Below are 54646 nucleotides of genomic sequence, written 5' to 3'. Positions count from 1 at the left end.
CGCCGCCAGCAAGGCGACGCACGCTGCCCCCAACGCCGCGACCACCGTCGCCACCGCCGCAGGCGGCCAGGCCGCGAGCCCCTCAACCCCTGCCGTCATGCGGGGCCTCCCTCCAGCTCGCGACCCGGCCACGTCGACGACGCTACGGACCACGCCGGGCCGACACGTGCCTCCAGGCCGACCCGTGGAGAACGGCGGACGGAACCCGCCCTGTGGAGGACCGAGCCAGCACCCGCGGAGGCGGACCGGTAGACTCGTCCACCGTGATCGAACGCACCCGCATCGCCGACCTCGCCGCACGTCCTGACGGCTCCGTCTCCGTCGCCGGATGGGTGGAGACCGTCCGAGACCAGAAGAAGGTGCAGTTCGTCGTCCTCCGCGACGAGTCCGGCGCCGTCCAGCTCGTGAACCCCGCCACCCGCGAGGCCGAGGACGGCGACGACGCCGCCCAGCTCGCCCTCGGCATCACGAACGAGATCTCCGGCCTGGCCCACGGCACCTTCGTGCACGTGCAGGGCACCCTGAAGCACGACGAGCGCGTGAAGCTCGGCGGGCTCGAGGTCAAGGTCGGCTCGCTCGAGGTGATCAGCGCCGCGATCCCGGAGACCCCGATCGCCGACGACTCCTCGCTCGACAAGCGCCTCGACTGGCGCTTCCTCGACCTGCGCAACCGCAAGCAGAACCTCATCTTCCGCATCCAGACGACGATGGAGCACGCGTTCCGGACGTACTGGGTCGAGCGCGACTACATCGAGATCCACACGCCGAAGCTGATGGCGTCGGCCTCCGAGTCGCGCGCCGAGCTGTTCCAGCTCGAGTACTTCGAGACGACCGCGTACCTCGCCCAGTCGCCGCAGAACTTCAAGCAGATGGCGCAGCCCGCCGGCTTCGGTGCGGTGTTCGAGATCGCCGACGCGTTCCGTGCGGACCCGTCGTTCACGAGCCGCCACGCCACCGAGTTCACGAGCATCGACGCCGAGTTCTCGTGGGTCGAGTCGCACCAGGACGTCATGGCGATGCACGAGGAGCTCCTCGTCGCCGGCTTCACGGCCGTCAAGGAGAAGCACGGCAAGGACATCGAGGAGGTCTTCGGCTTCGAGTTCGTCGTGCCGACCGCGCCGTTCCCCCGCGTGACCCTGGCCGAAGCCCGGAAGATCGTCGCCGACAGCGGCTACGAGGTCGTCCGCGCGGACGGCGACCTCGACCCCGAGGGCGAGCGCCGGGTCAGCGCGTGGGCCAAGGAGCACCACGGCTCCGAGTTCGTCTTCGTCACCGACTACGACGCGTCGATCCGGCCGTACTACCACATGCGTCACGCCGACGACCCGACGCTCACGAACAGCTACGACCTGCTGTTCAACGGCGCCGAGATCTCGACGGGCGCCCAGCGTGAGCACCGCGTGGAGACCCTGACGGCCCAGGCGGTCGAGAAGGGCCTCGACCCGGAGGAGCTCGGCTGGTACCTCGACTTCTTCCGCTACGGCGTCCCGCCGCACGGTGGGTTCGGCATGGGTCTCGCACGCGTGCTGATGCTCGCGCTGCACGAGCCGTCGATCCGCGAGGTCACGTACCTCTTCCGCGGCCCGACGCGCCTGACCCCGTAGTCGCGCGCGGCTCGCGCCGCATCGTCTGCGGCGCGGCGCGCGCCGCATCGCACCGAGATCGCAGAAACGGTCGCTTCCCGACGTGGGAAGCGACCGTTTCTGCGATCTCGGCGGCGCGGGCGCGGGCGCGAGCGCGCGGCGCGGGGCGCGCGGCGCGGCAGCGCGGGCGCGGGCCTGGAGGCGCGGGGCTAGCCCTCCCAGTCGATGGCCGCCCGCCCCGTGACGAGGCCGCGGATCTCCGCTGCCGCGGCCTGGTGCTCCGGGTGGACCTGGTACTCGTCGAGCCCGGCGAGGTCGTCGAACGTCGCGACGACGGCCACGTCCTGGTTCTTGCCCGGGTACGCCACGTTCTCGACGACCTCGAGCGAACGGATCGAGCCGATGGTGCCGATCAGGCCGGTCAGGAGCTCACGGATCCGGTCGACGGAGGTCCGGCGGTCGAGGTCCTCCCGCAGGGTCCAGGAGACGACGTGGTGGATCATGCTCGGGCCTCGGCCTTCTCGAGGGCACGGTGCAGCCGGTCGGCGTCGACGTGCCAGTTGCTGTGGACACGCCCGTCGACCAGGACGACGGGGATGTCCTCCGCGTACTCCACGCGGAGGGCGTCGTCATCGAGGATCGACAGCTCCTGCAGCGTCACTCCGGGGTGTTCCGCCACGACGCGTTCGACGACCGGTCGGGCGTCGTCGCAGAGGTGGCAGCCGGGCTTGGTCAGCAGGGTCACGGCGGGCATGGCACAACCATAACCGCCCCGTTAAATGCGAAAGCCCCGGCGAACCGGGGCTTCAGCGGCAAGTCGTAGGACTTACTTCTTGTTGCGACGCTGGTGGCGCGTCTTGCGAAGGAGCTTGCGGTGCTTCTTCTTCGCCATGCGCTTGCGGCGCTTCTTGATGACAGAACCCATGTCGGACCTCACTCGGACTGATGTTGTGTGGACACCGGGCCAACGAGACCGCGGAAAAACAACCGCCCCGAGTCTAGCGGAGCGCTGATGCGATGTCGAACGCGCCGGTTCGGGCGTGCCTAGCCGACGTCGGCGATGCCCCCGCGCAGGACGTCCGCGACGGCGGACTCCGGGACGCGGAAGGACCGGCCGAAGCGGATGGCGGGGAGTTCTCCCGCGTGGACCATGCGGTAGACGGTCATCTTGGAGACGCGCATCATCTCGGCGACCTCAGCGACGGTGAGGAAGCGCACGTCGTCGAAACTGCCGGTCATGGTCCGCCTTCGGGAATTGGTGTGACCTGTGTGGTCACTGGTAACTGTAGGGGCCGCTGAGACCGGTGTCCAGAACGGCCTCAGTCCTCGTCGCGCGGCCGCGTGAAGCGCTTGCGGCTGCGGTCGACGACCCGCTCCCAGCCCTGCTGTGCACCGGACAGCGCAGCGGTCGCACGGTACGACGCTTCGGCCATCACCCGGCCGAGTTCGGTGCCGACCTCGACCGTGGCCTTGCCCGCCACACCGTTCCGTCGGATCGACACCGGCTGGCCGTCCATCGTCCACGCGGTGGTCGCCGGGGTGCCGTCCGCGTCGACCGCCCCGGTGAACGGCACGACCCACTCCTCGATGCCGACGAGGGGCTCCGGGTCGAGCCGGTAGTAGCGGTGCTGGCCCTCTTCGCGGCTGGTCACGAGGCCGATGTCACGCAGGACGCGGAGGTGCTTCGAGACGGTGGGCTGGCTGACGCCGAGCCGCTCCACCAGCTGGCCGACGCTGAGTTCGCCGCCGGTCACGTCCGATCCGTACGCGGACAGGAGCGCCCCGAGCAGTTCACGCCTGGTGGGGTCCGCCACGACGCTGAAGATGTCGGCCATGGGGCAAGGCTAGCCGGGGCGTCACGGATGTACCATGACGAACCGTCCCGCCCATGTCCCCGGAGGCATACGATGCTCGACCGGCACGAGCCGCCGTCCCGCGTGGCCGGCGCGACCCGCCGACGACCGTCCCGTCTCGGCACCGCGCTCCGCTCGTCGCCGTCGCGGCTGGCGATCATCGTCTTCGTGGCGCTCGTCTTCGTCTTCACGAGCCTGTTCATGACCCCGTGGGCTGCTGCGGACGGGCGGTCGACGCACTTCGCCGACGCACTGTTCACCGCGGCCTCGGTGGTCTGCGTCACCGGGCTCTCCACCGTGGACATGGCGACCCACTGGTCGGTGTTCGGCAAGACCCTCGTCGTGATCGGCACGCAGATCGGTGCCGTCGGTGTCCTGACCTTCGCCTCGATCCTCGGGCTCTTCGTCACCAGGAAGCTCGGTCTCCGCGCGAAGCTCATGGCAGCCGGCGACTCGAACCCCCTGCGGACGCACCACGGCGCCGTCCCCGAGGGCCAGGCCGTCCGGCTCGGTGAGGTCGGCACCCTGCTCGCGACCGTCGCGGTGAGCACCCTGTCGATCGAGATCGTCCTCGGCCTCCTCCTGCTGCCGTCGGTGCTCATCGCCGGGATGCCCTTCTGGACGGCGGTCGGCGACTCGTTCTACTACGCGGCGATGGCGTTCACGAACACCGGCTTCGCGCCGAACGCCGCCGGCCTCACCCCCTTCGCGCACGACTACTGGTTCCTGTCCCTGCTCATGGTGGGCGTCGTCGCGGGCTCGATCGGCTTCCCGGTGATCCGAGCCCTGACGAAGCAGCTCCGCACCCCGCGCCGCTGGCCGATCCACGTGAAGCTCACGCTGGCGACGAGCGCGGTCCTGCTCCTCGGCGGCGCGATCGTCTACATCGCGCTCGAGGCCTCCAACCCGACGACGTTCGGCGAGGAAGGGGCGGGCCGGACGGCGTTCCAGGCGCTCTTCCTGTCGACGATGACCCGGTCCGGCGGCTTCTCGCTCGTCGACTTCGACCAGCTGAACGGCTCCAGCCTGCTCGTCACGGACATGCTCATGTTCATCGGCGGCGGTTCCGCTTCGACCGCGGGCGGCATCAAGGTCACGACCCTCGCGGTGCTGTTCCTCGCCGCCGTCGCCGAGGCTCGCGGGCGGCAGAGCATGGAGGCGTTCGGTCGTCGCATCCCGAGCGACGTGCTCCGCGTCGCGGTCGCCGTCGTGCTGTGGGGCGCGACGATCGTGGCGGTCGCGACGATCGTGCTCCTGCAGATCACGCACGAGTCCCTCGACCGCGTGCTGTTCGAGGTCATCTCCGCGTTCGCCACCTGCGGTCTGTCCTCCGGGGTCTCCGCGGACCTGCCCGAGTCCGGCAAGTACGTGCTCGCCGCGACCATGTTCCTCGGCCGGGTCGGTACAGTGACCATCGCCGCAGCACTGGCCGCCAGCCAGAGCCGGCAACTGTTCCGCCGTCCCGAGGAGAGGCCGATCGTTGGCTGACCGCAACCGTCCGCACCCGCTCGGTGCCGTCAGCCACGACGCTCCGGTGCTCGTCATCGGTCTCGGCCGCTTCGGCGCCGCCACCGCCGGACAGCTCGAACGCCAGGACCGCGAGGTGCTGGTCGTCGACACCGACGCCGGGCTCGTGCAGAAGTGGTCGGACCGGGTCACCCATGCGGTGCAGGCCGATGCCACCGACATCGACGCGCTCCGCCAGATCGGTGCGCAGGACTTCCCCATCGCCGTCGTCGGGACCGGCAGCGACCTCGAGTCGAGCGTGCTCATCACGGCGAACCTCGTCGACCTCGGCATCCCGCAGATCTGGGCGAAGGCGATCAGCCGGTCGCACGGCACGATCCTGTCGCGCATCGGCGCGAACCACGTCGTCTACCCCGAGCGTGAGGCCGGCGAGCGGACCGCGCACCTGGTCTCCGGCCGGATGCTCGACTTCATCGAGTTCGACGACGACTTCGCGGTCGTGAAGATGTTCCCGCCTGCGTCGGTGCGCGGCAAGGACCTCGCCACCACCGTCATCCGGACGCGCTTCGGGCTCACGGTGCTCGGCATCAAGACCCCCGGCAAGGCCTTCGTGCCCGCCACACCGGAGAGCGTGATCGGGCAGGACGACGTGATCATCGTCTCGGGGACCGAGGGCGATCTGGAACGGTTCGCGGCCCTGGAGTGAGCACAGGACGGCCTGGAGGCACGGTGCGGGCCCGCCCCGTTCCTCCGGGCCGTCCCCTGGTCGCTGCGTCGACCTCCAGCCGGTCCGCTAGGACGCGGCCAGCTCCTCGGCACGCGCGATCGCAGCGCGCGACGCGCGCTCGAAGGTGCCCTCGAGGTCGGCGTCCTGCAGCACAGCGACGGCCCGCTCGGTGGTGCCATTCGGGCTGGTGACCGCGCGACGGAGGTCCGACGGCTCCCGGCCGGACGCCGCGAGCAGCTCGACCGCGCCGCGCAGGGTCCCCTGCACCATCGCCGCTGCCTGGTCGTGGGTGAACCCGAGCGACTCGGCCGCGCGCTGCCACTCCTCGACGAGCAGGAACACGTAGGCGGGACCGGAGCCGGAGACGGCGGAGAGCGCGTCGAGCTGCGCCTCCGGCACCTCGATGACGGTCCCCGCGGCGGCGAACACCGACGACGCCACCGCGACGGCCTCGGCGTCGGCCGACGGCCCGGCGCTGATGCCCGTGACGCCGTGTCCGACGCCGATCGGCGTGTTCGGGAGCGCGCGGACGACGCGGACGCCGGTCGGGACCTTCGCCTCCATGCTCGCGATCGTCGTGCCCACCGCGACGCTCACCACGACGGCTCCGGGCTCGAGGTCGGCTGCGACCTCGTCGAGCAGGTCCCCGATCGCGTACGGCTTCACACCGAGCACGACGAGACCGGCACCGCGCACGGCCGCACGGTTCGCGTCGGCGTCGGTGTCGCTCGCCGTCGCGTCGAGCCCGCGCTCGCGGTGCGCGGCGGCGGACTGCTCGGACTTCGTCGTGAGCGTGACCGTCGCCGGGTCGAGGCCGGCCGCGAGGAGCCCGTCGAGGACCGCGCCGGACATGGAGCCGACGCCGAGCAGGGCGGTGCGGGGCAGTTCGATCGTCATGCTCCCGACCCTATCCAGCCCGCGAGCCTAGGATCGGAGCGCAGGTCAGCGAGAAGGGACATCTGTGAGCGCTTCCGGAGGCACCAAGGCCATCTTCGCCGCACTGGGTGCCAACGTCGGCATCGCCATCGTGAAGTTCATCGCGGCGGCGATCAGCGGTTCGGCGTCGATGCTCGCCGAGGGCGTGCACTCCCTGGCGGACTCGGCGAACCAGCTGCTCCTGCTGCTCGGCGGGCGCCGGGCCAGGCGTGCGGCGGACGAGGAGCACCCGTTCGGCTACGGCCGCGAGCGCTACGTCTACGCCTTCGTCGTCTCGATCATCCTGTTCTCCGTCGGCGGCGTGTTCTCGCTGTACGAGGGCATCGAGAAGCTCAGCCACCCGCACCCGCTCGAGAACTGGTGGCTGCCGCTCGTGGTCCTCGTGATCGCGATCGGCCTCGAGGGCTTCTCGCTGCGCACCGCCCTGAACGAGGCACGCCCGCAGAAGGGCCGGCAGAGCTGGGTGCAGTTCGTCCGCCGGGCCAAGGCGCCCGAGCTGCCCGTCGTCATGCTCGAGGACACCGCCGCCCTCCTCGGCCTCGTGTTCGCGCTCTTCGGCGTCGGCCTGACCGCGATCACCGGCAACGGGCTGTTCGACGCGATCGGCACGATCCTCATCGCCGCACTCCTCATCGCCGTCGCGGTGGTGCTCGGCATCGAGACGAAGAGCCTGCTCGTCGGCGAGGGTGCCACCGCAGCGGACGTCGAACGCATCAAGCACGCGGTGCTCGACGGCCCGGAGGTCGACTCGATCATCCACATCAAGACCCTCTACCTCGGGCCGGACGAGCTCATGGTGGGCGTGAAGGTCGCGGTCGACGGCGACCGACGCCTCGGGGACGTGGCCGCCGGCATCGACACCGTCGAGCACCGGGTCCGGACGGCCGTGCCGATCGCCCGGGTGATCTACGTCGAGCCCGACGTCCTCCGCACCGGGCCGCGTCCGCCGACCGAGGCGATCGTCATCCGCGCCGCCGACTGAGCGCCCGCCCGGCCGGGCGGTACTCGGTGACCGGGCGCACCGCGACCGGCGACCGGTAAGGGCTGCCTTGCTGGCGGCGGTCCCGACCGGTCATCCACGATGGTCACATGTCGGTGTTCTTCAACGTCCTGCTCATCCTGCACTTCCTCGGTCTCGCGGCCGTCATCGGCGCCTTCCTCGTGCAGGTCCGCCGGAAGGGCGGGTTCCAGACCTCCTGGCCGATCACCGGGCTCATCGTGCAGCTCGTCACCGGCCTGGGGATGATGGGCATCATCGACGCTACCCACGACGGCGGCGCGAACCACGCGAAGCTCGGCGTGAAGCTCGTCATCGCGGCGGTCGCCCTCGTCCTGGCGTTCGTCGCCCGGGCACGTCAGAAGCGTGCGGACGCCGGGACCGCGACGGCCAAGGCCGCGCTGCCGTTCTTCCACTCGGCCGGGGCCCTCGCGATCGTGAACGTGTTCATCGCGGTGCTCTGGAGCTGACCACGAGCACGCGGGACCACGGTGCCCCTCAGCGGCGTTCGGCGAAGAACGCGTCGAGGAGTGCCGCGCACGGTGCCTCGAGCACGCCCGCGATGACCTCCGAGCGGTGCGGCAGCCGGCGGTCGCGGGCGATGTCGTAGACACTGCCGGTCGCCCCGGCCTTCGGGTCCCACGCGCCGAACACGATCCGCGGGACCCGGGCCGCCGTGATCGCCCCCGCGCACATCGGGCACGGCTCGAGCGTGACGACGAGCGTGTGTTCCTCGAGGTGCCAGTCCCCCGTCGCCGCCGCGGCCGCGCGGAGGGCGAGGACCTCGGCATGTGCAGTCGGGTCCTGGCGGGCCTCGCGTTCGTTCCGCCCGACGGCGACCACCGTGCCGTCGCGGTCGAGCACGACGGCGCCGACGGGGACGTCCCCGGTCACCAGGCACGCCCGGGCTTCCTCGAGCGCGCGTTCCATCGCCGGGACGAACGGTCGGGCGGCGGGTGACTCCACGGGACCTCCAGGCTCTGCACGCACGGTAGGCTCCAACCTATGCGAGTCCACGTCGCCGACCACCCGCTCATCACCCACAAGCTCTCGGTGCTCCGCGACCGTACGACGCCGTCCCCGACGTTCCGAGCCCTCACCGAAGAGCTCGTCACGCTGCTGGCGTACGAAGCGACCCGCAACGTGCGCGTCACCGCCACCCCCATCGACACGCCGGTGGCCCACACCATGGGCGTCTCGATCGCGAAGCCCCGGCCGCTCGTCGTCCCGATCCTCCGCGCCGGGCTCGGCATGCTCGAGGGCATGGTCAAGCTCGTCCCCACGGCCGAGGTCGGCTTCCTCGGCATGGCCCGCAACGAGGAGACGCTCGAGCCGCAGACCTACGCCGAGCGCCTGCCCGACGACCTCTCCGGCCGGCAGTGCTTCGTCCTCGACCCGATGCTCGCGACCGGCGGCACCCTGGCGGCGGCCATCGACTTCCTGTTCGACCGCGGCGCCGAGGAAGTGACCTGCGTCTGCATCCTCGGCGCGCCCGAGGGTCTCGCCGCCGTCGAGGCTGCCGTCGGCGACCGCAACGTCTCGATCGTCCTCGGTGCCCTCGACGAGAAGCTCGACGAGAACGGCTACATCGTCCCGGGCCTCGGCGACGCCGGCGACCGGCTCTACGGGCTCGCCGAGTAGACGCGACCACCTGCGGCGACGGGAGGCGCGGTGCCGGCTGGCACCGCGCCTCCCGTCCGTTTCCCGTGCGCACTGCCACACCGTCCGCGCGGACGGTTGACACGGCCTTGGTATACCGCCGATACTCATCCCATGACTGCAACCGTGTCCACCCGCGTCCTCTCCGAGGCGTGCTCCTCCTCAGGGGCAGTGGGGACCGCCGGCACGATGATGCCGGCCATGGCCGTCATGCGTTGTCGAATGTGTGCCTGACCGGCACCCGTTCCAGCCGGATCCCCCGCGACACCACCCCCGTCGCGCGAGCGTGATCCCCGGGTGACGACCACGTCGACGACACGCACCACGTCACGAGGTCCGTCCCCCGTACCCCCGGGTCAGCCCCGGTCCGCAGCAGGACCGCAGGGCACAACGGCTCTCGCCGTACCCGGGCCGACGCATTCGACACGGGCTGCTGTGCCACCCCCGCACCGCAGCCACATCGCCCGGAGAACCGCCATGTCGCTCACCATCGCTCAGCCCCGCACCGCCCTCCGCACCGCCACCCCGGCCCCGACCGACCTCGGCACCGTGACGCCGATCCGTCCGCGCCGTCAGCCGGCCGCCCCGCCCGCGACGAGTAGCGTCCCGACCAGCCCGGTCGTCGCCCCGCAGCGGAACCGCGCCCTGCCCGAGGGGACCGAGGCCCGCGGGTTCGCCCTCTACGTCGGGATCGACGAGGCCAAGGCCCTGGCGGCGGGGACGACGCTCGCCGCCGTGGTCGAGCAGCTGAAGGCCCTCACCGCACAGCTCGTCCCCTCATCGGAGACCTACGCAGCCGTCGCCGTGGCGGCCGAGGGCTCCGGCGGCCGTGACGTCGACGTCGTCCGCCTCGCACTGCAGGACCGTTCCGCGGTGGCGGCTCGCAAGCAGGCCGAGAAGCCCGAGCCCGAGGAGACCGGGGTCGTCATCGACATCTCCCGGAAGCGCGTGACGCTCGACGGCGAAGCCGCTCCGCTGACCTACAAGGAGTTCGAGCTCCTGCAGTTCCTCGTGCTCCGCGAGGGGCAGACGGTCGACCGCTCCGCCATCATCGACGGCCTGTGGTCCGACGGTGAGGACGAGACGCCGAACGAGCGCACGATCGACGTGCACGTCCGCCGCCTCCGCTCGAAGCTCGGCGCGTTCGAGGAGATCGTCCGGACCGTGCGCGGGGTCGGCTACCGGTTCGACCGTCACGCCGACGTCGCCGTGCGCTACGCCTCGACGCCGTCGCCCGACCTCTTCTGATCCGCATCGCACGCTCTTGGTGAACTCGCAGCGAACGACCCTCGCGGTCCCTAGCGCGCCGTTACCCGTTCGTTATACAGTCGGTGGTGCAGACGGTGTTTGCTGTGGCACCGCCTGCGGAATGTGATTGCAGGACACTCTTGGTGCAAGGGAGAGGGCCGGTCGTCCCCGTGACGGCCGGCCCTCGTTGCGTTCCGGAGCTGCGCTGGTACTGCAAGGGAGAGGGCCGGTCATCCCCGTGACGGCCGGCCCTCGTTGCGTTCCGGCCCCGCTCCGCTCCGTTCCGGGGGACACCCCTGCGCGTCGGCGGCGTCGTGTGTCACAGCCCGTCGGTAGTGTGGGATGACCGTACGACCGGAGGGAGCGCGATCGTGGACGAGTCACGTCGCAGCGAGAAGGCGACCGCCGTGGCGGCCTGGGAAGCGCTCTTCCGCGCGCAGGTGACCGTGATGCGCGCACTCAACAGCGAGTTCCCCGGCGGCGAGATCTCGTTCAACGAGTACGACGTCTGCTTCAACCTGTCGACCCAGCCCGGACGCCGCTGCCGGATGCGCGAGCTGACGGGCCACCTCCTCCTCACGCAGCCGAGCGTCAGCCGCCTCGTCGACCGCCTCACCTCGCGCGGCATCGTCGAGAAGCAGCCGGACCCCACCGATGCTCGGGGCGTCATCGTGGCCCTCACGGCGCACGGCTTCGACGTCTACCGCTCCGTCGCGGTGCAGCACGCGCAGACGATCGCCGACCAGGTCGGGGCAGGCCTCGACGACGCCGAGCTCCGCACCCTCACCGAGCTCTGCACGAAGCTCCGGGTCGCCGCTGCCGCCGCACCGCCCCGCCGCGCGGCCACCCGGTCCGCCGCCGCCTCGGACCCGGCGCCGGTGTGACCGGCGCGCTGGTCTGGCTCCGCGACGACCTCCGCCTGGCGGACAACCCCGCGCTCCGAGCCGCGATCGACCACGGCGGCGACGTCACGATCGCCTTCGTCCTCGACGACGAATCCCCCGGCATCCGGCCGAACGGCGCTGCGAGCCGCTGGTGGCTGCACCACTCGCTCGCCGCGCTCGACGCCGACCTCCGTGCACACGGCTCGCGGCTCGTCCTCCGTCGCGGTCCGGCCGCGGCCGAGATCGCCCGACTCGTCGCGGACACCGGCGCCGACGCCGTGTTCTGGAACCGGCGGTACGGCCCGGTCGAGCGGGACCTCGACGCCGGCATCAAGTCCGGCCTCACCGACGGCGGCACCGTGGCGCACAGTTTCGCCGCGAACCTGCTCTGGGAACCGTGGACGGTCCTCACCGGGCAGGGTGAGCCGTACAAGGTGTTCACGCCGTTCTGGCGTGCGGCGCAGGCGATGCCCGAACCCCGACACCCCCTGCCGCGTCCCCGCGACCTGCCCGCGCCGGCGCCCGTGACGAGCGACGACCTCGACACGTGGGCGCTGCTGCCCACCCACCCGGACTGGGCGGGCGGGCTCCGCGACGCGTGGGAGCCGGGCGAAGCGGGGGCGCACCGCCGGCTCGAGCACTTCGTCGACGAAGCGCTCGAGGACTACGACCGGCGCGACGAACCCGCGATGGCGTCGACCAGCGGCCTCTCACCGCACCTCCGCTGGGGTGAGGTCAGCCCGCACCAGGTGTGGCACCGACTGCACGACCGGCTCGAGCCCGAACAGCGCCAGCACGCATCGGCCTTCCTCCGGCAGCTGGCCTGGCGCGAGTTCAACTGGAACGAGTACTTCCACTGCGAGGACATCGCGACGGTGAACGTCCGCCGCGAGTTCGACGCCTTCCCGTGGCGCGAACCCGACGAGCACGAGGTCGACCGGTGGCGGCACGGGGACACCGGGTTCGACCTGGTCGACGCCGGCATGCGCGAGCTCTGGCACACCGGCGCGATGCACAACCGGGTCCGCCTGGCCGCCGGCAGCTTCCTCGTGAAGAACCTGCTCGTCGACTGGCGCATCGGCGAGCAGTGGTTCTGGGACACCCTGGTCGACGCCGACCCCGCGAACAACGCCGCGAACTGGCAGTGGGTCGCGGGCTCGGGCTTCGACGCTGCGCCGTACTTCCGTGTGTTCAACCCGGATCGGCAGCTCGAACGCTTCGACCCGCACCGCGAGTACGTGCACCGGTGGGTCCCCTCCGACGAGCTCCGTCCCGAGCCGATGGTCGACCTCAAGGCGACCCGGCAGCGCGCACTCGACGCCTACGAGCGGATGCGTCGGTCGTGACGGACGCCCTCACCGACGTCGACGCCCTCTTCCGCGAGCGGGTGGAGCGCGGGACCGCGCCGAGCAGCGCCTGGGGCGTGTTCGACCGGACCGGACTCATCGCTTCCGGCGGGCACGGCGACCGTGGCGACGGGGCGGCACCCGACGCGGACACCGTCTACCGGATCGCGTCGTGCACGAAGAGCGTGACCGCCGCGACCCTGCTGACGCTGGTCGCCCAGGGCCGCCTGCAGCTCGACGCCCCGGTGACCGACTTCGTGCCCGCCTTCGCCGACGTCGCCCTGCCCACGCCGGACTCCCCCGTCCCGACCCTGCGCATGCTCCTGACGATGGCGGCCGGCTTCCCGACCGACGACCCGTGGGCCGATCGGCAGGAGGCGATGCCGGACGTCGAACTCGACGGGGTGCTCCGGGACGGCCTGCTGTTCGACTCGGTCCCCGGCACCCGGTTCGCGTACTCGAACCTCGGCTACGCGCTGCTCGGACGGGTCATCGCGGTGGTGGCCGGTGCACCGTACCCCGAGGTCGCCGCCGCGACGATCCTCCGCCCGCTCGGCCTCGACGACACCGTGTTCCGCGCTGCCGAGGCGCGCGGCTTCGTCGTCACCGGGGTCCGCCCGCACGCCGGCGAGTGGGAGCCGTTGCCGATGACCGGACCCGGGGCGTTCTCGTCCATCGGGGGGCTGTTCTCGACCGTCGCCGACCTCGCCCGGTGGGGCACCCACCTCGCCTCGGCGTTCACGGACCATCCGGAGCCCGGGCCGGTGTCCCCCGCCGATCGCCGGCTCATGCAGCAGGCGATGCGCGTCGTCCCCGCGTCGGTGGTGCCGGGCTCGTCGCGGGCCACGGCGTACGGCTTCGGGCTCTTCGTCGAGCAGGACGCCCGGTTCGGGGAACTCGTGTCGCACTCCGGCGGCTACCCGGGGTTCTCCGCGCACATGCGCTGGTCGGTGCGGGACGGCATCGGGGTCGTCGCGTTCGAGAACGCCACGCAGGCGAAGGTCTCCGCCGCGGCCGACCGGGCGCTCGACCTGGTCCTCGGTTCCCACCCCGGCGCAGCCGCGACGACCGCGACGACCGTGTCGAACGCGACCGTCCCGGTCCCGACCACCCCGACCACCCCGACCACGACCGCACCGGGCACGCGACGCACCACGGACGCGACCCGGGCCGCACGCGCTGCCGTGACGCGCCTCCTGGCCGACTGGAGCGACGACCTGGCGGACGCGATCTGCACCCCGAACGTCGCGATGGACGTGCCGTACGAACGCCGCCGGCAGGCGATCGCCGAGGCCGTCGCGACCGTCGGAGCAGACGTGACCGCAGCGCCGGTCGAGGAGCAGTCCTCCGCGCCGTCGCACGTGCGGTGGTGGCTGCCCGGCACGGCGGGACGGCTCCGCGTCGAGATCCGCTTGGCGCCCCTGGCCGCCGGACGCGTCCAGACCCTCAGCGTGACGGCGGAGCCCACCGAACGCTGACCGGCACTCAAACCGGCGGACGCCCACCCACGAAGCCGAGCGCCCGCGCGGCGACGCGGGTCCCCTCGCGAGCAGCAGCGCCGACGCGGACCGGATCCGTCGCCCATGCCCGCAGGAACCCGGCGGCGAACGCGTCGCCCGCACCGAGCGTGTCGACCACCGTCGCCGGTGTGACGGGGACCCGCTGCGGGCTCCGCCCGGGCCGGCCGAGCAGCACGCCCTCGGGCCCGCGGGTGACGACCACGAGCGGGACGACCTCGGTCAGTGCGCGGACCGCCTCGGACACGGAGGGTGCACCGGTGAGGGCGAGCGCCTCCTCCTCGCTCGGGAAGAGCACGTCGACGCCGGCGAGGGCCTCGACGAACGCGTCCGCCCCCACCGCCTCGACGACGGCGGACGACGACGGGTCGAGGGAGACCCGCGCGTTCCCGGACCGGGCTCGGGCGACGAGGGAGGCGACCCGGTCCGCTCCCCCGCCGCCGAGCATCGCCGAACCGGTCAGGTGCACGATGTCCGCTCGGCCGAGCAGGTCGGACGGGATGTCCTCGGCGGTGAGTGCCCCGCTGGCGGCGGGGTCGGACATCGCCGTCCGCCCGACGTGGTTCCGGACGGACACCACGGCGCCGGTGGTGGTCCGGGCGTCGTAGCGGATGTGCGCTCGGACGCCCGCGTCGCCGAGCGCACGCTCGTGCCGGTAGACGTCGTCGACACCGACCCGGGCGACGAGGTCGACCTCGGCGCCGAGCCAGCCGAGCCAGGTCGCGGTGTTCCCGGCGGCGCCGACCGGCCGGTGGCGGATCACCGCGGCCGGGTCGTGGGCACCGATCGTCGACGCGCTGGTCTGCACGAGGACGCCGTCGAGGACGTCGCCGACCACCAGGAAGCGTTTTCCGGCGCCACGACGGCGGCCCGCGACCGCCCGTCCGGCGCGGGGGGCGTCGGGACGCAGCGGGGCCTCGGAGCGCTCGTCGGACGTGGACATCCCGACCATCCTACGTGAACCCGAGCAAAACTCCGCTTTCGACGTCGAATCGAGACCTCCCGCGGCATCCTGGCAGTTCCCGGTGTCATCCGGTAATATACTCTCTGATCGTATGTGAACGGTCGCGCACCTCACGACCCACGGAGACGCCATGCCCAGGAAGCCCGACCCGACGCTCAAGCCGGCGATCATCCAGAAGGTGGCACTGCACCTGCGGGACACCAAGCTCGAGGACGTGTCCGTCCGCAGTCTCGGCCGGGTCCTCGGCACGAGCGCGTACCCGATCGTCTACCACTTCGGCACGCGCGAGGCCCTCATCGACGCCGTCGTCGAGCACCTCGCCGAATCCGTGTCGACCCTGACGCTCGACCCCGAGGCGGACGACCTGGCCCTCGCCGACCACCTGGTCGCCGTCTTCGGTGGCCTCGACGACCCGGAACGGGCACTCGCCGCGCGGCTCACCTTCGAGCTCGGTGCGGTCGAGTCCCTCACCGGACGCGATCGCGAACAGGGCGTCCACCGGGACCGGGTCGCCGCGGTCGCCGCCTGGTGCCGCGCACACGGGTACGCACCCGACGCCGCCGAGCACGCGGCTCGCAACGCCGTCCGCGCCGCGCGCGGTGCCCAGTGGGCAGCGATCGTCGACCAAGAGCACACCGACACGGACGCCGCGCTGCGCGCGATCGCCGACGAACTCGTCACCGGTGCGCAGGTGTGCGCGGCATGAGCGCGGCCGTGGGCCCGCCCCGTGACGGACTGGAGGCGCGGTGCCAGCTGGCACCGCGCCTCCAGTCGGTCAAGCGGTCAAGCGGTCAAGCGGTCACCCGGTCACCCGGTCTCCGTCGTGACCCGCCAACACTCCGTCAGAGCGTGACGAACTGCTGCGACTTCGCGTTCGCGAAGCGCGCGGCGACGTTCTCCCAGTCGACGATGTTCCAGACGGCCTTGACGTAGTCCGCCTTGACGTTGAGGTAGTCGAGGTAGAAGGCGTGCTCCCACATGTCGAGCATGAAGATCGGCACGAGACCGAGCGGCACGTTCGACTGCTGGTCGAAGAGCTGGAACGTGGTGAGCTTCTGGCCCACGGTGTCCCAGGCGAGGACGGACCAGCCGGAGCCCTGGATGCCCGTGGCGACGGCGGTGAACTGGGCCTGGAACTTCTCGAACGAGCCGAAGAACTCGTCGATCGCGGCGGCGAGCTCGCCCTCCGGGACCTTCGTGTCCGGGCCGAGGTTGGTCCAGAAGATCGAGTGGTTGACGTGACCGCCGAGGTTGAACGCCAGGTCCTTCTCGAGCTTGTTGACGTTCGCCAGGTTGCCCGACTCGCGGGCCTCGCCGAGCTGCTGGAGCGCGGTGTTCGCACCCGTCACGTAGGTCTGGTGGTGCTTGTCGTGGTGCAGCTGCATGATCTTGCCGCTGATGTGCGGTTCGAGCGCGGCGTAGTCGTACGGCAGCTCCGGCAGGGTGTACTCAGCCATGTGAGTTCCTTTCGATCAGTGGTGTGCGGATGGTGCTCCGCGGCTCACGAGAGCCGGGAACGATCAGTGAGGGAGTGGAATTCCCGGTTGTGGTAGACCAGCGGCTCGCCCCGCTCGAGGCCGACGACGATGTCGAGGACCTCGGCGACGACGACCGTCGACGAGCCGATCGGCGTCGTGGACAGCGGGCGGCACCGGAGCGCGCTGGCGGCACTCGGCAGGTAGCGGTCGCCGGAGGGCAGCGTCCCCCAGATCGGGTCGTCGGCGGCCGGGCTGCCGGTCGCGGCGAAGCGCTTCGCGAGGGCGACGCCGAGGGAGTCGACGAGGTGCACGACGAAGAGCGGCGCACCGAGCACGATGCCGGCCGACCCGGAGTTGGTGGACAGCGAGAACACGAGCACGGGCGGGTCGACGGCGACGCTGGCGACGCTGGAGGCGGTCAGCCCGGTCGGGCCGTCGGGTCCCTCGGCCGTGATGACGGCGACGCCGGCAGGGTGACCGCGGAAGGCGGCCTTGTACGCGTCCGCGATGGTCGCCGGGGCTTCGTCGGGCATGGGAGTCGTGGTCGTTCCTTCGGGAGGGGATGGCCGCGGCTCCGCGGCCATGTCCCAACGTATGACCTCAACCGGGGTTGAGGTCAACGATTCCCAGGTTCGTCCGATCCCGGGCGCGCCGTGTGACCTCGCGTGACGCGGGCTGCACGGTTGCCGAGCGTCGGGTGAGCGGCGCGCGACGACGTGCGCGAGCCGGAGCGCGACGCCTGGTCGGCTACCGGCGCTTGAGCATGACGACCGCGCCCGCCGCCGCGACCACCATGAGGAGCGCCGCGACCCCGGCCGTCACCGTCACCCCGGAGTCGAACGCGGCCCGCGCCGACTCGAGCAGCGCCTGCCCGGCCGGCCCGCCGAGCGACGTCGCCGCGGACACCGCACCGCCGAGGGTCTCCTGCGCCGCGGTGTGCGCCGACGAGGACAGCCCGTCCGGCACCACGACGTGGGCCCGGTAGGCGGTCGCCAGGATCGTCCCGAGCACCGCGGTCCCGAGCACCGCGCCGATCTCGTACGCGGTCTCGGACATCGCCGACGCCGCGCCGGCCTTGTCCGCCGGAGCCGTCGAGATGATGAGGTCGTTCGTCACCGTCTCGGAGGCGCCGATCCCGATGCCGAGGAGCACGAACGCGAACGCGAGCGCCACGATCGAGGCGTGGTGTCCGAGCACGGCGATCATCGCGTACGCGGCCGCCGAGAACAGCAGGGCCACGGCGACGACCCACCGCGGGGCGACCCGGGCAACGATCGGCACGACCACGAGCCCCGCCACGATGGTCAGCACGGAACCGGGGACGAGGACCACACCGGACAGGAACGGGTCGAGGCCGGCGACGAGCTGCAGGTGCTGGGCGATGAAGAACAGGAACCCGGTGAGCGAGAACATCGCGGTCATGTTCATGAGCACGCTGCCGGTGAAGGCCGTGCTCCGGAACAGGCGGAGGTCGAGCATCGGGGTCCGCGAGCGGAGCTGCCGCCGCACGAACGCGATCCCGCACAGGACACCGACGGCGAGCATCGCGATCGCGAAGCCGCGCTCCTCCGGGTGCACGACGGACTTGATGGCCCAGGCGATCGGGCCGAGGGCACCGAGCGACAGGAACATGCTCGGGACGTCGACGGGCCCGGGCATCGGGTCGCGGGACTCCGGCACGCAGAACGGCACCGCCACGACCATCACGACGAGGATCGGCACGGCGACGAGGAACACCGCGCCCCAGTGGAAGTGCGCGAGGAGGACGCCGCCGACGAGCGGCCCGAGGGCGTTGCCGGCCGCGAACATCGTCGACCACACGGCGAGCGCCATCCGCCGCTCCCCCGCGTCCACGAACACGTTGCGGATGATCGACAGGGTCGCCGGCATGAGCATCGCGCCGAAGACACCCATCGCGATGCGTGCGCCGACGAGCATCCAGGCGTCGGTGGCGAACGCTGCGGCGACGGAGAACAGGGCGAAGCCGCTGGCGCCGATCACGAGGATCCGGCGGCGGCCGATGCGGTCGCCGATGCTGCCCATCACGACGAGCAGCCCGGCGAGGACGAGCGGGTAGGCGTCCACGATCCACAGCTGGGTGGTGGCGTCCGGGTTGAGGGCGCGCGAGATCGACGGCAGCGCGAAGCTCAGGATCGTGTTGTCGACCGAGATGAGCAGGACGGGCAGCATCAGGACGGCGAGGGCGGCGAACCGGCGCGCGCGGCTGCCGGTGACGGCGGTGGCGATCGGGCTGGTGAGCAGTGCGGACACGGAGGACTCCTGAGACTTCGAGCCGGACCAGGTCGACGGCGGTGCAGACGAGACGGGATGCGGGGTGGGCACGCATCCCGTCAGGACTCCGTTAGTGTACCGTCTGGACGGTAATGGTTGCAAATGCAACTGATGTCGGCCTGGAGGCGCGGTGCCGGGCCGCCACGCGCCTCCAGGCCGGTGTGCGGTCCCGCCCAGTGCGGCCAGTCGTCGTCAGGCCGACTCGCGCAGCAACAGGCTGTGCCGGACGGTGCGCTGCACCGTGGCTCCCTGCAGCGGCAGCTCCCCGGCGAGCATGCCGAGGGCGAGGCCGAGCGCCTCGCGCGCGACGGCGTCGAGGTCGACTGCGAGTGTCGTCAGCGTCGGCGCGACGAGCGCACCGAGCGGCAGACCGTCGACGCCGACGACCCGCACGTCACCCGGGACGTCGACGCCGGCACGACGGCACGACTGCAGCACGCCGAGCGCCATCACGTCGTTGAACGCGAGGATCGCGTCGAGCCGGCGCTTCCGGCCGAGGATCCGCGTCGTCTCCTCGGCACCGCACTCGGCCGTGCCATGCGCCCCGTGCACGAGGTCCGGCAGGTACCCGCGGCGGCGCAGGGCGTCCACCATGAGGGCGCCGCGGACGCTCGTGTCGTCGGGCGCCGAGTTGTCGAGCACCACGGGGTGCCGGACCCCGGTCTCGACGAGGTGGTCGGCGAGGACCTCGATCGCGTCGGCCGGGTCGATCCACACCGCCGCGGTCTGGGGCTCCGAGTACGGGTCGAGCTCGACCATCGGAACCGTGCCGAGGAGCTCGCGCCACCGCTCGCGCCGGGACCCGAGGTAGCCGATCACGACGTCGGTCTGGGCGCCGAGCGCCTGCACCATCCGGTCCGCGTCGCTCGCCAGGTCGACGTCCGCGAGCATGACGTTCCACCCCTGCTCCGCGGCGAGCCGGAACACCGCCGACGCGAGCTGCGGCGTGTAGGGGTTGCGGAGGTCGTTCACGACGAGACCGAGCTGGTGGTCGCCGCCGGTGACCAGCCCGCGGCCGAAGCGCGACGGCCGGTACGCCAGGCGCTCCGCCTCGGCGAGCACCCGCTGCTTCGTCGCCGCGCTGATGCCGGACATCCCGTTCATGGCGCGGGTGACCGTCTGCCGGGACACCCCGGCGGCCGCGGCGACGTCGATGATCGTCGCCCGGCCGCCGGGGATGCCGCTCGTCTGCTCGAGGGTCGGGTGCCCCTCGGTGGACGGTTGACCGGAGGTCAGTCGCGGAGGTCCAGCCATGCCACCTGTTCCGGGGTGAGGTCGACGGAGAGTCCCGTCATGGAGGAACGGGCTTCCGCGATCGTACGCGGTCCGAAGAGCGGGAACGTCGGGAACGGCTGGTTGAGGACGTACGCCAGGGCGATCGCGGTCGCCGGGACACCGAACCGCTCGCCGAGCTCCCGGGCACGACGGAGTCGCTCGAAGTTCTCGTCGCTGTAGTAGCAGCGGACGAGCTCGGCGTCACTGGTGTCCTCCGGGGTCGCACGGCCGGTGAAGAACCCGCGCGCCTGCGACGACCACGGCAGCAGCGGGACCTGGCGCTCCTCGAGCCACGCCTTCGACGCGGCGTCGGTCGCGTGCCGGCAGCCGGCCCACGGCACGTCGTACGCCTCGGCGAGCCCGAAGTGGTTGCTGAGGACCTCGAACTCGTGCTTGCCGTTGGCCCGCGCGTACGCGTTCGCCTCGTCGAAGCGGGCGGTGCTCCAGTTCGACCCGCCGTACACGCGGATGCGGCCGGCGCGGCGGTGCTCGTCGAGGACGTCGACGAACTCCCCCACCGGGATGTCCTCGTTGTCGCGGTGCATCATGTAGATGTCCGCGTAGTCGGTCCCCTGACGCTCGAGGCTCTCGAGCAGCTGCTTCGTGAGCGACTCCGGGTCGCAGAACGGCGTGTGCGCGCCCTTCGTGATGACGACCACGTCCTCGCGGATGCCGCGGTTCTGGATCCACTTGCCGAGCCGCCCTTCGAGCACGCCGCCGCCGTAGATGTAGCCGGTGTCGAAGACGTTCCCGCCCTGCTCGACGAAGAGGTCGAAGATCGCGCTGGCGTGCGCGAGGTCGGGCTGGTTGTCGACGCCCATCACCAGGCGGGACATGCGCTTGCCGACGCCGGGGACCTCGCCGTACCGCATCGGGTTGTCCGTCGCCGACGGGTCGTGCGCCGCGACGGTCAGCGGCCGACCGCTCACGGTGGGGATGTCGGCGGTCTCGGCCTCGAACGGGAAGCGGAGGCCGATCGCGGCGCGCCACCTGTCGAGGGTGCGCGCGGTGGCGAGGGACTCGTCGAGCGTGTACTCGGGTGCGTCGGTGCGGCCGGCGGCGAGGGCCGCGGTGGTGGCGTCGGCCTCGAGTGCGTAGGGGTGCGCGCCCGCGAACGACAGGGTGCGGGGGTCCTCGTCGACGGTGCGCACCTCGATGGTCGGGTCGTCGCCGAGGGTCCACGGGTCGCGGAGCGTGATCGAGCCACGCGAGCCGTGCACCACGACCGCGTTCTCGTCCTGCACGCGGACACCGGTTCGGACGCTCGCGGTGATGCCGCCCTTGTACGTCAGGTGCGCCACGGTCCACTCGTCGACGCCGGTCGGGCCGATGGTGCCGCTCGCGTCGAGCTCGGTCGGTTCGGCGACGGCCACACCGGTCGCCGCCTGCACGATCGCCGCGGCCATGGTGACCGGGTACCCGCCGACGTCGAGGATGCCGCCGCCCGCGGTGTCGACGTCGAACAGTCGCCCGCTGCGCTCGCCCGCTCGGAAGGCGAACGAGGCGTCGATGTGGGCGACCTCGCCGATCGCTCCCTGGCGCACGACGTCGAGGAGCGCCGCGGTCTGCGGGTGGAAGCGGTACATGTAGGCCTCGACGAGGGGCAGCCCCGCCTGACGAGCAGCGTCGGCGAGGGCCATCGAGGTGCCGTGGTTCGGCGACAGCGGCTTCTCGCACAGCACGGCCTTGCCGGCGTCGAGCGCCGCGAGCACCAGGGCGGCGTGGCCGGTGTGCACCGTGGACACGTAGACGGCGTGCACGCGGGGGTCGGCCAGGACCTCGTCGTACGAACTCGCCGAGACGTCCGCGAAGCCGTGCTCCGCCGCCGCGTCGGCGAAGGCCCGCGCCCGCTCGGGCGACGAGCTGCCGGCGGCGACGAGGGTCGCCCCGACGCCGCTCGAGGGCAGCTGGGAGAGGAAGCGGCGGGCGATCCCACCCGGGCCGAGGACGGCCCAGCCGGGGGTGTCCTGCTCGGTGCCCGGGGTGGTGCCGGTGGTGGTCGCGGTCTGCGCTGACATGCGGATCCCTATCGTCTCGTGAACCTTCACGGTCGCACCGACGGTATCGCCCGCGTCCTGCGGTTGCAATGGTCGGGTGCTTGACACGCCGTGCTGTACGGAGGAGGCTCTGACCCACTTCGTGAGCGTTCACGGTCGAACGCTCCAGGTATCCCGATCTCAACGACGAGAGCAGGTACTCCGTGACAGCAGCACCATCGATCAGTCTCAGCCGACGGGGGTTCCTCGCCGGCGCGGGCGCCCTCGGCGCCCTGGCCACCACGGCGCTCCTCGCCGGGTGTTCCACCGGCACCGCCATCTCCAAGGACCCGGACGAACTCGTCCTCTGGTACTGGAACCGGTCGCTCGACCCGAAGTTCCTGAAGCAGGCAGCCGGCGGCATCAGCGGCCACCGGCCCAAGCGGCTCCGCCCCGACCTCATCGGCGGTGCGTCCTACGACACGAAGTTCCGGACCGCCCTCGCCGGCAACGCGTTCATCCCCGACGTCCTGATGGTGAACTCGAACTGCTGGCTGTACTTCCCCGACGAGGACCTCTTCACCGACTTCGACGACCACGGCGGTGCGGCGAAGAAGGGCGAGTACTACGACTGGAAGACCGCACTCGGCCGGACCCCGAGCGGGCGGCAGTGCTTCTGGCCCGTCGACACCGGCCCCACCGGCTTCTTCTACCAGCAGGACGTCCTCGCGAAGGCGGGGCTGCCGACCGACCCCGACGAGGTGTCCGACGCGATCGCGACCTGGGACGACTTCCGCTCGTTCGGCGCGAAGATCCGGAAGGGAGCCGACGCGGCGACGGTCATCACGGCGACCCAGCTCTTCAACCAGTACGTGTACGCCAGCCCGACCCGCTACTTCGACCGCGACGACCAGCCCGTCTTCGAACGGGACGACAGCTCGGTGCGGAAGGCCTGGGAGAACGCCGTCGCCTGCATCAAGTCCGGACTGACCGCCAACCTGCAGTCCGGCACCGACCAGAACGCCGGGTGGGTGTCCGGCCGCGTGGCGGGGCAGATCGAGGGCGCGTGGTGGACGCAGGTCATCCACGACACCGCCCCGGACTCCGCCGGGAAGTGGCGCATCGCCCGGCAGCCCGAGCGACCGGGCAACAGCGGCGGCTCGTTCCTCGCCGTCCCGAAGACCTCGAAGGACCCGGCTGCAGCAACGGCGTTCGCGCAGTGGATCACCTCGCCCGAGGTGCAGTCCCACACCTACAACGACATCCAGCTGTTCCCCTCGACGCCCGCGTCGTTCGACAACGGCCTGATGCGGAAACCAGGTGACTACTTCGGCGACCAGGACCCGCTGGCGTTCTTCAACGCGACCGCGATGGACGTCCCGGTGACCTACATCTCCAACTCCGAGCGCTTCATCGGCGCCTTCGCCACCGAGATCACGAACGTGGAGTCCGGTGGGAAGGACCCCGACCGCGCCTGGCAGGACGCCGTCGACCAGACCAACCGGGTGCTCGAGAAGCGCGGGGCCGGCGCATGAGCACGAAGCAGGCACCGCCGACCACGAGCATCCCCGCCGTCGTCGGGACCCCCACCGCCTCGATCACCACCGCGGCCACCGGCGGACGTCGTGGCCTCGGGCGGTTCTGGCCCCAGTACGTCGCGATCGCACCGTTCTACGTGCTGTTCCTGGTGTTCGGGCTGTTCCCGATCGTCTTCTCGATCGTGCTGTCCTTCACCGACTGGGACGGCGTCGGCTCCCCCGCGTTCGTCGGGCTCGCGCAGTACCAGTACCTGCTCGGCGACCCGCGGTTCTGGAACGCCGTCGGCAACACCTTCCTCATCTGGGTGATGTCCACCGTCCCGATGCTGTTCCTCGCGCTCGTGCTCGCGTTCCTGCTGCACGGCAACATCCGCGCGAAGGGCTTCTACCGGGTGGCGTTCTTCGTCCCGAACGTCACGAGCATGGTCGCGATGGCGATCGTGTTCGGCTCGGTGTTCTCGGACGGCTTCGGGCTCGTCAACGCAGCGCTCCGGGCCGTCGGCGCCGACCCGGTCGGGTGGCTCTCGTCCTACTGGGGCGTCAAGGTCACGATCTCCGTGATGGTGATCTGGCGTTGGACGGGCTACAACGCGATCATCTACCTGGCCGGCCTGCAGTCGATCTCCACGGAGCTCTACGACGCCGCGAAGGTGGACGGGGCGAACAGCTGGCAGATCTTCTCCCGGATCACGGTGCCGCTCCTCCGGCCGGTCATCCTGTTCACCGTCATCACCTCGACGATCGGTGGCCTCGGGCTCTTCACGGAACCGCAGATCCTGTTCAACGGGCAGGCGGTCGGCGGTCCCGACGAGGCGGGCATGACGATCGTCCTCTACCAGTACGAACAGGCGTTCAACCAGTTCGACTTCGGCTACGGGTCGGCGATCGCCTGGGTGCTGTTCCTGTTCTCCGTGGTGTTCGCGATCATCAACTGGCGCCTGCTCAGTGAACGCGACGGCCTGAAGACACCGAGGCGACTGCGCGCGCCGCGCACGACCCGCACCAGCGCGAAGGGGGTCGACGCATGACCGCGACACCGACCACGACGACCACCAACACCGCTGCGGCGCTCGGCCGACCCGGCGCCGCCACGGACGACCGGGGCCCACGCTTCCGCCGGGGGTGGGTCGGGACCGCCGTCACGCACCTCTGCCTCGTCATCGGCGTGGTGCTGTCGATCTTCCCGTTCTACTGGCTCCTCGTCATGTCGACGTCGACGAACGCCGAGATCTTCGGCTACCCGCCGTCGCTCTGGTTCGGGGACAACGCGCTCGCGAACGTGGCGTCGGTCTTCAGCAACGTCGACATGCTCCGGGCGCTCCTCAACACCGTCATCGTGGCGGGCGGCACCGCGGTCCTCGTGATGCTGTTCGACTCGCTCGCCGCGTTCGCGTTCGCGAAGTACGAGTTCCCGTTCAAGCGGAGCCTCTTCACCGTGATGCTCGCGACGTTCCTGGTGCCCGGCAGCCTGTCGCTGGTGCCGAGCTTCGTGCTGATGGCGCACCTCGGGTGGATCGGCGGCCTGCAGGCCCTCATCGTCCCGGGAGCCGCCAATGCGTTCGGGATCTTCCTGCTCCGGCAGTTCGCGACCGGGTCGATCCCGAACGAGGTGATCGACTCGGCACGGGTGGACGGCGCCGGGTTCTTCCGGACGTGGTGGTCGATCGCCGTGCCGATGCTCCGCGGCGGTCTGGCGTTCCTCGGCATCTTCACGTTCATCACGGCGTGGAACGACTACGTCTGGCCCCTCATCGTGCTGATCGACCCGAAGGGCCAGACGCTGCAGGTGGCGCTCGCCGGCCTGAGCTCGGTGAACGCGACCGACCTCGGCGCCGTGATGGCGGGCGCGGTGATCAGCGTGTTCCCGCTCATCGGGGTGTTCATCATCGGGTCGCGACACTTCATCGCGAACATCGCCGCGGGTGCACTGAAGGGCTGACGTCGTGGGCGGCGGCGGCCTCGGCACGCCGCCGCCCGCGACTCCCTAGACTCGTGCGCATGGCAAGCGCCCGCGATCGTGTCCTGGACAGCTTCGTCGCCATCGTGTGCGAGGAGGGAGAGCGTCCGGCGACCCTCGACGCGGTGGCCGCACGGGCCGGTGTCTCCAAGGGCGGACTGCTCTACCACTTCGGGTCGAAGGCCGCCCTGGTCGAAGGACTGTGCGAGCGACTCTCCGACCTCTCCGCGATCGACGTCGACCGGATGCGGGACGCCGAGGACGGCGCCGCCCGGTACTTCGTGCGGAACTGCCTGTTCGTCGGCAGCGAGCTCGACCTCGCCCTCCTCGCGGCCAGCCGGCTGCAGCAAGCCGGGTACGAGGAAGCGGGCCGCACCCTCGACGAGACCGAGAACGCCTGGCTCGTCACCCTCGTCGACGCCCTCGGCGACGAGCCCACGGCGCAGGCGGTCAAGCTCCTCGGCGACGGGCTCTACCACCAGGCCTCGCTCGGCGCCGCGAGCGACGTCCGGCCGAACCGCGGCACCGTCGACATGGAGGCGCTGCTCGGCGTCGTCGACCGGCTCATCGCGACGAAGCCAGGCAGGTGAACGTCCTTCCTCGCCGCTGGGGATAGACTGGACCCGATCCACCCGCCTGACTTCCGGAGGTACCACCGTGGGCCGCGTCATCGCCGCTGTTTTCTCGATCCTGCTGCTGCTGGTGTCGATGTACCTGTTCGGCTTCGCGTTCCAGGTGGAGTCCGGTCAGGCGTTCGTGTTCATGGGCGGCCTCGTGCTCATGTGCCTCTCCTTCTTCCTGCCGATCCACGTGTTCGGCAAGCGGTAGTCACCTCCGCACGCAGAACGGGCCCCGCACCTCTCGGTGCGGGGCCCGTTCGCGTTCCGGCCGGCGGCTGTCCGACCTGCGCGGTCGCGTGCGGCCTGGAGGCGCGGGTCGCCTCGGCGACGACGCTCGGCTCGCGCACGACGAAGGTCACCCTGCGCCACGGAACGCCGTGGTCGCTCAGACCAGGACGCGCAGCTTCCGCAGGGTGACCGCCGTCGACACCGCCGCGTGCACGGCCTCGGCGCCCTTGTCCTCCTTCGACCCGGGCAGCCCGGCCCGGTCGAGTCCCTGCTGCTCGTCGTCCAGCGTGAGGACGCCGAAGCCGACCGGTCGGCCGGTGTCGAGGGCGACGCGGGTGAGCCCGCTGGTGGCGGCGTCCGAGACGTACTCGAAGTGCGGGGTGCCCCCGCGGATGATCACCCCGAGGGCCACCGCGGCGTCGAACCCGGCCTCGAGGGCCGCCTTCGCGACGACGGGCAGCTCGAAGCTCCCCGGCACCGGGACCACCTCGGCCGTGGCGCCGAGGCGTTCGACCTCGCGCTGCGCCCCGGCGAGGAGCCCACCGGCGATGGCGTCGTGCCACTGCCCGGCGACGATCGCCACCCGGATGCCCGTCCCGTCGACGTGGTCGCGGTCCGCCGCGCCTGCTCCGCTCATCGTGTCGTTCCTTCCGTGAGCACGGCCTCGGCCGCCGCCCGGTCAGCCGCGTCGAGCCACTCGACGAGTGCGGCGATGGTGATGACGGGCACGCCCTCGCGTGCCCCGAGTTCGACGAGCCGCGGCAGGCGCATCATGCTGCCGTCCTCGTCGACGATCTCGCAGATCGCCGCGGCGGGTCGGAGCCCGGCCGCGGTGACGAGGTCGATCGCTGCTTCGGTGTGGCCGGCGCGCTCCCGGACCCCGCCGGGTCGTGCGCGGAGGGGCACGACGTGTCCGGGGCGGTGCAGGTCGTCGCGGACGGACGACGGGTCGGCGAGGACCCGCAGCGTCCGGGAGCGGTCGTGCGCGCTGATCCCGGTCGTCACCCCGACCGCGGCGTCGACGGTCACCGTGTAGGCGGTCCCCCGGACGTCCTCGTTGTGCTCCACCATCGGCGGGAGGTCGAGGGCGTCCGCGATCTCGACGCTCACCGGTGCGCAGATGAACCCCGACGAGTGCGCCACGGTCCACGCGATCCACTCCGGGGTCGCGAGCTCGGCGGCGAGGATGACGTCACCCTCGTTCTCGCGGTGCTCGTCGTCCGCGACGATGACCGGACGGCCGGCGGCGATGGACACGATCGCGTCCTCGACACGGGAGAGGGCAAGGGGTGCCGACACGACGGACGCGACCGGCGCGTCCGCCCCCGCGGCCGACCCGGCCCCGCCGTCGACGTGCGTCGTGTCGGTGACCATCACCGTGCCTCCTGGCCGACGGTCTCGAACGCGTCGACCTGCGGACGCACCGCGGCGTCGAGCCGCAGCATCCGCCGGACGTGCCGGGCCAGGACGTCGGTCTCGATGTTGACCCGGTCCCCCGGGACACGGGCGCCGAGGGTCGTCGCCTCGAGCGTCTCCGGGATGAGGCTCACCTCGAACCAGGCGTCGGCCGGCGGGGTGTCCTCGTCGGAGACGGCGCTGACGGTGAGCGAGACGCCGTCGATCGCGACCGAGCCCTTGTCGACGACGAGGGGGCTGAGGTCGGGTGCCAGGGAGAACCGGACACGGCGCCAGCCGTCACCGTCCGCGGTCTCGAGGACGGTCGCGGTGCCGTCGACGTGGCCCTGCACGATGTGGCCGCCGAGCCGGTCGCCGACCGAGGCCGCGCGCTCGAGGTTCAGCCGGTCGCCCACCGCGAGCGTGCCGTGCGCGCTCATGTCGAGCGTCTGCTTCATGACGAAGGCGGTGAAGGTCTCGGAGGTCTGCTCGACGACGGTCAGGCACACGCCGCTCGTCGCGATGGAGTCGCCGTGGCGTGCGTCCTGCACCACCAGCGGGCCGCGGACGGTGAGCGCGACGGAGTCGCCGTGCTGCTCGACGGCGGTGACGGTGCCGAGTTCCTCGATGATGCCGGTGAACACTGGTGTCCTCTCAACGGGACTCCGGGGGCGTTCGACGATCGTCGGCATCGACGGACGGGTCAGCGCCCACGGATGTGGTCACGTCTCGTCCGCCAGCGCGCCTCCCATCCGGACTCTCACCGTCGGTCCCGGAGTTTCACCAGGTCAACCTCTGCCGGATTCGCACCCGTCATCAGTTCGTGGACTGTCACCACCGGTTCGGAATTGCACCGACCCCGGAGCGCTTGCGTAGTCGGAACGATACCCCACCCGGTTGCGCGGAGCGCCCGACCGGCGCCGCATGCGTAACGGGGCGTCGCGTGCGGACCGCGGTCGGGCTCGCGACGAACGCGGAGCGTGCCTGGAGGCACGGAGCCGGCCCGCCACGCGCCTCCCGTCAGCCGCGTCCCCGCGCCAGGGCCACCGCCTGTCGCAACGACAGGTCCGGCAGGTACGCGCGGACCACCGCGATCCCGATCGCCGGGAGCGCGACCGGGTCCGGGTACGCGAGCACGAGCGGGTGCAGCTCCGGGCCGAACTTCAGCTTGAACCGCAGCAGCGAGCGGAACCCGTACACGGGTTCGAGGACCCCGCCGACCAGGTCGAGCAGGTCCTGCACGCCCTCGTTCGCCGGTGCGCCCTCGGAAGCCTGGGCGAGCGGCGCCGCGGACAGGCTGAGCCGTTCGACCCCGTCCGCACGCATCCGGTCCGCCGCACTCGCGACGAGGAACTCCATCACGCCGTTCGGCGCGGCACCGGTGCGCCGCATCACGTCGAGCGTCCAGCCGACCACCCGGCCCTCGCGGTGGCTCGGCAGCCAGCTCGTGACGGCGAGCACCGTGCCGGACTCGTCCTGCGCGACGAGCGTGCGGACGGCCGGGTCCCGCATCTCGTCGATCCCACCGAGGGTGAAGCCCATCTCGGGGAGTTCCCGTTCGGCGACCCACTCCTCCGAGATCGCCTCGATCTGCCGCGTGGTGGCGGCGGGCAGCTGCTGCCAGCTCGACCACGTCGCCGTGAGGCCCTCGCGCTTCGCCTTGTTCACCGAGGTGCGGACGTCCTGCTTCTTCTTGCCGCTCGTGGTCCAGGTGCGCGGGTCGAAGTCGGCGTCCTCGGCGACCGGCAGCGTCCCCCACCCCTGCGCGGTGAGGGTGCTCGCCGCCTCGACCCCGATGCCGTAGAAGACGGCGGTCCAGCCGTTGTCGTCGCACCACCGGGCGAACGCGGTCATCGCGTCCGAGCGGGCGTCCGGCCAGCCGAACGGGCCGCCGACGGTGACCGCGACCCGACCGTTCCGGCGGAAGGCGACCCCGGCGCGACCGTCCTCGGCGAACCAGTAGGCGTTGCCCTGCCACGTCGTCATCCAGCCGAAGGCGTCCCCACCGCCGGCTTCGAGGAGCGCCCGGGCACGCTCCCGGTCCCGCCGGGTGCCGTCGGTGTCGGCGTCCGGTTCGACGGCGCCGGTCGGCCGCACGGCCGCGAGGGCGATGACGAACCAGAGCGCCGGGCCGGCCAGCCCGAGGACGATCCGCAGCATCGTCGGCAGCGACGGCAGCCGGTCCCAGAACGTGACCGGCGCCAGTGGTCCGAGCGCTGCGACGGCGAGCCGCAGCGGGTCCTCGACCTGCTGCGGCGACGACGCGGCGACGACCAGCACCGTCGCGACGATGACGCCCGCGGCCGAGCCGACCGTGATGGCGAAGGTCGCCACGCGGCGCCGTGCGGGCAGCACCGTGAAGGACCGGCGGAGCAGCACGAGGACGACGGCGGTGGCGAGCGGGACCACGATCGACGCCGCGATCGACACGTCGACGACGAAGCGGTCCTCGGTACCGTGCAGCTGCTCGACCCGGCCCGGGACCGCGCCGTACGTGACGGCTGCTGCGCCGGCGGTCACGAGGTCGACCACGACGACGAGCCAGACGGCGAACCGGCTGCCGCGGAACAGCCCGAGACCCGCGACGACGAGCACCAGGAGCGGGGCGGCGGCGAGGACGACGGTCCACGGGTCGGTCGCCCGGTAGGCCATCAGCGCCCGGAGGCACTCCCCCGCGACTCCGTCCGCCCGGCACCCGTGCACCGGGGTGACCGGCCCGGCACCGACGACGGCGGCGAGGGGCGCGAGGATGCCCACACGGGCGCGGGAGACGAGCGCGATGACGGGTCCCACGGCCGAGACGAGCACGACGGTGCCGAGCAGGACCCGGGTCTCGCGGTGGGAGCTGCGGACCCAGCCGATCCGCTTCGGCGTCCGGCGCAGCAGTTCGCCGAGCAGCCACCCGGCGGCGGCGGCGAGCACCGCGTACAGGTCCGACGCGTGCCCCGCGTAGAGGAGGAGGGCCGCCACCACGGCGAGGGCGTTCACCCGGATCCGCCGGCGCCACAGCGGGCCGGCGAACGCACTCGCGGTGACGACGGTGCCGACGATGGCGGTCCACGGGTCGAAGCTCGTCGCCCGGCCGAGCAGCAGCGGCCCGACGTCGCGGCCGTCGGTGTCCAGGAAGGCGCTCAGCGCGCCGATCCCGGTGCCGACGACCGTCGTGACGACGAAGGCGAACGCCGTCCGCCAGGAGCCCATCAGGCGCTCCGACGCCCCGACGAGCGCGACGACCCCGGCGAGGGTGAGCAGGAGCGCGATGACACCGGTCGACACGGCGAACACCCGGAAGGGGCCGTACGAGACCGGACCGGTGCCGTGCAGGACGCGGAGGACGACGGTGGCGGCCGACGTCGCCAGGACCAGCACGACGATCGCCGACGTGACGGGGTGTCGACGCACGGTGCGCCAGGCGGCGAGTGCGCGGTGCGGTCGGGTGCGCGCGGAGGCGGGCGCGGGCCGCTCCGGCTCGGTCACAGGGCGCCCTTCGACGACGGCAGCCCGAGGTGCGCGATGACCGCCGGCAGCCCGTGGGCCAGGACGTAGCGGACGGTGTTCCAGTCGTGGGCCGAGCCCGGCGACACGATGAGGGACGTCTGCATCCCGACCCGCTCGGCGACGGCCCGGAGCGCCTCGGTGGACGCGCGGTACGGGGCGTCGTCCTGCCCGAACCCGAACACCGTCAGGTGGTCGGTGTAGCGGCCGTGCGCGGTCATGATCGCGCTCGGCGACGCCGCCCGGTACGCCGACGCGGAGCCGTGGAAGCCCAGCGCGATGGACTGCTGCACGCTGCCGTTCCGGGGTGCCGGCTCGCTCGAGATCGCGAGCGCGCTGCTGAACACCCCCGGGTAGGCGGTGGAGAACTGCATCGCGCAGGTCGCACCCTGCGAGAACCCGAGGATGCCCCAGGCGCTCGGCGCGGTGGCGACCGGCAGGTGCTCCCGGATCCACCGCACTGTGTCCGTCATCACGTAGGTCGCGCTCCGTCCCAGGCGCCGCGAGTCGACGCACATCGGGTTCCGAGCCGGCGCGCCGAGCTGGTCCGGTGAGACCACGATCGGTGCGAGGCCGTGGTGCGCGTCAGCGTAGCGGTCGAGGAAGCGCCCGAGGTCTCCCGTCTGGAACATGTCGGCGGGTTGCCCCGGCTGCCCGGAGAGCGCCACGATGACCGGCAGGGTCGGCGGGTGCGGGGTGCGCGCCGCCGGCGGCAACCACACCACGGCCTTGCGCGCGGCGAAGTGCGACACGGTGCCCGGGATCCGGACGCTGAACGTCTCCCCGACCTTGGGCATGTCGGTCGGAGCGTGCCACGTCGAGGCCTCCACCACGGAACCGACGGACCCGACGGAACCTGCCGACCCGGCGAGCGGCACCTGCTTCGTCGGGTACGGGTTGGTCGAGATCGCCTGCTCCACGTTCTTGTAGAAGCCGAAGTCGACGTTCACCCCGAGGCCGGCTGCGAGGACGACGGTCGCAGCGGCACCGACGGCCACCACCCGGAGGAGCCAGCCGCCCTGCACGAGGACGACCACCAGCAGTGCGACGCCGGCGAACGCGAGGGCGATCCACATCCGGGTGACCGGCGTGAACGCGACACCGAACAGGTCGAGCACGTCCCCGGTCCACCACACCGCGACCAGGCCGACGCCCGCTCCGACCACCAGGGCGGCGACACGGATCAGGACGGCCCGGACCGGGTGCGCGGTCCGGGTGCGGGCGGACCTGCCCAGCACGGGTGCGACCACCAGCCAGACGGTGAGGACCGCGGCGATGACGTCGACGGGGATGAGCACGTCGCGCCCGGTGACGGGGATGCGCAGGAGGTCGTGGAGCACGCTCTCATCGTGGCGTCACCGCGCTGCCGGGCGGCCTCGGAGGCGCTTCTGCTGTGCACAGGTTCGCCATCGACGACTCCCAGGTCACCGCCAGCACGCATCCAGACGGGCCGTCTCGTCACGCCCGGCGGGCGCGGGTCGGAGGGGCACCCTGATCCGGTGCCCCTCCGACCGATGGTGGCCGGTGCCGCACAGACGACACCGGCCGGTCCGGATCAGTGCCGCTTGCGCAGCACCAGGGTCCCTGCTCCAGCGAGGAGCAGGAGGAGGGCGAAGCCCGCCGGCAGGACCGGCGAGTTCGCTCCCGTGTAGGCGAGCGCCGGCTGGGTGCTCGAGGTGGCCGCCGCCGGGACGGCGGTGGTCGCTGCGAGGACGGTGGCGGGCCGGGAGGCGCTGGTCCCCACCGCCGCGACGCTCGCGCTGGACGGGGTGGTCGCCGTCACGGGCACGGTGCCGTCACCCGCACCGGTCGCGGCCCCGGGGACGCCGGGGTCGGTGCCCGTCCCCGGGTCGGTCCCGGTACCGGGGTCCGTGCCGGTGCCGGGGTCGGTCCCCGTGCCCGGATCGGTGCCGGTGCCGGGGTCGGTCCCCGTGCCCGGATCGGTCCCGGTGCCCGGGTCGGTACCGGTCCCCGGCGTGGTGGTCGTGCTGGTCCCGTCGCCGACGATGCCGATCCCGTTGCCGCCGATCGTGATCGGGAGGCTGATCACCGGCGCGACCTGGGTGCCGGAGCCGATGCCGTCCGACCCGGAGGTCGAGCCACCCGCGGTCGGGGTGGTCGCGCCGGTGGTGCCGGTGCCGGTCGTTCCGGTGTTCGTCGAGGTGCCGTCACCGACGAGGCCGATGCCGTTCCCGCCGATCGTGATCGGCAGCGACACCACCGGGGACACCTGCGAGCCCGAGGCGATGCCGTCCGACCCGGAGGTCGAACCACCCGCGGTCGGCGCGGTCGCGCCGGTGGTGCCGGTGCCGGTCGTTCCGGTGTTCGTCGAGGTGCCGTCACCGACGAGGCCGATGCCGTTCCCGCCGATCGTGATCGGCAGCGACACCACCGGGGACACCTGCGAGCCCGAGGCGATGCCGTCCGACCCGGAGGTCGAGCCACCCGCGGTCGGCGCGGTCGGCGTGGTCGTGCCGGTGCCGGTGCCGGTCGCGCCGGTGTTCGCCGACGTGCCGTCACCGAGGAGACCGATCCCGTTGCCCGAGACCGTGACGGGGACGGAGATCACCGGGGTGACCTGCGTCCCCGATGCGACACCGTCCGACCCGGAGGTCGTCCCGCCCGCGGTCGGGGTGGTCGTGCCGGTGGAGCCGGTCCCGGTGGCGGTCGAGGTGCCGTCACCCAGGAGGCCGATGCCGTTGCCGGACACCGTCACCGGGATGGACACGACGGGGGCGACCTGCGTCCCCGATGCCGTGCCGTCCGAACCCGAGGTCGACGGTCCCGAAGCGGCCGGAGCCGAGGATGCCGGAGCCGATTCTGCGGGCGCGGCGGGCGTCCCCGTCGAGGCGGCGTCTCCGCCGACCGCGACGGCGTTGCCCGCGGCCGTGATCGGCGCCGTCACGGCACCGGCCACCTGCGTTCCCGAGGCGAGTCCGTCCGAGCCGGACGTGGTCGGGGCGGCCGCCGCCGGGGCCGCTGGGGCCGGAGCGGACGTTGCCGCGGGGGCAGCGGGTGCTGCTGTCGCAGCAGCGTCGCCGCCGACGGCGATGGCGTTGCCGCCGACGTGCACGGGGGCGGTGACGTCCGGCACGACCTGCGTGCCGGAGGCCGTCCCGTTCGCTCCCGTCGTCGAGGGCGCTGCGGCCGCGGGAGCTGCGGGTGCAGGCGCTGCGGCCGCGGGCGCTGCCGGGACGGCGGCGCTGGTCACCGACGACACCGCGTCGCCGAGGACACCGAGCGCGTTGCCGGTGGCGGAGACGGGAGCGTGGATCGACGGCGCCACCTGGGTGCCGGACGCGGTGCCGTCAGCTCCGGAGGTCGTCGCCGCGTTCGCAGCGACCGCCCCTCCGAGCGTCAGCCCGCCGACGAAGAGGGTGAACCACAGCCCTCTCGAGACGTACTTGTTCATGGTCGTTCCTCACTGATCGAGATCGGTTGCCGACCGCGGTGGCGGCCGGTGGTGCAGTCCTGCCGTGCTGGGCAGGTGCACCGATCTCAGTCAGGAGCGACGTCGTGCTCGCCGACGACCGACGCGGGGACGGCGTCGTCGGAGAGGGTGCCGCGTGACCCCGCGGCGAGGGAGACCTGGGTGCCGGCGGCGCCGACGATGCCGACGGCTGCGGCCGAGCCGGCCGAGCCCGCGGCGCTGCCGCCGAGGACACCGGAACCGGTGCCGTCGAACGGGGTGCCGTCGTGCCCGCCGCCGTTCCCCGTGGGGACGAGGAGCGCGCGACCGCCGAACGTGGCGTCCTGCACCGTGCCGACTGCGACGGAGGCCGGAGCGCCGGCGAGCACCGTGACCGACCCGCGGACGTGCGCGGCGCCGTCGGACGGCGGTGCCGGACGCGAGGCGAGGGCGGACGCGGCGAGCGTCGGACCCGAGCCGGTGGCCACGCCGCCCGTGCCCTGTCCGACGGCTGACGTCGACCGGCCGAGCGGGGCTCCGGAGCCGCCGACCGCCGGGCCGACGGGGGCGGTGACGACGGGATCCGTGCCTCCGGGCAGGACGCCGCCGACGGCGGGCGGGAGTCCGCTGACGATGTCGGGGACCGATCCGACGGCCGTGCCGACCCCACCGAGGGCATCGTCGACCAGGCCGGTGACGGGTCGGGTCACGGTGCCCAGCGTGTCGTCACCGAGGACGGTCCCGAGGACCGGCAGGCAACCGACGACCCGGTCCAGCGTGTGGACCACGGCGGTCACCGGACGGGCGTCCGTGAGTGCCTGGACGGTGCCGGTGACGGGGCGCAGGACGGTCACGAGCGTGTCGGTGACGGGCCTGGAGGAGCTGGTCGCCGCCGTCGCGGGCGTGTGCGTCGCGGGGATGGTCACCGTGTGCCCCGTGGCCGGCGCGGCGCTGGTCGCACCGTTCGGCGTGCTCGCGCCGGGGGCCGCCGGAGCGACGGCGGGCACAGCGGGCGTCGACGTGGACGGGGCAGGAGCCGAGTGGGTCGGAGCAGGGCTCGACGGCACGGAGGCGGTGGGTACTGCCGGCGCCGGAGCTGCGGGCCTCGGGGCGGGCGCTGCGTGGGCCGGGGCAGGCGCTGCCGGTGCTGCCGGAGCGGGCACTGCCGGAACCGGAGCCGCCGGGGCGGGCGCCGCCGGCCGGACCGCCGTGCGGACCGGTTCGACGACCTCGCCGACCACGTGGCCGACGCCGCTCGTGACGCCCTGGACGGTGTCTCCGAGGCCGTGCACGAGGCCACCGACGAGCCCGCGCTGCTGCGCCTGGGCGGCCGGCGCGGGCTGCGCTGGTGTCGCGGCGGAGGCAGGGCGGGCACCGAGCAGCAGCGTGAGCAGCACGAGGGCTGCGGCGACGCCGAGGCCGAACACGGCGTACCGGATCACCGCGCGCCAGGGGTCGCGCAACGGCTGGTCCATGCGCTCACCTCCTGATCTCGGCTGCGCACGTAGAGTGGTTGACCGGCACGGTACCCCGCCCCGTTCCGGAACGCACCTGGTTTCGGAACAAATCGTCAGGAAAGGCCGATCGTGGTCTCGATCTTCAACGCTCCGACCCGCAATCTGGACATCGTCACGCTGCACGAGATCCTCCGACTGCGGCAGGACGTCTTCGTCGTCGAGCAGCAGGCTGCGTACCCGGACATCGACGGCCGCGACCTCGAGCCGGGCACGGTGCAGTTCTGGGCCGGGCAGGGTTCGGTCGACGCCACGCTCCGGCTCCTCCGCGAGGACGACGGCACCGAGCGCATCGGCCGTGTCGCCACCGCGAAGGCCGCTCGTGGGCAGGGCCTCGCGGCGCAGCTCATGCAGGCCGCCATCGACGAGGCACGCTCACCGCGCATCGCGATCGACGCCCAGGCGCACCTCGAGCAGTGGTACGCCCGGTTCGGCTTCGCCCGCTCCGGCGAGGACTTCGTGGAGGACGGCATCCCGCACCTGCCGATGGCCCGGACCCGCTGAGCGTCAGGCGCGCCAGCGCCGGAGTTCGTCGAACGAGCGCCCCTGGTGCGCCCGGTCGGCGACGAGCCGCTCGAACACGATGTTCGTCTGCGTCGTGGCGACCGACGGATCCCCGCTGAGCTCGTCCGCCACGAAGTCGCGGAGCTGCTCGGTGGAGGTGCACGCGATGTGCACGAGGAAGTCCTTGTCCCCCGCCAGGAACGACACGTCCTGCACGACGGGCACAGCCAGCAGGCGCTTCGCGAAGTCCCGCAGCTCGTGCCGAGCGGCAGCGTGCACCCGCACGGAGACCATCGCCTCGATCGCGAACCCGAGCCGGGCGACGTCCACCTCGGCGCGGTAGCCCCGGATGACGCCGGCGTCCTCGAGCGCCCGCACCCGCGTCAGGCACGTCGACGGTGCGATGCCGACGGCGGCGGCGAGCCGGTTGTTCGGGATCCGGGCGTCGGCCGCGAGGGTCCAGAGGATCCGCTCGTCGACCTCGTCGAGGCGCGGGGCGGGATCGGGGCGGCGGACGGGGCGTTCGGACACGGCTCGACGCTACCGCGGTCGGGGTCGTGCGCGCGCGGCGGACCTCAGCGTCGGGACACACCGCCGAGGAGGGCGCGGAGGGCATCCTCCAGCGGACGAGCCAGCGCGTCAGGGTCGGCGGACGCGAGCGGCTCCACCTGCGTCGAGGTCCGGAGCATCGTCATCCCGAGCACCACGGACAGCGCGATCTCCGCCCGGACGAGCAGGTCGTCGGTCGCCTCTCCCCCGACGACCGCGGCCAGCCGTTCGGCGTATCGACGGAGGGTCTCACGGCGGATGGCATCGGCACCGTCGTCGCCGGACGACCGCAGGAGCAGCATCAGGTGCAGCGAGTCCTCGTCGGTCGGCGAGCGCACGGCGTGGCCGATCAGCTCCCCCAGCGCGCGCTCGAGGTCGGGTTCGCGGCGTTCGACGGCGCCGAGCTCCCGCACGACCCGGTCGAGGCAGGCCCGGAACAGCCCTTCCTTCGACACGAAGTAGCGGTTGATGAGGGCCACGTTCACCCCGGCGTCCGCGGCGATCTGCCGGACGGTCGTGGCCCGGTACCCGTCGAACGCGAACCGCCGCCGTGCAGCCTGCACGAGCAGCAGGCGGGTGGCCTCGGCGTCCTTGCTCATGGTCGAAGCGTACCGGCTCCGCCAGCAATGTAAGCGATTGTTGACATGCGGCTAGAACCGCGTACTCTCGTCAAGTCAGCAAGCGTTTACATCGACCGTACGGAGCACGATGACCGAGACCATGGAGACCCCGCGGACCGGGTCCCACCCCACCACCGACGGTCGTCGGCCGAACAGCACGGCGATCATCGTCTACCTGTCACTCGGCGGCCTGTCGTTCGCGGTGCTGCAGTCGCTCGTCGCCCCGGCACTGTCGACCATCGGACAGGACCTCGGCGCGTCCACGAGCGCCACCAGCTGGGTGCTCACCGCGTACCTGCTGTCAGCGTCCGTGCTCACGCCGATCCTCGGCCGCCTCGGCGACATGGTGGGCAAGCGCAAGGTGCTCATCGTCGTGCTCTCGATCCTGCTCGTCGGTGCCGTCCTCGCAGCCCTCGCGCCGAACCTCGGCACGCTCATCGTCGGGCGCGCACTGCAGGGCGCCGCGGGTGCCGTCATGCCGCTGTCGATCGGGATCGTCCGCGACGAGCTCCCGAAGGAGAAGGTCAGCGTGACGATCGGCCTGCTCTCCGCGATCTTCGGCATCGGCGCCGGCGTCGGGATCGTCGCCGCCGGACCGATCGTCGAGCACCTGTCCTGGCACTGGCTCTTCTGGTTGCCCGCCGTGCTCGTCGTGATCGCCCTGCTCGGCGCGGTCTTCGGCATGCCCGAGTCGCCCGTCCGGAAGCCCGGCCGCCTCGACATGGTGGGCACCCTCGTGCTCGGTGTCTCCCTCGTGGCGATCCTGCTCGCCGTCAGTGAGGGCGAGACCTGGGGCTGGGGCGACGTGAAGACCATCGGCCTGCTCGCCCTCGGCGCCGTCGCGCTCGTCGCCTTCGTGTTCGTCGAGCTCCGGGTCGACGAGCCCCTCATCGACGTCCGCCTCTTCGCCGTGCGGGGTGTCTGGACCGCCCACGTCGTCGCCCTCGTCTTCGGCTTCGCGATGTTCGGCACGTTCGTCCTCGTCCCGACCCTGCTGCAGCTGCCGACCGCCCTCGGGTACGGCTTCGGCAAGGACGTCACCCAGGCGGGCCTCTTCCTGCTGCCGACCGTCGTGATGATGGTCATCGCCGGACCGATCGCCGGCATCCTCGTCCGGAAGGTCGGGCCGAAGCCGCCGATGCTCATCGGCGGGGTCGCGATCGTCGCCGCGTTCGTGATCCCGGCGATCAGCCACGCCGAGCTCTGGCAGGTCGTCGTGTCGGGCGTCCTCACCGGTGTCGGCATCGGCATGGCCCTCGCCGCCTGCTCGAACGCGATCATCGAGAGCGTCCCGGCGAACCAGACCGGCGAGGCCATCAGCGCCAACACCGTCGTCCGCACGATCGGCTCCAGCGTCGGCACCGCCGTCATCGCGGCACTGATCACCTCGCACAGCACGCCGCAGGGCCTCCCGACGGACGAGGCGTTCACCATCGGCTTCTGGGCCTGCACCGGGGTCGCCGTCCTCGCCGTCGTCGGTGCTCTGGTCGCCCCCTCGATGCGAGCCCGCCGAGCGGCGGCCGCCGCTCGCGGCATCGACGACCTCGACGAGGTCGCCCCGTAGGCGGACCGTCGCCGTCCGTTCTGGACGCAACGCACCCTGGAGGCCCGTCCTGCGTCGTCGACGCGCGGCGGGCCTCCAGGCGGTCGCGTCACCGTCCGCGCTCCACGCGGGCCGCCGCTCGATCGCCAGCAGGTGGCGTCCGCAGCGGCCGCTGCCCTCGCCCATCCTGGGAGGTGCCCGGACACGGGCGAGGATGGTGTGACGATCACCGCGCCGACCGCGTCACGGTGGTGGGCGCGGAACGCCGCGCCACGGACAGGAGCAGACCATGACGACCCCCGACCACGACGACACCCCGACCGCCAAGCCGTCCTTCCGCGACACCGTCACCGCCGGACTGGTGCAGAAGGCGCTGGAACCGGTCCTGCGCGCGGTCCGCGAGGAGGTGGCGTCCGCTCGTCAGGAGATCGGCGACCGCGTGAGCGGTGCGAAGGCCGGCCTGGTGCTCACCGGTGTCGGCGTCGGCTTCGCGCTGACGACCCTCGTCGCGCTGGCCGGCTTCGCGGTCGCCCTCCTCGCGCTCGTGCTGCCGGTCTGGGCCGCGGCTGGCATCACGTTCGGCGTCTTCGCGATCGTGACCGCCGTCCTGCTGGCGGTCGGGATCCGCGGGATCCGCCGCGGCGTGCCGCCGGTGCCGAAGGACACGATCCACGCCGCGAAGGAGCGGGTGACGTCGTCGGGCGACACGGCTGTCGGTCGCTGAGCGCGCGCCGAGCTGCGCTACATGGCGAGTGTCATCCCGACGACGGCGACCGTCATCGCGAAGACCTCGCCGCTCCGGATCGCCCGCCGGTCCTCGCGTGCCCATTCCGAGCGGAGCAGCCAGCCGCTGAACGCGCAGTAGCCGATCACCCCGGCGCCGAGGACCGCCGTCAGCGCGATGCCGTGCCCGGCGTGGCCGTCCGCGAGGCCCGTGGCGTGCCCCATCAGGAGCATCCCGGCCATCACGACGGCCGACAGCGCACGGTGGACGTCCATCGGTTCGGCGCGGCGACCGTCCGCGCGCCGTCGACGCATCACGGGCAGCGGCGCGAGGAGCAGCAGCAGGGTCGCGGCGAGCAGCGTCCACACCGCACCGGCGTGGACGACGGGCATGAGCATCGCGACGAGCATCACCGCAGCCGGGACGATCACGCCCGGGCGCGGCCGGTACCGGTCCCCGACGATGCAGCACACCGACGCGAACTGCGGCACGACGAGCATGGCGTCGGCGACGGTCTCGTGCACGGTGCGTCCTGGTGCCGGATCGGTCCGGGTCGGGTCAGTCCTGGGCGCGAGCAGCGGCCTTCGCGGCGCGCTCCTGCTTCACACGGGCGTTCTCGGCGTGCACCTCGGCCTGCGTCGCACGCTCACGCACGAGCCACTCGGGCTTCTGCTCGAGCAGCGTCTTGATCTCCGCCGTCGTCAACGGTTCCTCGATGCCCGCACGGGTCAGCCCCGAGATCGACACGCCGAGCTTCTGCGCCACGACGGGTCGCGGGTGCGGTCCGTCACGGCGGAGGTCCTCGAGCCAGGTCGGGGGTTCCGTGCGGAGTTCGTCGAACGCGGTCCGGCTGATCGGCGCGTCCCGGAAGGTCTCCGGGGCCGCCGCCAGCAGGATGCCGAGCTTCTTCGCGGCCGTCTCGGGCTTCATGGTCTGTTCCTGCGCCATGGACACAAGGGTACGGCCCCTATGCTCGTTTGCATGACCGCGGCCCTCACCATCGCCTTCGTGCCCGGGGTGTCCCCGGCCAAATGGGCACGGGTCTGGCGGGAACGCTTCCCCTCGATCGACCTCGCGCTCCGCCCGATCGGCTCGGACGAGGTGGACGACGCCCTCGCCGGAGAGGCCGACATGGTCTTCGCTCGCCTCCCCGTCTCGGACGCCCACAACGCCATCCCGCTGTGGACGGAGACCGCCGTCGTCGCGATGCCGAAGGACTCCCCGCTGGCCGATCACCGCCAGGTCACCGACGCGGACCTCGCCGGCGTGCACGTCGTCGACGCCGGGCCGGTCCCCGCCGACATCGACGCGGCGCTCGACCTCGTCGAGGCGAACGTCGGCGTGGCGGTCCTCCCCCAGTCCCTCTTCCGCAAGGCGAGCCGCAAGGACCTCGTCGCACGGGAGCTCGTCGACGCGCCCGGCACGCGGATCGTGCTGGTCTGGCGCGACGAGGACGCCTCCGAGACGACGGAGGAGTTCATCGGCGTGGTGCGTGGGCGCACCGCCAACAGTTCGCGGGGTGCTGCGGACGAGCCAGGAGGCACGGATCCCGACGCCGACGACGGCGCACGCGGGTCGGGTGGCAGCACCAAGGCGGGTGGCGGCAAGACCGCTGCGGGCAAGACCGCGGGTGGCAAGACCGCGAGTGGCAAGACCGCCGGGGGCAAGGCCGCGCCGTCGAACGGGAAGACCGTCGCCAAGCGCAGTGCGACCAAGGGCACCGGGGCGAAGAGCGGCGGCGGGAAGAACTCGACCGGCCGCGGGCGCACCCAGCGCGGGATGAAGGGCAAGCCGAAGCGCGGCTCGAAGGGCAACCGCTGAGCGGCTACCGGATGACCGCGGCTGCTGCCCGCGCCACCCGGTCGCCCCGCGCGTCCTCGGCCGCGACCCGGGCCTCGGTGACCACTCGGGTGTCCGCACGCACGGCCGACCCCGCGTCGAACGGGGGCTGCGGGTCGTACTCGATCTGCAGCTGGATCGCCTCGGCGGCGGGCTGACCGGCCAGCTCGGACGCCAGCCAGAGCGCCATGTCGATGCCCGCACTGACACCGGCAGCCGTGACGATCGCCCCGTCGTCCACCACCCGGTCCTCCACGGGCTGCGCCCCGAAGGCCGCGAGCATCGGCTTCGACGCCCAGTGCGTCGTCGCCCGCTTCCCGGCGAGCAGCCCGGCGGCACCGAGGACGAACGCCCCCGTGCAGACCGAGGTCACCCACGTCGCTCGCTCGGCTTCGCGGCGGACGAACGCGATCACCTCGGGATCGAGCATCGCGTCGAAGGAGCCGTCGCCGCCGGGCACGACGAGCACGTCCGCCGGGCCGGCATCGGCGAAGGTCACCGTCGGCACCAGCGCGAGACCGCAGTCGCTCGGCACCGGGTCGAGCGACGCCGCGACGTACTCGACGCGGGCTCCTGGCACGCGGGAGAGCACCTGCGCCGGACCCGTCAGGTCGAGCTGCGTGAGGTGCGGGAACAGCAGGAACGAGATCCGGATCTCGTCCGGGTCGTGCTCCGGCGTGACCGGTTCCGAGCCGTCGCCGGGGTCCGCTGTCGGAACCTCGGTGTCGATCGGGACCTCCACGACGCGGGCATCGACCGGGTGGACGGCGCGGACGCGCGGGTTCTCGGAGCTCATGGCGTGACACTAGCCCCGCACGGCCGGTGCCGTCCTGGTCAGACCCAGACGCCGGAGGTCGCTCGTCGGTGACTGCCGACCAGGTGCGTGTCGACGATGCCGAGTGCCTCCATCAGGGCGTACATCGTGGTCGGTCCCACGAAGGCGAACCCGCGCTTCCGCAGGGCCTTCGACAGTGCGACCGATTCGTCGGACTTCGTGGGGACCTCGGCGGAGGAGCGCGGCTCAGGCGTCGATGCCGGACGGAACGACCACACGAACTCCGCCAGTCCACCGTCCTCGCGCAGTGCGATCGTCGCGTTCGCGTTCGTGATGGTCGCGAGGATCTTCGCCCGGTTCCGGACGATCCCCGCGTCGCCCATCAGGCGCGCGACGTCGTCCTCGCCGAACCGCGCCACGGTGTCGGCGTCGAAGTCAGCGAAGGCAGCGCGGAACGCGGGCCGTTTCGCGAGGATCGTCCGCCACGACAGCCCGGACTGGAACGCCTCGAGCGAGAGCCGTTCGAACACCCCGCGCTCGTCCCGCACGGGCATGCCCCACTCGGTGTCGTAGTAGTCCCGGAGCAGCTCGTCGCTCGACGCCCACAGCGGCCTGGCCAGCCCGTCCGGACCGATGACGAGATCGGGTCCGGGTGCGGCGACGGGGTCGGAGGTCATCCTCTCATCATGGTGGGCACGACCGACACGTCCTACTGTTCGTGCGGTCCGTCCTCGGCGGCCTGCGGGTCCATCCACACGTACTCCCAGCGGTGCCCGTCCGGGTCCGCGAAGCTCCGCTGGTACATGAAGCCGAGGTCCATCGCCGGTCGGTCCTCGTCGCCGCCCGCGAGGACCGCCGCGTCGACGATCCGGTGCACCTCGTCCTTGGAGGGGACGCTGAGGGAGTTGATCACCTCGATCGTGTCGGGCCCGGCGATCGTCTTGTCGGTGAACTCGGCGAACTTGGGCTTGGTCAGCAGCATGAGGTAGATCGTGTCGCTGATCACGATCGACGCCGCGGTCTCGTCGGTGAACGCCGGGTTCACCGAGTACCCGAGCTCCTGGTAGAACGCGACCGAACGGTCGAGGTCGTCGACGGGCAGGTTGATGAAGACCATCGTGTCCATGGGGAGGTCCTTTCCTCGGGACCAACCTGGCCTTCCCCGCGCCCCACCGCAACCGTTCCCCCGCGGTACCGAACCGAGACGGACGCGCGACACGGGGCCCGAACGACGAAGCCGCTGTCGTACGACAGCGGCTTCGTCGTTCCGGGTCGGAACCGGGGAACCTCGGCGCACCGGAACCGGGCGCGGGCGGACGTCAGGCCAGCTCGCGCCCCTCGCCGGCGGCCTTCTGGTGCTCCTCGGCCTCGGCCTGGCCGATGATGTCCTCCGCCGGGACCGGGTTCAGCCGGTCCCAGAGGAAGAACAGCAGCCCGCCGACGAGCATCGACAGCCCCACCCACAGGTTGATGTGGATGCCGCCGGTCTTCTCGGGGTCGGTGTCCCAGTGCACGATGCCGACGATGGTCGTGATGATGCCGTAGAGCACGAACAGTCCACCGAGGATGCGACGCAGGTCGAGGCGTCGGGTGGAGCGGACGAGCGCCTGCTGCTCCTCGGTCAGGGTGGTGGTGTCACGCATGAGTGGTGATCTCCTTCAGAGCGCAGCGGATCAGAGGAACGGCAGGTAGAGGACGACGCAGAGCACGAGCGCCACGGTGCCGAGCAGCGCCGGCGAGCGGTACCAGGCGGTGTCCGTCGCGACGGAGTCGCCGTGCAGGTCGATCTTGCCGATGCCGTAGACGAGGCCGCCGAGCTCCTTCTCGGGCTTCGGCTTCGTGACCATCGACACGACGAACCCGACGACGAGGACGGTGACGAACGAGATGATCGCGCCGTACAGGGTCTCGGCGGTCGCGGTGGCGAACAGCTTCGGGTTGACGAGGTACGCGATCCAGGTGATCGTCGGCGTGACGATGCCCAAGATGTAGCCCCAAAGCGCGCCCTGGGTGGTCATCCGCTTCCAGAGCAGCCCGAGGATGAACACGGCGAACAGCGGCGCGTTGAAGAACGAGAACAGCGTCTGCATGTACGTCATGATGTTCGACGCCTGCGCGGCGATGAACGCGGTCGCGACGCCGATCAGGACGCCGGCGACGGTGACCCAGCGGCCCGTCTTCAGGTAGTGCAGGTCGGGCATGTTCGACTTGATGTAGCGCTGCCAGATGTCGTAGGTGAAGACGGTGTTGAACGAGGAGACGTTCGCGGCCATGCCCGCCATGAACGAGGCGAGGAGGCCCGTCACCGCGATGCCGAGCACACCGGTCGGCAGGTACATCTGGATGAGCTTCGGGATCGCGTCGTTGTAGGTCAGCGAGCCGTCGGCGAACTGGTTGCCGACGACGGCCGCGGCGATGAGGCCGGGGATGACGACGATGGCCGGGATGAAGAGCTTCGGGATCGCGGCGATGAGCGGGGTGCGGCGGGCGGCGGACATGTTCTTCGCCGAGAACGCGCGCTGCACCTCGGTGAAGTTGGTGGTCCAGTAGCCGAAGCCGAGCACGAACCCGAGGCCGAGCACGATGGCGAGCCAGTTCGCCCCGATCGGGTTCGTCACGTCGCCGAAGCCGGTGCCGGCCCAGGCCTGCAGGTGCTGGACACCCTGGGTCTTCGTGATGGCCTTCGTGAGGCCGTCCCAGCCGCCGACGCGGTGGAGGCCGACGATCGTCAGCGGGATGAGCCCGGCGATGATCACGAAGAACTGCATGACCTCGTTGTAGATCGCGCTCGAGAGTCCGCCGAGGGTGATGTAGACGAGGACGAAGCCCGCGGAGACGATGATCGCGAGCCACTCCGGCCAGCCGAGCATGGCCTCGATGACGATCGCCATCGCGTACAGGTTGATGCCGGCGATGAGGACGTTCGACACCGCGAACGCGATCGAGTTCACCAGGTGCGGGGCCTTGCCGAACCGGCGGAGCATGAACTCCGGCACGGATCGGACCTTGGAGCCGTAGTAGAAGGGCATCATCACGAGCCCGAGGAACACCATCGCCGGCACCGCGCCGACGAGGTAGTAGTGCAAGGTGGCCATGCCGATCTGGGCACCGTTCGCCGCCATGCCGAGGATCTCGGTCGCGCCGAGGTTCGCCGACACGAAGGCCAGACCCGTGATCCACGCCGGCATGGACCGGCCGGACAGGAAGAAGTCCATGCTCGTGCGGACCTGCCGCCGAGCCGTGAACCCGATGCCGATGACCACCGCGAAGTACACGATGACCATCACGTAGTCGACCCAGCCCAAGTCGAGCCGGATCCCGTTGTTCGCTGCCGCGAGAACCATTGACACTCTCCGTCGATGTGTTGCAGTCGACAACTCTGCCGACCCGGACGAAGACGTTACACCGATTTGTGACCGTTCACATAGCCGAGGTATGCATCGCGGTCCGGCATCGCGTCCAGGGCGCTCGCTAGGCTCGCAGCATGACCGAGCAGTCGCGCATCCTCGTCCTCAACGGCCCGAACCTCGACATCCTCGGCCGCCGCGACCCGGAGCAGTACGGCTCGGTGACGCTCGCCGAGCTCGAGGCGATCGTGCACACCGAGGCGGCGGTGCACGGGCTCGACGCCGACTTCCGGCAGACCAACCGCGAGGGTGAGCTCGTCGAGTGGCTGCACGAGGCGCTCGACGACTTCGCGGCGGTCGTCATCAACCCCGCTGCCTACGCGCACACCTCGGTGGCACTCCACGACGCAGTCGAGGCGCTGATGGTGCCCGTCGTCGAGGTGCACCTGTCGAACACGTGGAAGCGGGAGCCGTTCCGGCACGTCGACCACGTGGCCACGGCGGCGACCGCGGTCATCGCGGGCGCCGGCCCGGACGGGTACCGGCTGGCGGTCGCGCACGTCGCGTCCCTGCTCGGCTGAGTCGCGTCGGCCTGGAGGCGCGTGGCGGCGCCGTCGCGCGCCTCCGGGCCGTCACCGGGTCGCGCCCCGGGCCGCTGCCGGGCGGGCCCGACGCGGGTCAGAACTCGGCGGGACGACGCACGTCGGCGGCGCCGGCGGTGGCGAACCCGCCACGGATGAGGGGCAGCGCCCGGAGCACGGCCTGGTCGATGCGGAGCTCGAGGTCCACGTTCGCGATGTCGTAGCCGCCCTCGCGCTTGGTGAAGTCGCGCTCGTTCCCGAAGACGCCGATGGGCAGCGTGGTCGACTGGAAGAAGCCGAACAGCGGCCGCATCTGGTGCTCGACGAGCAGCGCGTGCCGATCACTCCCACCCGTCGCGGTCAGGAGCACCGGGGTGTCCACCAGGTCGTACTGCCCGATCCAGTCGAAGAACAGCTTGAACGCGCCCGAGTACGCGGCACGGAAGGCCGGGCTGCCGACGACGAGGACGTCCGCCGCCTCGACGGTCTCGAGCGCGCGGCGTGTGCGTTCGGACATCGCCTCGCGGGACGGCGCCGCGCCGAGGTCGGCGAGCAGCGGCCCGATCTCGATGGTCTCGGTCCGCGCTCCCTCGATCTCCTGGCCGAGGCGCGCCACGGTCGCAGCCACCAGGGTGGACGTCCGCGAGGGGTCCGAGGGGCTGCCGCTGACACCGACGACGAGTTCTCCGCTCATGCGCTCGATGCTCACACGTCCGCCGGACGGACGGCTCGGTTGTGACGACATGTGTCGGGTGCCTGCGCCACGGCGTACCGTCCACCGCATGCAGACGTTCCTGCCGTACCCGGACTTCCGCGCCTCGGCCGAGGTGCTGGACGACCGGCGGCTCGGCAAGCAACGGGTCGAGACACTGCAGGTGATGCGGGCGCTGACCCTGCCGGACTACGGCTGGCAGCACCACCCCGTGGTCGCGATGTGGCGCGGGTACCGGCCGGCACTGATGGCGTACCAGGACGCCACGTGCCGGGTGTGGACCGCGCGCGGCCACGCGGACACCTGTCTCGGCAAGACCCTGGCGGACCTCGGGCTGGTACCGGAGGACCTCGAGGCGTACGAGCGCGGCGACTACCCGGTGCCGCCCTGGAACGACGACGAGGCGGTGCACCGCTCGCACCGCTCGAAGCTCGTGCAGAAGGCGCCGGAGCACTACCGACCGCTGTTCCCGGACGTGCCGGACGACCTCGACTACGTGTGGCCGGGGACGGTCACACCACCGGTGTCCAGCGACCGCCGTCACGCCGGGTGACGGCCGACGACCGGACCGAGGCGACCCGCGCGAACCCGTCCACGGTGTGCTCGGCGACGGCCTCGGCGATCTCGTCCGTCGGCGCTTCGTACCGGACGACGACGCAGGGCACCCCGCGGAGCAGCTGGACGTCCTTCGCCTCGACCACGGTGAGTTCACCGACGAGGCGCGCGGCCTCGGGCAGGACGGCGTCGGGAGCCGTGCCGGGAGCGAGTGCTCCGACGGCCAGGGTCACGCGGTACGAGGGCACCGCCACACCGTAACGCAGCGCACCGGGACCCGCCGTGGGCAATGGGGGGCCGGACGCCGCGCAGGGGGATGCGGTGCCCGCGCCCACGACGGGTCACAGGTGCTGCGGGACACGACGGATCAGGGGCCGTCGTGTCCCGCGCCGGACGCACTTCAGGGGATGGCGTCCGGCTCGGTGCACCGACGGGCCCGCAGGGGGACGGACCCGTCGGTGCTGGTCCTCAAGGGTGTTCGGTGTCCTCTCGGTACCGGTCTGTCTCGGTCGGTGCGGGCATCGACCGTCGGGCCGCCGCGGGGCGGACCATGGGGAGCAGGGCGCTCCCGATCGTCGCCAGGGCTCCGACGACGGCGATCAGCCCGAGCGGGGCGGTGCCGAGGTCGTGCTGGGCGGCGAGGACGAGCGCGACGACGGTCGCGGGTGCGGGGAGGAGCTGGACCGCCCGGAAGTGGTCCTCCTGCCGAGCCCGAGTCGTGATCGCGTTTGCCATGTGAACACTCTTGCGCACTTCTCCGGTCCGCAGAAGGGGGGACACGACCCCACTCATGGAGTAGAACGTCTAGTACACCTGAAGCATCGCGATCCGGGGTCAGCCGAGTGTCCGGACCACCGCGACCGCGTCCGCCACGGCCTGCACGACGACCGGCACGTCGGCCGGTGCCAGCCCGGCGTCGAACGTCAGCCGCAGTGCCGTCCGGGCGACGTCGTCCGACAGTCCGAGGGCGGTGAGGACGTGCGACGCCTCGGTGCTGCCGGCCGCACAGGCGCTCCCCGACGAGGACACCACGTCCCGCTGTTCCAGCTCCAGCAGCACCGTCTCCCCGTTGATCCCGGGGAAGCAGAAGGAGGCGTGCCCCGGTAACCGGGACGCACGGGACCCGGTGACGAACGATCCGGGGACCGTCTGCAGCACACCGTCGATCACGGCGTCCCGGGTGCCGGTCGCCGTCGCGGCAGCGTCGTCGCGGCCAGCGGCGACCAGCGCGAACGCGGTCGCGACGGCCACGGCACCGGCGACGTCCTCGGTGCCCGACCGCCGACCGCGCTCCTGTCCCCCACCGTGCAGCAGGGGCTCGAGTTGTACCCCGGCCCGGACGGCGAGCACCCCGGTGCCCTTCGGCGCCCCGAGCTTGTGCCCCGACAGCGAGAGCGCGTCGACACCGAGCACGTCGAGTCCCACCGGGAGCCACGGCGCGGACTGCACGGCGTCGGTGTGGAACCGTGCCCCGACCTCGTGCGCGACGGCGGCGAGCGCCCGGACGTCCTGCACGGTGCCGATCTCGTTGTCGGCGTGCGCGATCGAGACGAGCGTGGTGTCCGGCCGCAGGGCAGCCCGGAGCGTCGAGGGGTCGACCAGCCCGTCCGGGTCGACGGGCAGGACGGTGACGTCGAAGCCGTGGAAGCGCTCCAGGTACCGGCAGCTCTCCAGCACGGCCTCGTGCTCGATGGCGCTCGTGACCACGTGCCGACCCCGCGGCGTCGCGAGGGCGATGCCCTTCACGGCGGTGTTGGCGCCCTCGGTCCCACCGGTGGTGAACACGACCTCGGCCGGTCGGCACCCGAGCACGCCCGCGACGGTCGCCCGGGCGTCGGCGAGGCCCCGGGCAGCCGCGTCGCCGACCGCGTGCGTCGAGGACGGGTTGCCGAAGGTGCCGGTCAGGTACGGCCACATCGCCTCGAGCACCTCACGGCGGACGGGGGTGGTGGCGGCCCGGTCGAGGTAGAACACGGTCGCGGGCCGGTCAGACCGCGACGTCGATGTCGAGCCCGAGGTCGAGCGCCCGTGCCGAGTGCGTCAGCGCGCCCACCGAGATGACGTCGACCCCGGTGGCGGCGATCGCGGCGACGGTGTCGAGCGACACGCCGCCCGACGCCTCGACGAGGGCGCGCCCGGCGACGAGCGCGACGCCGGCCTCGAGCTCCGACGGCGTGAAGTTGTCGAGCATGATCGTGTCGACGCCGGCTGCGACGACCGGCTCGATCTGGTCGATGCGGTCCACCTCGACCTCGACGTGCACGGTGTGTCCGAGCCGGGCCCGGGCAGCGCTGATGGCGTCCCCGATGGAGATGCCGCCGGCCAGCAGCACGGCGAGGTGGTTGTCCTTCGCGAGCACCGCGTCGGACAGCGAGGTCCGGTGGTTGTGTCCGCCGCCGCACCGCACCGCGTAGCGCTCGAGCGCGCGGAGTCCGGGCGTCGTCTTGCGGGTGTCGACCACCCGGGCGCGCGTGCCCGCGACGGCGGCGACGTAGCGGGCGGTGGCGGTCGCGATGCCGGACATCCGCTGCGCCAGGTTCAGCGCCACCCGCTCGGCGCGGAGCACGGACCGGGCGGAACCGGTGACGGTGGCGAGGACGTCCCCGGCGGCGAACCGAGTTCCGTCCGCGACGTGGAGCTCGGCGACGACGGCGGGGTCGACGGCGTGCACGACCGCGACGAACACGCCGCCACCGCTGAGCACGCCCGGCTCGCGCGCCGTGAGGGTCGCGGTCGCCGTCGCGTCGGCGGGGATGAGGGTCTCGCTCGTGACGTCGCCCCAGGGCGCGTCCTCCTCGAGCGCGGTCTCGATCACCCGACGGAGGGCGTGCGGCGGGATGGTGCCGGGGTCGACGGTCATGCGGGTACCTCCTGCGGGACGGCTGCGTGCTGCGCGACCCACGCGTACGACGCGGGTGCGGTGGGGTCGGTGTCGGGGTGGTCGGTGCGCGCGTGGGCGCCACGGGACTCGGTGCGGGTCTCGGCGGCGAGCGCCGTGATCCGGGCGAGGTCGAGGAGGGCGCGGTCCTCGTGGTCCTGCACGCCGACCGGCTCCGGCGGCGTCAGCGCGGCGAGTTCGCGGCGTGCGCCGGCGAGCCCGTCCGCGTCGCGGAGCAGTCCGACGCGGTCGGTCATGACGGACTGGACCGCCTGACGGACGTCCGGTGCGCCGGTGCGGTGATCCGTGCCTCCAGGCAGTGGCTCCCGGGAGGCGCGGATCACGTCGGCCGCACGCGGCACGGTGGTGACGTGGAGGCCCGCGTCACCGCGCAGGCGGAGGAGGCCGGGTCGGGGTGCGTCGAGTGCGTCCGCGGCGCGGACCGCGAAGACGAGTCCCTCGAGGAGGGAGTTCGACGCGAGGCGGTTGGCGCCGTGCACGCCGGTGCAGGCGACCTCGCCGATCGCGAGGAGGCCGGGCAGGCTGGTGCGCCCCTCGGCGTCGGTGGCGACGCCGCCCATCGCGTAGTGCGCGGCGGGGGCGACGGGGACGCCTTCGCGGGTCCAGTCGAAGCCGGCGGCCCGGGTCGCGCGGGTGAGGCCGGGGAACCGTCGGACGAGGAACGCGGGATCCAGGGCGGTCGCGTCGAGCAGCACGGGTTCGCCACCCTGGCTGCGCACCGCGCTCGCGATGCCGCGGGCGACGACGTCCCGCGGTGCGAGTTCGGCGTCCGGGTGCACCGCGGGCATGAACCGGTGTCCGCGCGCGTCGCGGAGGACGGCGCCCTCGCCACGGACGGCCTCGGAGACCAGTCCCCCACCGGGCACCGCGAGGCGTGTCGGGTGGAACTGCACGAACTCGAGGTCGGCGACCACGGCACCGGCCCGCCAGGCGGCGGCGACCCCGTCGCCCGTCGCGACGAGCGGGTTCGTGGTCTCGCGGTAGAGGTGTCCGGCACCGCCGGAGGCGAGCACGACCGCGTCGGCGGCGAGCCGGCGGGGTTCGCCGAGGAGATCGAGGACGTCGACCCCGACGACGGCACCGCCCTGCACCACCAGGTCGGTGAGGCAGGTGCGCTCGAGGATGGTGACGTGCCGACGGTGCAGCGCGCCGATCAGGGTGCGCTCGATCGCCGCTCCGGTGGCGTCGCCGTCCGCGTGCACGACCCGCCAGCGCCCGTGCGCGGCCTCGCGACCGCGTGCCAGGTCGTCGCCGTACCGGTCGAGGCTCGACGGGTCGGTCGTCCGGTCGAAGGGGACGCCGAGGGCGAGCAGGTCCCGGACCCGTGCCGGGCCGTCCGTGCAGAGCACCTCGACGGCGCGGGCGTCGGCGCTGCCCGCCGCGGCGACGTGGGTGTCCGCCTGGTGCAGCGACGACGTGTCGTCCGCGCCGAGCGCGACCGCGACGCCGCCCTGGGCGTACGCGGTCGCGCTGTCGGCGAGCGCACCCTTCGTGACGAGGGTGACGTCGTGTCGAGCGCTCGCCCGGATCGCAGCCGTGAGCCCGGCGATGCCGGAGCCGATGATGACGACGTGCATGGTCCGTCCGTTCCTGCTCGCCACCGGCCTCAGCGCGGCTTCGCGGCGAGCATCCGCTCGAGGGCGACCTTGGCGTCGGCCTGCACGTCGGCGGGGACGACGATCTCGTTGAGCACCTCGCCGTCGACGAGGGCCTCGAGCACCCAGGCGAGGTAGCCCGGGTGGATGCGGTACATCGTCGAGCAGGGGCAGACGACGGGGTCGAGGCAGAAGATCGTGTGCTGCGGGAACTCGGCGGCGAGCCGGTTGACCATGTTGATCTCGGTGCCGATCGCGAACGTGGTCGGCTCGGTCGCCGCGGCCACGGTCTTCCGGATGAGGTCGGTGCTGCCGGCGTGGTCGGCGGCGTCGACGACGGCCATCGGGCACTCCGGGTGGACGATGACCTGCACGCCCGGGTGCTCGGCGCGCGCCTGCTCGATCTGCTCGACCGTGAAGCGACGGTGCACCGAGCAGAAGCCGTGCCAGAGGATGACCTTCGCGGCCTCGAGGTCGCTCGCCTCGTTGCCCCCCAGCGGCTTCCGCGGGTTCCACATCGGCATCAGGTCGGTGCTGATGCCCATCGCCTTCGCCGTGTTCCGGCCGAGGTGCTGGTCCGGGAAGAACAGCACGCGCTGCCCCCGCTCGAACGCCCACTCGAGGACGGTGGCGGCGTTCGACGACGTGCAGACGATCCCGCCGTTCCGGCCGCAGAACGCCTTGAGGTCGGCCGCCGAGTTCATGTACGTGACCGGGATGACCGGCACCCGGCCGTCGGCGTCCGGCTCGGTGCCGTAGACCGCGGTGAGCTCGGCCCAGGCCGCCTCGACGCTGTCGATGTCCGCCATGTCCGCCATCGAGCAGCCGGCGGCGAGGTTCGGCAGGATGACCCGCTGGTCGTCGCGGGCGAGGATGTCCGCGGTCTCGGCCATGAAGTGCACGCCGCAGAACACGATCGCCTCGGCGTCCGGCTTCGTCAGCGCGGCGTTCGCGAGCTGGAACGAGTCGCCGAGGAAGTCGGCGTGCCGCACCACCTCGTCGCGCTGGTAGAAGTGCCCGAGCACGACGACCCGGTCGCCCAGGGTCGCCTTCGCCCGCTCGATGCGCTCGTGGAGTTCGTCCACCGGCGCGTTCTTGTACTCGTCCGGCAGGACGCCCTGGCGCGGGGCGCTCGTCGGGATGACGTCGGACATCGACGACCCCGGGCCGTACCCGGGGCGGGAGTCGAAGTCCCAGGTCGGCATGGCGAGGTCCGGCGTGCAGGTGCTCCCCGCGGCCCGGCCGTTGGAGATCAGTTCGATGGTGGTCGCGATGGACACGGTGTTCCTATCGGTTCTTCGGTGTCGTGCCCTGCTGCAGCGGGCCGTTGTCCGCGTAGGCGAGGTCGGGGTTCGAGCGGTACAGCCGGGCCGGACGGTGCCGTCCCCCGCTCGTGGTCTCGTCGGTCGGCAGGACCGCGTCGGTCTTCTCGACCTGCCGACGGAAGTTCGCGGGGTCGAGCGCACGCCCGAGCACCGCCTCGTACACCCCGCGGAGTTCGGCGAGGGTGAACCTGTCCCCCAGGAACGCCTGGGCGATCCGGGAGTACGACATCTTGTTGCGGAGGCGCCAGAGCGCGTACTCCACGATGCGGTCGTGGTCGAAGGCGAGCGGGGGGTGCTCGTCGGCCAGGAACCAGCGGACGTTCCAGTCGTCCGGCACCGAGGACGCCTCGTCCGGGTGCACCAGGGCCCAGTACACGATCGACACGACCCGGCTCGGGGAACGGTCGACGTCGCCGAACGCGTAGAGCTGCTCGAGGTAGCGCGGCTGGACGTTCGTCGTCTCGAGGAGGCGCGCTGCCGCGGAGTCCTCGAGCCCCTCGTCCGGCCGGACCCACCCGCCGGGCAGTGCCCACGACCCCTCGAACGGCTCGGCGACGCGGCGGACCAGCGGCATCCAGAGCGCCGGGGCGCCGGTGTCCGGGTGCGGCCGCAGCGCGACGATCACGGTGGACACCGCGACGCGGATGCTCGTCTCCGTGGTCATCGTGGCCCCAACCAGTTCGTGTCATCCCGACTCGAAATGTTCGGGTTGAGATGACC

General features: G+C 72.1%; 60 protein-coding genes and 1 riboswitch (1 of these 61 running past the window's edge). Of the genes, 22 read left to right on the top strand and 38 right to left on the bottom strand.

What is annotated here, in order from left to right:
* Nucleotides 1-99 carry the 5' portion of a hypothetical protein gene (locus tag BLT36_RS11840; protein WP_092095366.1) on the bottom strand. The gene continues 243 nt to the left of window position 1, outside the view, so only the first 99 of its 342 coding nucleotides appear in the window; it begins with the start codon at nucleotides 97-99; its stop codon lies beyond the left edge, outside the window.
* 164 nt (nucleotides 100-263) lie between these two features.
* Between BLT36_RS11840 and aspS the strand changes: the two genes are divergently transcribed.
* Nucleotides 264-1604: an aspartate--tRNA(Asn) ligase gene (gene aspS, locus BLT36_RS11835; protein WP_092095364.1), complete on the top strand. Its 1341-nt coding sequence runs from the start codon at nucleotides 264-266 to the stop codon at nucleotides 1602-1604.
* A gap of 188 nt (nucleotides 1605-1792) precedes the next feature.
* Here the strand turns inward: aspS and BLT36_RS11830 are convergent, their stop codons facing one another.
* The 5 genes from BLT36_RS11830 to BLT36_RS11810 all read right to left on the bottom strand — a co-directional run bounded on the left by BLT36_RS11830 (nucleotide 1793) and on the right by BLT36_RS11810 (nucleotide 3418).
* A complete protein-coding gene (locus tag BLT36_RS11830) occupies nucleotides 1793-2086 on the bottom strand; it encodes a Dabb family protein (RefSeq protein WP_092095363.1) in 294 nt (97 codons plus the stop codon).
* Entirely contained in the window at nucleotides 2083-2337 is a 255-nt protein-coding gene (locus tag BLT36_RS11825) for a glutaredoxin family protein (protein ID WP_092095361.1), read from the bottom strand. The genes BLT36_RS11830 and BLT36_RS11825 overlap by 4 nt, the downstream gene beginning before the upstream one ends.
* A gap of 72 nt (nucleotides 2338-2409) precedes the next feature.
* Entirely contained in the window at nucleotides 2410-2508 is a 99-nt protein-coding gene (locus BLT36_RS11820; RefSeq protein ID WP_003792170.1) for a 30S ribosomal protein bS22, read from the bottom strand.
* A 119-nt stretch (nucleotides 2509-2627) separates the two neighbouring features.
* Nucleotides 2628-2822 (bottom strand): helix-turn-helix domain-containing protein, encoded by a 195-nt coding sequence (locus BLT36_RS11815; protein ID WP_022902482.1) that lies wholly within the window; start codon nucleotides 2820-2822, stop codon nucleotides 2628-2630.
* An 80-nt stretch (nucleotides 2823-2902) separates the two neighbouring features.
* Nucleotides 2903-3418, bottom strand: coding sequence for an ArsR/SmtB family transcription factor (locus BLT36_RS11810; RefSeq protein WP_092095359.1), 516 nt, complete (start codon nucleotides 3416-3418; stop codon nucleotides 2903-2905).
* 72 nt (nucleotides 3419-3490) lie between these two features.
* On the opposite strand from BLT36_RS11810, the gene BLT36_RS11805 reads away from it, so the two are divergent.
* Both BLT36_RS11805 and BLT36_RS11800 read left to right on the top strand, forming a co-directional pair.
* Nucleotides 3491-4924, top strand: a complete 1434-nt coding sequence (locus BLT36_RS11805) for a TrkH family potassium uptake protein (protein WP_092095358.1) — start codon at nucleotides 3491-3493, stop codon at nucleotides 4922-4924.
* Nucleotides 4917-5609 (top strand): potassium channel family protein, encoded by a 693-nt coding sequence (locus BLT36_RS11800; RefSeq protein ID WP_175529620.1) that lies wholly within the window; start codon nucleotides 4917-4919, stop codon nucleotides 5607-5609. Before BLT36_RS11805 ends, BLT36_RS11800 begins: the two co-directional genes overlap by 8 nt.
* Nucleotides 5610-5696: 87 nt before the next feature.
* On the opposite strand, the gene proC is transcribed toward BLT36_RS11800, so the two are convergent.
* Nucleotides 5697-6527 (bottom strand): pyrroline-5-carboxylate reductase, encoded by an 831-nt coding sequence (gene proC, locus BLT36_RS11795; protein ID WP_092095356.1) that lies wholly within the window; start codon nucleotides 6525-6527, stop codon nucleotides 5697-5699.
* Nucleotides 6528-6591: 64 nt separating this feature from the next.
* Here proC and BLT36_RS11790 point away from each other — a divergent pair, with 64 nt between their 5' ends.
* A complete protein-coding gene (locus BLT36_RS11790) occupies nucleotides 6592-7548 on the top strand; it encodes a cation diffusion facilitator family transporter (protein WP_092095355.1) in 957 nt (318 codons plus the stop codon).
* A gap of 107 nt (nucleotides 7549-7655) precedes the next feature.
* The gene (locus BLT36_RS11785) at nucleotides 7656-8033 is read left to right on the top strand and encodes a hypothetical protein (RefSeq protein WP_092095353.1); all 378 of its coding nucleotides are present in this window, start codon (nucleotides 7656-7658) and stop codon (nucleotides 8031-8033) included.
* A gap of 28 nt (nucleotides 8034-8061) precedes the next feature.
* Here the strand turns inward: BLT36_RS11785 and BLT36_RS11780 are convergent, their stop codons facing one another.
* A complete protein-coding gene (locus tag BLT36_RS11780; protein WP_092095827.1) occupies nucleotides 8062-8493 on the bottom strand; it encodes a nucleoside deaminase in 432 nt (143 codons plus the stop codon).
* A 75-nt stretch (nucleotides 8494-8568) separates the two neighbouring features.
* Between BLT36_RS11780 and upp the strand changes: the two genes are divergently transcribed.
* The 5 genes from upp to BLT36_RS11755 all read left to right on the top strand — a co-directional run bounded on the left by upp (nucleotide 8569) and on the right by BLT36_RS11755 (nucleotide 14178).
* Entirely contained in the window at nucleotides 8569-9204 is a 636-nt protein-coding gene (gene upp / locus BLT36_RS11775; protein WP_070418346.1) for a uracil phosphoribosyltransferase, read from the top strand.
* 495 nt (nucleotides 9205-9699) lie between these two features.
* The gene (locus BLT36_RS11770; protein WP_175529619.1) at nucleotides 9700-10470 is read left to right on the top strand and encodes a winged helix-turn-helix domain-containing protein; all 771 of its coding nucleotides are present in this window, start codon (nucleotides 9700-9702) and stop codon (nucleotides 10468-10470) included.
* 371 nt (nucleotides 10471-10841) lie between these two features.
* Nucleotides 10842-11354, top strand: a complete 513-nt coding sequence (locus BLT36_RS11765; RefSeq protein WP_092095352.1) for a MarR family winged helix-turn-helix transcriptional regulator — start codon at nucleotides 10842-10844, stop codon at nucleotides 11352-11354.
* Nucleotides 11351-12700 (top strand): cryptochrome/photolyase family protein, encoded by a 1350-nt coding sequence (locus tag BLT36_RS11760; protein ID WP_092095350.1) that lies wholly within the window; start codon nucleotides 11351-11353, stop codon nucleotides 12698-12700. The genes BLT36_RS11765 and BLT36_RS11760 overlap by 4 nt, the downstream gene beginning before the upstream one ends.
* Complete coding sequence (locus BLT36_RS11755; RefSeq protein WP_175529618.1) at nucleotides 12697-14178, top strand: serine hydrolase domain-containing protein; 1482 nt, start codon at nucleotides 12697-12699, stop codon at nucleotides 14176-14178. Before BLT36_RS11760 ends, BLT36_RS11755 begins: the two co-directional genes overlap by 4 nt.
* Before the next feature lie 7 nt (nucleotides 14179-14185).
* Here BLT36_RS11755 and BLT36_RS11750 read toward each other — a convergent pair whose 3' ends face one another.
* The gene (locus BLT36_RS11750) at nucleotides 14186-15160 is read right to left on the bottom strand and encodes a carbohydrate kinase family protein (RefSeq protein ID WP_175529617.1); all 975 of its coding nucleotides are present in this window, start codon (nucleotides 15158-15160) and stop codon (nucleotides 14186-14188) included.
* A 151-nt stretch (nucleotides 15161-15311) separates the two neighbouring features.
* On the opposite strand from BLT36_RS11750, the gene BLT36_RS11745 reads away from it, so the two are divergent.
* Complete coding sequence (locus tag BLT36_RS11745) at nucleotides 15312-15887, top strand: hypothetical protein (RefSeq protein ID WP_139166448.1); 576 nt, start codon at nucleotides 15312-15314, stop codon at nucleotides 15885-15887.
* Between the two features lie 136 nt (nucleotides 15888-16023).
* Here the strand turns inward: BLT36_RS11745 and BLT36_RS11740 are convergent, their stop codons facing one another.
* The 5 genes from BLT36_RS11740 to BLT36_RS11720 form a co-directional block, all read right to left on the bottom strand.
* Complete coding sequence (locus BLT36_RS11740) at nucleotides 16024-16638, bottom strand: superoxide dismutase (protein WP_092095344.1); 615 nt, start codon at nucleotides 16636-16638, stop codon at nucleotides 16024-16026.
* Between the two features lie 44 nt (nucleotides 16639-16682).
* A complete protein-coding gene (locus BLT36_RS11735; protein WP_092095343.1) occupies nucleotides 16683-17192 on the bottom strand; it encodes a flavin reductase family protein in 510 nt (169 codons plus the stop codon).
* Nucleotides 17193-17406: 214 nt separating this feature from the next.
* Nucleotides 17407-18930, bottom strand: a complete 1524-nt coding sequence (locus BLT36_RS11730; RefSeq protein ID WP_092095341.1) for an MFS transporter — start codon at nucleotides 18928-18930, stop codon at nucleotides 17407-17409.
* 213 nt (nucleotides 18931-19143) lie between these two features.
* Nucleotides 19144-20205 carry a LacI family DNA-binding transcriptional regulator gene (locus tag BLT36_RS11725; RefSeq protein ID WP_092095340.1) on the bottom strand — a complete coding sequence of 354 codons (1062 nt, stop codon included), beginning with the start codon at nucleotides 20203-20205 and terminating at the stop codon, nucleotides 19144-19146.
* Nucleotides 20184-22244, bottom strand: coding sequence for an aldo/keto reductase (locus BLT36_RS11720; RefSeq protein WP_092095338.1), 2061 nt, complete (start codon nucleotides 22242-22244; stop codon nucleotides 20184-20186). Before BLT36_RS11720 ends, BLT36_RS11725 begins: the two co-directional genes overlap by 22 nt.
* Nucleotides 22245-22426: 182 nt before the next feature.
* On the opposite strand from BLT36_RS11720, the gene BLT36_RS11715 reads away from it, so the two are divergent.
* From BLT36_RS11715 to BLT36_RS18760, 5 genes are all read left to right on the top strand, one after another.
* Nucleotides 22427-23737, top strand: a complete 1311-nt coding sequence (locus tag BLT36_RS11715) for an ABC transporter substrate-binding protein (RefSeq protein WP_254787591.1) — start codon at nucleotides 22427-22429, stop codon at nucleotides 23735-23737.
* A complete protein-coding gene (locus BLT36_RS11710) occupies nucleotides 23734-24768 on the top strand; it encodes a carbohydrate ABC transporter permease (RefSeq protein WP_092095337.1) in 1035 nt (344 codons plus the stop codon). Before BLT36_RS11715 ends, BLT36_RS11710 begins: the two co-directional genes overlap by 4 nt.
* Nucleotides 24765-25679: a carbohydrate ABC transporter permease gene (locus BLT36_RS11705; protein WP_092095335.1), complete on the top strand. Its 915-nt coding sequence runs from the start codon at nucleotides 24765-24767 to the stop codon at nucleotides 25677-25679. The genes BLT36_RS11710 and BLT36_RS11705 overlap by 4 nt, the downstream gene beginning before the upstream one ends.
* A 59-nt stretch (nucleotides 25680-25738) precedes the next feature.
* Entirely contained in the window at nucleotides 25739-26287 is a 549-nt protein-coding gene (locus BLT36_RS11700; RefSeq protein ID WP_092095334.1) for a TetR/AcrR family transcriptional regulator, read from the top strand.
* 67 nt (nucleotides 26288-26354) lie between these two features.
* Nucleotides 26355-26525, top strand: a complete 171-nt coding sequence (locus BLT36_RS18760; RefSeq protein WP_175529616.1) for a hypothetical protein — start codon at nucleotides 26355-26357, stop codon at nucleotides 26523-26525.
* A gap of 177 nt (nucleotides 26526-26702) precedes the next feature.
* On the opposite strand, the gene ribH is transcribed toward BLT36_RS18760, so the two are convergent.
* From ribH to BLT36_RS11665, 7 genes are all read right to left on the bottom strand, one after another.
* A complete protein-coding gene (gene ribH, locus BLT36_RS11695) occupies nucleotides 26703-27182 on the bottom strand; it encodes a 6,7-dimethyl-8-ribityllumazine synthase (RefSeq protein WP_092095332.1) in 480 nt (159 codons plus the stop codon).
* Nucleotides 27179-27919, bottom strand: coding sequence for a 3,4-dihydroxy-2-butanone-4-phosphate synthase (ribB, locus tag BLT36_RS11690; RefSeq protein ID WP_092095331.1), 741 nt, complete (start codon nucleotides 27917-27919; stop codon nucleotides 27179-27181). The genes ribH and ribB overlap by 4 nt, the downstream gene beginning before the upstream one ends.
* Nucleotides 27919-28584: a riboflavin synthase gene (locus tag BLT36_RS11685; protein ID WP_092095329.1), complete on the bottom strand. Its 666-nt coding sequence runs from the start codon at nucleotides 28582-28584 to the stop codon at nucleotides 27919-27921. Before BLT36_RS11685 ends, ribB begins: the two co-directional genes overlap by 1 nt.
* 92 nt (nucleotides 28585-28676) lie before the next feature.
* Nucleotides 28677-28811: riboswitch (FMN riboswitch) on the bottom strand.
* Between the two features lie 149 nt (nucleotides 28812-28960).
* Nucleotides 28961-31417: a bifunctional lysylphosphatidylglycerol flippase/synthetase MprF gene (locus BLT36_RS11680; RefSeq protein WP_092095327.1), complete on the bottom strand. Its 2457-nt coding sequence runs from the start codon at nucleotides 31415-31417 to the stop codon at nucleotides 28961-28963.
* Nucleotides 31414-32775, bottom strand: coding sequence for an alpha/beta hydrolase (locus BLT36_RS11675; protein WP_254787589.1), 1362 nt, complete (start codon nucleotides 32773-32775; stop codon nucleotides 31414-31416). The genes BLT36_RS11680 and BLT36_RS11675 overlap by 4 nt, the downstream gene beginning before the upstream one ends.
* A gap of 215 nt (nucleotides 32776-32990) precedes the next feature.
* Nucleotides 32991-34847: a DUF320 domain-containing protein gene (locus BLT36_RS11670; RefSeq protein WP_092095326.1), complete on the bottom strand. Its 1857-nt coding sequence runs from the start codon at nucleotides 34845-34847 to the stop codon at nucleotides 32991-32993.
* A gap of 86 nt (nucleotides 34848-34933) precedes the next feature.
* Nucleotides 34934-36319 carry a hypothetical protein gene (locus tag BLT36_RS11665; RefSeq protein WP_092095324.1) on the bottom strand — a complete coding sequence of 462 codons (1386 nt, stop codon included), beginning with the start codon at nucleotides 36317-36319 and terminating at the stop codon, nucleotides 34934-34936.
* A 111-nt stretch (nucleotides 36320-36430) separates the two neighbouring features.
* Here BLT36_RS11665 and BLT36_RS11660 point away from each other — a divergent pair, with 111 nt between their 5' ends.
* Entirely contained in the window at nucleotides 36431-36862 is a 432-nt protein-coding gene (locus BLT36_RS11660) for a GNAT family N-acetyltransferase (protein WP_092095323.1), read from the top strand.
* 3 nt (nucleotides 36863-36865) lie between these two features.
* Here the strand turns inward: BLT36_RS11660 and BLT36_RS11655 are convergent, their stop codons facing one another.
* Together BLT36_RS11655 and BLT36_RS11650 are read right to left on the bottom strand one after the other, a co-directional pair.
* Nucleotides 36866-37393, bottom strand: a complete 528-nt coding sequence (locus BLT36_RS11655) for an Lrp/AsnC family transcriptional regulator (RefSeq protein ID WP_092095321.1) — start codon at nucleotides 37391-37393, stop codon at nucleotides 36866-36868.
* A gap of 44 nt (nucleotides 37394-37437) precedes the next feature.
* Nucleotides 37438-38010 (bottom strand): TetR/AcrR family transcriptional regulator, encoded by a 573-nt coding sequence (locus BLT36_RS11650; protein WP_092095320.1) that lies wholly within the window; start codon nucleotides 38008-38010, stop codon nucleotides 37438-37440.
* A 109-nt stretch (nucleotides 38011-38119) separates the two neighbouring features.
* On the opposite strand from BLT36_RS11650, the gene BLT36_RS11645 reads away from it, so the two are divergent.
* Nucleotides 38120-39595 carry an MFS transporter gene (locus BLT36_RS11645; RefSeq protein ID WP_092095318.1) on the top strand — a complete coding sequence of 492 codons (1476 nt, stop codon included), beginning with the start codon at nucleotides 38120-38122 and terminating at the stop codon, nucleotides 39593-39595.
* Nucleotides 39596-39863: 268 nt separating this feature from the next.
* Complete coding sequence (locus tag BLT36_RS11640; RefSeq protein WP_092095317.1) at nucleotides 39864-40298, top strand: phage holin family protein; 435 nt, start codon at nucleotides 39864-39866, stop codon at nucleotides 40296-40298.
* 17 nt (nucleotides 40299-40315) lie between these two features.
* Here BLT36_RS11640 and BLT36_RS11635 read toward each other — a convergent pair whose 3' ends face one another.
* Entirely contained in the window at nucleotides 40316-40822 is a 507-nt protein-coding gene (locus tag BLT36_RS11635; RefSeq protein ID WP_092095315.1) for a hypothetical protein, read from the bottom strand.
* A 34-nt stretch (nucleotides 40823-40856) separates the two neighbouring features.
* Nucleotides 40857-41246 carry a DUF5997 family protein gene (locus BLT36_RS11630; protein ID WP_092095314.1) on the bottom strand — a complete coding sequence of 130 codons (390 nt, stop codon included), beginning with the start codon at nucleotides 41244-41246 and terminating at the stop codon, nucleotides 40857-40859.
* A gap of 33 nt (nucleotides 41247-41279) precedes the next feature.
* Here BLT36_RS11630 and BLT36_RS11625 point away from each other — a divergent pair, with 33 nt between their 5' ends.
* Nucleotides 41280-42119 carry a LysR family transcriptional regulator substrate-binding protein gene (locus BLT36_RS11625; protein WP_175529615.1) on the top strand — a complete coding sequence of 280 codons (840 nt, stop codon included), beginning with the start codon at nucleotides 41280-41282 and terminating at the stop codon, nucleotides 42117-42119.
* Nucleotides 42120-42123: 4 nt separating this feature from the next.
* Here the strand turns inward: BLT36_RS11625 and BLT36_RS11620 are convergent, their stop codons facing one another.
* The 5 genes from BLT36_RS11620 to BLT36_RS11600 form a co-directional block, all read right to left on the bottom strand.
* The gene (locus BLT36_RS11620) at nucleotides 42124-42933 is read right to left on the bottom strand and encodes a DJ-1/PfpI family protein (protein WP_092095311.1); all 810 of its coding nucleotides are present in this window, start codon (nucleotides 42931-42933) and stop codon (nucleotides 42124-42126) included.
* 38 nt (nucleotides 42934-42971) lie between these two features.
* Nucleotides 42972-43589 (bottom strand): DNA-3-methyladenine glycosylase I, encoded by a 618-nt coding sequence (locus BLT36_RS11615; RefSeq protein WP_092095309.1) that lies wholly within the window; start codon nucleotides 43587-43589, stop codon nucleotides 42972-42974.
* 32 nt (nucleotides 43590-43621) lie between these two features.
* A complete protein-coding gene (locus tag BLT36_RS11610; RefSeq protein WP_092095307.1) occupies nucleotides 43622-44038 on the bottom strand; it encodes a VOC family protein in 417 nt (138 codons plus the stop codon).
* Between the two features lie 193 nt (nucleotides 44039-44231).
* A complete protein-coding gene (locus BLT36_RS11605; RefSeq protein ID WP_092095304.1) occupies nucleotides 44232-44555 on the bottom strand; it encodes a hypothetical protein in 324 nt (107 codons plus the stop codon).
* A 30-nt stretch (nucleotides 44556-44585) separates the two neighbouring features.
* The gene (locus tag BLT36_RS11600) at nucleotides 44586-46256 is read right to left on the bottom strand and encodes a sodium:solute symporter family protein (RefSeq protein ID WP_092095302.1); all 1671 of its coding nucleotides are present in this window, start codon (nucleotides 46254-46256) and stop codon (nucleotides 44586-44588) included.
* A gap of 140 nt (nucleotides 46257-46396) precedes the next feature.
* On the opposite strand from BLT36_RS11600, the gene aroQ reads away from it, so the two are divergent.
* Nucleotides 46397-46840 carry a type II 3-dehydroquinate dehydratase gene (gene aroQ, locus BLT36_RS11595; RefSeq protein ID WP_092095300.1) on the top strand — a complete coding sequence of 148 codons (444 nt, stop codon included), beginning with the start codon at nucleotides 46397-46399 and terminating at the stop codon, nucleotides 46838-46840.
* Nucleotides 46841-46937: 97 nt separating this feature from the next.
* Here aroQ and BLT36_RS11590 read toward each other — a convergent pair whose 3' ends face one another.
* Nucleotides 46938-47534 carry an NAD(P)H-dependent oxidoreductase gene (locus tag BLT36_RS11590; protein ID WP_175529614.1) on the bottom strand — a complete coding sequence of 199 codons (597 nt, stop codon included), beginning with the start codon at nucleotides 47532-47534 and terminating at the stop codon, nucleotides 46938-46940.
* Nucleotides 47535-47622: 88 nt separating this feature from the next.
* Between BLT36_RS11590 and BLT36_RS11585 the strand changes: the two genes are divergently transcribed.
* Nucleotides 47623-48105 (top strand): MSMEG_6728 family protein, encoded by a 483-nt coding sequence (locus BLT36_RS11585; RefSeq protein WP_092095296.1) that lies wholly within the window; start codon nucleotides 47623-47625, stop codon nucleotides 48103-48105.
* On the opposite strand, the gene BLT36_RS11580 is transcribed toward BLT36_RS11585, so the two are convergent.
* The 7 genes from BLT36_RS11580 to BLT36_RS11550 form a co-directional block, all read right to left on the bottom strand.
* Nucleotides 48065-48355 (bottom strand): hypothetical protein, encoded by a 291-nt coding sequence (locus BLT36_RS11580; protein ID WP_139166447.1) that lies wholly within the window; start codon nucleotides 48353-48355, stop codon nucleotides 48065-48067. The genes BLT36_RS11585 and BLT36_RS11580 overlap by 41 nt on opposite strands.
* Nucleotides 48356-48575: 220 nt before the next feature.
* Nucleotides 48576-48842 carry a hypothetical protein gene (locus BLT36_RS11575; protein ID WP_092095293.1) on the bottom strand — a complete coding sequence of 89 codons (267 nt, stop codon included), beginning with the start codon at nucleotides 48840-48842 and terminating at the stop codon, nucleotides 48576-48578.
* 99 nt (nucleotides 48843-48941) lie between these two features.
* A complete protein-coding gene (locus BLT36_RS11570; protein ID WP_092095291.1) occupies nucleotides 48942-50081 on the bottom strand; it encodes a cysteine desulfurase family protein in 1140 nt (379 codons plus the stop codon).
* A gap of 13 nt (nucleotides 50082-50094) precedes the next feature.
* A complete protein-coding gene (gene nadC / locus BLT36_RS11565) occupies nucleotides 50095-50967 on the bottom strand; it encodes a carboxylating nicotinate-nucleotide diphosphorylase (protein ID WP_092095290.1) in 873 nt (290 codons plus the stop codon).
* Nucleotides 50964-52583: an L-aspartate oxidase gene (gene nadB / locus BLT36_RS11560; RefSeq protein WP_092095288.1), complete on the bottom strand. Its 1620-nt coding sequence runs from the start codon at nucleotides 52581-52583 to the stop codon at nucleotides 50964-50966. Before nadB ends, nadC begins: the two co-directional genes overlap by 4 nt.
* Before the next feature lie 29 nt (nucleotides 52584-52612).
* Complete coding sequence (gene nadA / locus BLT36_RS11555; RefSeq protein ID WP_092095286.1) at nucleotides 52613-53881, bottom strand: quinolinate synthase NadA; 1269 nt, start codon at nucleotides 53879-53881, stop codon at nucleotides 52613-52615.
* 7 nt (nucleotides 53882-53888) lie between these two features.
* The gene (locus tag BLT36_RS11550) at nucleotides 53889-54590 is read right to left on the bottom strand and encodes an NUDIX hydrolase (protein WP_092095284.1); all 702 of its coding nucleotides are present in this window, start codon (nucleotides 54588-54590) and stop codon (nucleotides 53889-53891) included.
* Nucleotides 54591-54646 lie beyond the last annotated feature (56 nt).

This window comes from Curtobacterium sp. UNCCL20 (genome assembly GCF_900101675.1).
GTDB lineage: Bacteria > Actinomycetota > Actinomycetes > Actinomycetales > Microbacteriaceae > Curtobacterium.
The sequence above is the reverse complement of the archived record's forward strand: the minus strand, read 5'-3'. Positions and strand labels throughout refer to the sequence as shown.

Bases quoted from the DNA above. Each gene is read 5' to 3' on its own strand.
- BLT36_RS11830 (WP_092095363.1), bottom strand. From the start codon at position 2,086: ATGATCCACCACGTCGTCTCCTGGACCCTGCGGGAGGACCTCGACCGC.
- BLT36_RS11825 (WP_092095361.1), bottom strand. From the start codon at position 2,337: ATGCCCGCCGTGACCCTGCTGACCAAGCCCGGCTGCCACCTCTGCGAC.
- BLT36_RS11820 (WP_003792170.1), bottom strand. From the start codon at position 2,508: ATGGGTTCTGTCATCAAGAAGCGCCGCAAGCGCATGGCGAAGAAGAAG.
- BLT36_RS11815 (WP_022902482.1), bottom strand. From the start codon at position 2,822: ATGACCGGCAGTTTCGACGACGTGCGCTTCCTCACCGTCGCTGAGGTC.
- BLT36_RS11810 (WP_092095359.1), bottom strand. From the start codon at position 3,418: ATGGCCGACATCTTCAGCGTCGTGGCGGACCCCACCAGGCGTGAACTG.
- BLT36_RS11805 (WP_092095358.1), top strand. From the start codon at position 3,491: ATGCTCGACCGGCACGAGCCGCCGTCCCGCGTGGCCGGCGCGACCCGC.
- proC (WP_092095356.1), bottom strand. From the start codon at position 6,527: ATGACGATCGAACTGCCCCGCACCGCCCTGCTCGGCGTCGGCTCCATG.
- BLT36_RS11785 (WP_092095353.1), top strand. From the start codon at position 7,656: ATGTCGGTGTTCTTCAACGTCCTGCTCATCCTGCACTTCCTCGGTCTC.
- BLT36_RS11780 (WP_092095827.1), bottom strand. From the start codon at position 8,493: ATGGAACGCGCGCTCGAGGAAGCCCGGGCGTGCCTGGTGACCGGGGAC.
- upp (WP_070418346.1), top strand. From the start codon at position 8,569: ATGCGAGTCCACGTCGCCGACCACCCGCTCATCACCCACAAGCTCTCG.
- BLT36_RS11770 (WP_175529619.1), top strand. From the start codon at position 9,700: ATGTCGCTCACCATCGCTCAGCCCCGCACCGCCCTCCGCACCGCCACC.
- BLT36_RS11750 (WP_175529617.1), bottom strand. From the start codon at position 15,160: ATGTCCACGTCCGACGAGCGCTCCGAGGCCCCGCTGCGTCCCGACGCC.
- BLT36_RS11745 (WP_139166448.1), top strand. From the start codon at position 15,312: ATGCCCAGGAAGCCCGACCCGACGCTCAAGCCGGCGATCATCCAGAAG.
- BLT36_RS11740 (WP_092095344.1), bottom strand. From the start codon at position 16,638: ATGGCTGAGTACACCCTGCCGGAGCTGCCGTACGACTACGCCGCGCTC.
- BLT36_RS11735 (WP_092095343.1), bottom strand. From the start codon at position 17,192: ATGCCCGACGAAGCCCCGGCGACCATCGCGGACGCGTACAAGGCCGCC.
- BLT36_RS11725 (WP_092095340.1), bottom strand. From the start codon at position 20,205: ATGGCTGGACCTCCGCGACTGACCTCCGGTCAACCGTCCACCGAGGGG.
- BLT36_RS11720 (WP_092095338.1), bottom strand. From the start codon at position 22,244: ATGTCAGCGCAGACCGCGACCACCACCGGCACCACCCCGGGCACCGAG.
- BLT36_RS11710 (WP_092095337.1), top strand. From the start codon at position 23,734: ATGAGCACGAAGCAGGCACCGCCGACCACGAGCATCCCCGCCGTCGTC.
- BLT36_RS11705 (WP_092095335.1), top strand. From the start codon at position 24,765: ATGACCGCGACACCGACCACGACGACCACCAACACCGCTGCGGCGCTC.
- BLT36_RS11700 (WP_092095334.1), top strand. From the start codon at position 25,739: ATGGCAAGCGCCCGCGATCGTGTCCTGGACAGCTTCGTCGCCATCGTG.
- ribH (WP_092095332.1), bottom strand. From the start codon at position 27,182: ATGAGCGGAGCAGGCGCGGCGGACCGCGACCACGTCGACGGGACGGGC.
- ribB (WP_092095331.1), bottom strand. From the start codon at position 27,919: ATGGTCACCGACACGACGCACGTCGACGGCGGGGCCGGGTCGGCCGCG.
- BLT36_RS11670 (WP_092095326.1), bottom strand. From the start codon at position 34,847: ATGAACAAGTACGTCTCGAGAGGGCTGTGGTTCACCCTCTTCGTCGGC.
- BLT36_RS11665 (WP_092095324.1), bottom strand. From the start codon at position 36,319: ATGGACCAGCCGTTGCGCGACCCCTGGCGCGCGGTGATCCGGTACGCC.
- BLT36_RS11650 (WP_092095320.1), bottom strand. From the start codon at position 38,010: ATGAGCAAGGACGCCGAGGCCACCCGCCTGCTGCTCGTGCAGGCTGCA.
- BLT36_RS11645 (WP_092095318.1), top strand. From the start codon at position 38,120: ATGACCGAGACCATGGAGACCCCGCGGACCGGGTCCCACCCCACCACC.
- BLT36_RS11640 (WP_092095317.1), top strand. From the start codon at position 39,864: ATGACGACCCCCGACCACGACGACACCCCGACCGCCAAGCCGTCCTTC.
- BLT36_RS11630 (WP_092095314.1), bottom strand. From the start codon at position 41,246: ATGGCGCAGGAACAGACCATGAAGCCCGAGACGGCCGCGAAGAAGCTC.
- BLT36_RS11625 (WP_175529615.1), top strand. From the start codon at position 41,280: ATGACCGCGGCCCTCACCATCGCCTTCGTGCCCGGGGTGTCCCCGGCC.
- BLT36_RS11620 (WP_092095311.1), bottom strand. From the start codon at position 42,933: ATGAGCTCCGAGAACCCGCGCGTCCGCGCCGTCCACCCGGTCGATGCC.
- BLT36_RS11615 (WP_092095309.1), bottom strand. From the start codon at position 43,589: ATGACCTCCGACCCCGTCGCCGCACCCGGACCCGATCTCGTCATCGGT.
- BLT36_RS11610 (WP_092095307.1), bottom strand. From the start codon at position 44,038: ATGGACACGATGGTCTTCATCAACCTGCCCGTCGACGACCTCGACCGT.
- BLT36_RS11605 (WP_092095304.1), bottom strand. From the start codon at position 44,555: ATGCGTGACACCACCACCCTGACCGAGGAGCAGCAGGCGCTCGTCCGC.
- BLT36_RS11600 (WP_092095302.1), bottom strand. From the start codon at position 46,256: ATGGTTCTCGCGGCAGCGAACAACGGGATCCGGCTCGACTTGGGCTGG.
- aroQ (WP_092095300.1), top strand. From the start codon at position 46,397: ATGACCGAGCAGTCGCGCATCCTCGTCCTCAACGGCCCGAACCTCGAC.
- BLT36_RS11590 (WP_175529614.1), bottom strand. From the start codon at position 47,534: ATGAGCGGAGAACTCGTCGTCGGTGTCAGCGGCAGCCCCTCGGACCCC.
- BLT36_RS11585 (WP_092095296.1), top strand. From the start codon at position 47,623: ATGCAGACGTTCCTGCCGTACCCGGACTTCCGCGCCTCGGCCGAGGTG.
- BLT36_RS11575 (WP_092095293.1), bottom strand. From the start codon at position 48,842: ATGGCAAACGCGATCACGACTCGGGCTCGGCAGGAGGACCACTTCCGG.
- nadC (WP_092095290.1), bottom strand. From the start codon at position 50,967: ATGACCGTCGACCCCGGCACCATCCCGCCGCACGCCCTCCGTCGGGTG.
- nadB (WP_092095288.1), bottom strand. From the start codon at position 52,583: ATGCACGTCGTCATCATCGGCTCCGGCATCGCCGGGCTCACGGCTGCG.
- BLT36_RS11550 (WP_092095284.1), bottom strand. From the start codon at position 54,590: ATGACCACGGAGACGAGCATCCGCGTCGCGGTGTCCACCGTGATCGTC.